44 protein-coding genes (2 of these 44 cut by a window edge) are annotated in these 57,671 nt (G+C 53.9%); 30 read left to right on the top strand and 14 right to left on the bottom strand.

The window, feature by feature from the left end; all coding sequences use genetic code 11:
* The 19 genes from OEV49_09885 to OEV49_09795 all read left to right on the top strand — a co-directional run.
* Positions 1-1,520 carry the 3' portion of a S8 family peptidase gene (locus OEV49_09885; protein MDH3891381.1) on the top strand. Its footprint begins 1,378 nt before the window's first position, so the window shows 1,520 of its 2,898 coding nt (coding positions 1,379-2,898); its start codon lies beyond the left edge, outside the window; the stop codon is at positions 1,518-1,520.
* 53 nt (positions 1,521-1,573) lie between these two features.
* Entirely contained in the window at positions 1,574-4,354 is a 2,781-nt protein-coding gene (locus tag OEV49_09880; protein MDH3891380.1) for a M6 family metalloprotease domain-containing protein, read from the top strand.
* Positions 4,355-4,533: 179 nt separating this feature from the next.
* Positions 4,534-5,016, top strand: a complete 483-nt coding sequence (locus OEV49_09875) for a transcriptional repressor (protein MDH3891379.1) — start codon at positions 4,534-4,536, stop codon at positions 5,014-5,016.
* Positions 5,013-5,243: a ferrous iron transport protein A gene (locus OEV49_09870; protein ID MDH3891378.1), complete on the top strand. Its 231-nt coding sequence runs from the start codon at positions 5,013-5,015 to the stop codon at positions 5,241-5,243. The genes OEV49_09875 and OEV49_09870 overlap by 4 nt, the downstream gene beginning before the upstream one ends.
* A gap of 16 nt (positions 5,244-5,259) precedes the next feature.
* Positions 5,260-7,695, top strand: a complete 2,436-nt coding sequence (gene feoB / locus OEV49_09865) for a ferrous iron transport protein B (protein ID MDH3891377.1) — start codon at positions 5,260-5,262, stop codon at positions 7,693-7,695.
* Positions 7,695-7,859, top strand: coding sequence for a hypothetical protein (locus OEV49_09860; GenBank protein MDH3891376.1), 165 nt, complete (start codon positions 7,695-7,697; stop codon positions 7,857-7,859). The genes feoB and OEV49_09860 overlap by 1 nt, the downstream gene beginning before the upstream one ends.
* A 60-nt stretch (positions 7,860-7,919) precedes the next feature.
* Positions 7,920-8,723 carry an energy-coupling factor transporter transmembrane protein EcfT gene (locus OEV49_09855; GenBank protein MDH3891375.1) on the top strand — a complete coding sequence of 268 codons (804 nt, stop codon included), beginning with the start codon at positions 7,920-7,922 and terminating at the stop codon, positions 8,721-8,723.
* Position 8,724: 1 nt separating this feature from the next.
* Positions 8,725-9,495, top strand: coding sequence for a tRNA pseudouridine(38-40) synthase TruA (truA, locus tag OEV49_09850; GenBank protein MDH3891374.1), 771 nt, complete (start codon positions 8,725-8,727; stop codon positions 9,493-9,495).
* Entirely contained in the window at positions 9,495-10,142 is a 648-nt protein-coding gene (gene fsa / locus OEV49_09845) for a fructose-6-phosphate aldolase (protein ID MDH3891373.1), read from the top strand. Before truA ends, fsa begins: the two co-directional genes overlap by 1 nt.
* A complete protein-coding gene (purB, locus tag OEV49_09840) occupies positions 10,142-11,437 on the top strand; it encodes an adenylosuccinate lyase (GenBank protein MDH3891372.1) in 1,296 nt (431 codons plus the stop codon). Before fsa ends, purB begins: the two co-directional genes overlap by 1 nt.
* Positions 11,434-12,135 (top strand): phosphatidylserine decarboxylase family protein, encoded by a 702-nt coding sequence (locus tag OEV49_09835; GenBank protein MDH3891371.1) that lies wholly within the window; start codon positions 11,434-11,436, stop codon positions 12,133-12,135. Before purB ends, OEV49_09835 begins: the two co-directional genes overlap by 4 nt.
* On the top strand, positions 12,122-12,880 hold the full coding sequence (gene pssA, locus OEV49_09830) for a CDP-diacylglycerol--serine O-phosphatidyltransferase (GenBank protein ID MDH3891370.1): 759 nt from the start codon (positions 12,122-12,124) through the stop codon (positions 12,878-12,880). Before OEV49_09835 ends, pssA begins: the two co-directional genes overlap by 14 nt.
* Complete coding sequence (gene purS / locus OEV49_09825; GenBank protein ID MDH3891369.1) at positions 12,873-13,121, top strand: phosphoribosylformylglycinamidine synthase subunit PurS; 249 nt, start codon at positions 12,873-12,875, stop codon at positions 13,119-13,121. The genes pssA and purS overlap by 8 nt, the downstream gene beginning before the upstream one ends.
* Positions 13,121-13,834, top strand: coding sequence for a phosphoribosylformylglycinamidine synthase subunit PurQ (gene purQ, locus OEV49_09820; GenBank protein ID MDH3891368.1), 714 nt, complete (start codon positions 13,121-13,123; stop codon positions 13,832-13,834). Before purS ends, purQ begins: the two co-directional genes overlap by 1 nt.
* Positions 13,831-14,097, top strand: a complete 267-nt coding sequence (locus OEV49_09815; protein MDH3891367.1) for a DUF4321 domain-containing protein — start codon at positions 13,831-13,833, stop codon at positions 14,095-14,097. Before purQ ends, OEV49_09815 begins: the two co-directional genes overlap by 4 nt.
* Positions 14,098-14,124: 27 nt before the next feature.
* Positions 14,125-14,364 carry a twin-arginine translocase TatA/TatE family subunit gene (locus OEV49_09810; protein MDH3891366.1) on the top strand — a complete coding sequence of 80 codons (240 nt, stop codon included), beginning with the start codon at positions 14,125-14,127 and terminating at the stop codon, positions 14,362-14,364.
* A 24-nt stretch (positions 14,365-14,388) separates the two neighbouring features.
* Entirely contained in the window at positions 14,389-14,841 is a 453-nt protein-coding gene (locus tag OEV49_09805; protein ID MDH3891365.1) for a hypothetical protein, read from the top strand.
* 169 nt (positions 14,842-15,010) lie between these two features.
* Complete coding sequence (locus OEV49_09800; protein ID MDH3891364.1) at positions 15,011-16,036, top strand: hypothetical protein; 1,026 nt, start codon at positions 15,011-15,013, stop codon at positions 16,034-16,036.
* Between the two features lie 7 nt (positions 16,037-16,043).
* Positions 16,044-17,213: an FAD-binding oxidoreductase gene (locus OEV49_09795; GenBank protein ID MDH3891363.1), complete on the top strand. Its 1,170-nt coding sequence runs from the start codon at positions 16,044-16,046 to the stop codon at positions 17,211-17,213.
* A 138-nt stretch (positions 17,214-17,351) separates the two neighbouring features.
* Here OEV49_09795 and OEV49_09790 read toward each other — a convergent pair whose 3' ends face one another.
* Genes OEV49_09790 through OEV49_09780 form a run of 3 tightly spaced genes read right to left on the bottom strand, consistent with a single transcriptional unit; the run spans position 17,352 to position 21,265 of the window.
* Positions 17,352-19,829, bottom strand: coding sequence for a protein kinase (locus OEV49_09790; GenBank protein ID MDH3891362.1), 2,478 nt, complete (start codon positions 19,827-19,829; stop codon positions 17,352-17,354).
* A gap of 12 nt (positions 19,830-19,841) precedes the next feature.
* Positions 19,842-20,570 carry a metallophosphatase family protein gene (locus tag OEV49_09785; protein ID MDH3891361.1) on the bottom strand — a complete coding sequence of 243 codons (729 nt, stop codon included), beginning with the start codon at positions 20,568-20,570 and terminating at the stop codon, positions 19,842-19,844.
* Positions 20,570-21,265: an FHA domain-containing protein gene (locus OEV49_09780; GenBank protein ID MDH3891360.1), complete on the bottom strand. Its 696-nt coding sequence runs from the start codon at positions 21,263-21,265 to the stop codon at positions 20,570-20,572. Before OEV49_09780 ends, OEV49_09785 begins: the two co-directional genes overlap by 1 nt.
* 130 nt (positions 21,266-21,395) lie before the next feature.
* Here OEV49_09780 and dusB point away from each other — a divergent pair, with 130 nt between their 5' ends.
* The gene (gene dusB, locus OEV49_09775) at positions 21,396-22,373 is read left to right on the top strand and encodes a tRNA dihydrouridine synthase DusB (GenBank protein MDH3891359.1); all 978 of its coding nucleotides are present in this window, start codon (positions 21,396-21,398) and stop codon (positions 22,371-22,373) included.
* Between the two features lie 66 nt (positions 22,374-22,439).
* A complete protein-coding gene (locus OEV49_09770) occupies positions 22,440-22,763 on the top strand; it encodes a YbjQ family protein (protein ID MDH3891358.1) in 324 nt (107 codons plus the stop codon).
* A 43-nt stretch (positions 22,764-22,806) separates the two neighbouring features.
* Here OEV49_09770 and OEV49_09765 read toward each other — a convergent pair whose 3' ends face one another.
* The 6 genes from OEV49_09765 to OEV49_09740 all read right to left on the bottom strand — a co-directional run bounded on the left by OEV49_09765 (position 22,807) and on the right by OEV49_09740 (position 32,834).
* A complete protein-coding gene (locus OEV49_09765) occupies positions 22,807-23,472 on the bottom strand; it encodes an ABC transporter ATP-binding protein (GenBank protein MDH3891357.1) in 666 nt (221 codons plus the stop codon).
* A gap of 153 nt (positions 23,473-23,625) precedes the next feature.
* On the bottom strand, positions 23,626-26,010 hold the full coding sequence (locus OEV49_09760; GenBank protein MDH3891356.1) for an ABC transporter permease: 2,385 nt from the start codon (positions 26,008-26,010) through the stop codon (positions 23,626-23,628).
* A gap of 14 nt (positions 26,011-26,024) precedes the next feature.
* The gene (locus OEV49_09755) at positions 26,025-28,472 is read right to left on the bottom strand and encodes an ABC transporter permease (protein ID MDH3891355.1); all 2,448 of its coding nucleotides are present in this window, start codon (positions 28,470-28,472) and stop codon (positions 26,025-26,027) included.
* 15 nt (positions 28,473-28,487) lie between these two features.
* On the bottom strand, positions 28,488-30,842 hold the full coding sequence (locus tag OEV49_09750; protein MDH3891354.1) for an ABC transporter permease: 2,355 nt from the start codon (positions 30,840-30,842) through the stop codon (positions 28,488-28,490).
* On the bottom strand, positions 30,835-31,524 hold the full coding sequence (locus tag OEV49_09745) for an ABC transporter ATP-binding protein (GenBank protein ID MDH3891353.1): 690 nt from the start codon (positions 31,522-31,524) through the stop codon (positions 30,835-30,837). The genes OEV49_09750 and OEV49_09745 overlap by 8 nt, the downstream gene beginning before the upstream one ends.
* Positions 31,525-31,580: 56 nt before the next feature.
* Positions 31,581-32,834 (bottom strand): HlyD family efflux transporter periplasmic adaptor subunit, encoded by a 1,254-nt coding sequence (locus OEV49_09740; GenBank protein ID MDH3891352.1) that lies wholly within the window; start codon positions 32,832-32,834, stop codon positions 31,581-31,583.
* 319 nt (positions 32,835-33,153) lie between these two features.
* Between OEV49_09740 and OEV49_09735 the strand changes: the two genes are divergently transcribed.
* The 3 genes from OEV49_09735 (at position 33,154) to OEV49_09725 (ending at position 38,853) form a co-directional block, all read left to right on the top strand.
* A complete protein-coding gene (locus OEV49_09735; GenBank protein MDH3891351.1) occupies positions 33,154-34,530 on the top strand; it encodes a sigma-54 dependent transcriptional regulator in 1,377 nt (458 codons plus the stop codon).
* Positions 34,520-35,860 carry an ATP-binding protein gene (locus OEV49_09730; GenBank protein ID MDH3891350.1) on the top strand — a complete coding sequence of 447 codons (1,341 nt, stop codon included), beginning with the start codon at positions 34,520-34,522 and terminating at the stop codon, positions 35,858-35,860. Before OEV49_09735 ends, OEV49_09730 begins: the two co-directional genes overlap by 11 nt.
* A gap of 194 nt (positions 35,861-36,054) precedes the next feature.
* Positions 36,055-38,853: a carboxypeptidase regulatory-like domain-containing protein gene (locus OEV49_09725; GenBank protein MDH3891349.1), complete on the top strand. Its 2,799-nt coding sequence runs from the start codon at positions 36,055-36,057 to the stop codon at positions 38,851-38,853.
* A gap of 86 nt (positions 38,854-38,939) precedes the next feature.
* Here the strand turns inward: OEV49_09725 and OEV49_09720 are convergent, their stop codons facing one another.
* The 4 genes from OEV49_09720 to OEV49_09705 all read right to left on the bottom strand — a co-directional run bounded on the left by OEV49_09720 (position 38,940) and on the right by OEV49_09705 (position 45,398).
* On the bottom strand, positions 38,940-42,668 hold the full coding sequence (locus OEV49_09720; protein ID MDH3891348.1) for a S1 family peptidase: 3,729 nt from the start codon (positions 42,666-42,668) through the stop codon (positions 38,940-38,942).
* Between the two features lie 264 nt (positions 42,669-42,932).
* A complete protein-coding gene (locus OEV49_09715) occupies positions 42,933-44,174 on the bottom strand; it encodes a DUF1028 domain-containing protein (protein MDH3891347.1) in 1,242 nt (413 codons plus the stop codon).
* Positions 44,175-44,456: 282 nt separating this feature from the next.
* Positions 44,457-44,795, bottom strand: a complete 339-nt coding sequence (locus OEV49_09710; protein MDH3891346.1) for an STAS domain-containing protein — start codon at positions 44,793-44,795, stop codon at positions 44,457-44,459.
* Positions 44,796-44,897: 102 nt separating this feature from the next.
* A complete protein-coding gene (locus OEV49_09705; GenBank protein MDH3891345.1) occupies positions 44,898-45,398 on the bottom strand; it encodes a PTS sugar transporter subunit IIA in 501 nt (166 codons plus the stop codon).
* 543 nt (positions 45,399-45,941) lie between these two features.
* Here OEV49_09705 and OEV49_09700 point away from each other — a divergent pair.
* The 6 genes from OEV49_09700 to OEV49_09675 all read left to right on the top strand — a co-directional run bounded on the left by OEV49_09700 (position 45,942) and on the right by OEV49_09675 (position 53,652).
* On the top strand, positions 45,942-46,730 hold the full coding sequence (locus OEV49_09700; GenBank protein ID MDH3891344.1) for a hypothetical protein: 789 nt from the start codon (positions 45,942-45,944) through the stop codon (positions 46,728-46,730).
* A 133-nt stretch (positions 46,731-46,863) separates the two neighbouring features.
* Complete coding sequence (gene aspS, locus OEV49_09695) at positions 46,864-48,693, top strand: aspartate--tRNA ligase (GenBank protein MDH3891343.1); 1,830 nt, start codon at positions 46,864-46,866, stop codon at positions 48,691-48,693.
* Between the two features lie 15 nt (positions 48,694-48,708).
* Positions 48,709-49,686, top strand: coding sequence for a PhoH family protein (locus OEV49_09690; protein ID MDH3891342.1), 978 nt, complete (start codon positions 48,709-48,711; stop codon positions 49,684-49,686).
* A 21-nt stretch (positions 49,687-49,707) separates the two neighbouring features.
* Positions 49,708-51,957, top strand: a complete 2,250-nt coding sequence (locus tag OEV49_09685; GenBank protein MDH3891341.1) for an HDIG domain-containing protein — start codon at positions 49,708-49,710, stop codon at positions 51,955-51,957.
* A 1-nt stretch (position 51,958) separates the two neighbouring features.
* Positions 51,959-52,396 carry an rRNA maturation RNase YbeY gene (gene ybeY, locus OEV49_09680; protein MDH3891340.1) on the top strand — a complete coding sequence of 146 codons (438 nt, stop codon included), beginning with the start codon at positions 51,959-51,961 and terminating at the stop codon, positions 52,394-52,396.
* Positions 52,393-53,652, top strand: coding sequence for a hemolysin family protein (locus OEV49_09675; GenBank protein ID MDH3891339.1), 1,260 nt, complete (start codon positions 52,393-52,395; stop codon positions 53,650-53,652). The genes ybeY and OEV49_09675 overlap by 4 nt, the downstream gene beginning before the upstream one ends.
* Before the next feature lie 6 nt (positions 53,653-53,658).
* Here the strand turns inward: OEV49_09675 and OEV49_09670 are convergent, their stop codons facing one another.
* Positions 53,659-57,671, bottom strand: the 3' portion of a protein-coding gene (locus tag OEV49_09670; GenBank protein MDH3891338.1) for a PAS domain S-box protein. Its footprint extends 34 nt past the window's final position; only the last 4,013 of its 4,047 coding nucleotides appear in the window; the start codon falls outside the window, past its right edge; its stop codon occupies positions 53,659-53,661.

Below are 57,671 nucleotides of genomic sequence, written 5' to 3'. Positions count from 1 at the left end.
TGGTCGATGCTTCACGCCTGCTCGCTTTGCTTCCCTTGCCGGTATCTCCGAGCTTTAAGATCACCAGCACCCAGGTCAGCGACGACGGTATCGCCTGGCCCGGTGAAGAATTCGGTCTGGATATTCTGATAAACAATCCGGCCGGCAATATCGCCGAGGTGATCGGCGTTCTCGAAACCGGTACGGCCGGAGTGGTAGTAATGTCTGATTCGGCGACCTATCTCTTCGGTGTCGGCGGCAGTAGTGCCCTTAGTATGGCCCCGTATCAAATCCGATACGACTCCGGTTTCCACCACGGCCACACGGTCGATTTCGTGCTGTACCTGCAAACACCGGAGGGCGGTAGTTTAGATACTATTGCCTTCGTTGGCACCGTGGGTGTGCCGCCAAGCGGTCACATCGCCGACCACAGCAGTTCACGCATTGGCTTCTCAGTCTCGGACTTCGCCCAGTTCGGATTCGGCACAGGTTCGCTGTACAACGCGGGCGGCAAGGGGCTGCGCGTCGACGGCTCCGACAACCTGCTCTACGAAGCCGGTATCGTGCTGGGTCGGAACGCCCTGCAGCTTTCCAGCTCGATAAGGGATGCCCAGGGTAGGTACCAGGTTTCCGACTACGAGCCAACGGTGGATCTGAGTACATCTACGATTGACGAGGAAGGTGGTCTGCATGTAACCGCCGGTTATGCCGACTCGCGTTCGGAGATACCTATCCCGATTGAATTGACCCAAGAGACTATTAGTTATGTCGATGACGGCGGTTTTATCATCTTTAGATTCCAAATGCGTAACATGACTCCCGGATGGTTGACTGGTCTGCACTTTGGATTCCTAACCGATTTTGATCTGGATATAGCCGGCGATCAGGTCGTTTACGACGATGGGGCCGCTCTTATGTACCAGACAGGCGGCGACGGTCCTCTGGTCGGCCTGGTCTCTTTGAAGAATCTCGACTCTTTCAAGTCTTTGGACAACGGCGCTGCCAAGCGTGGTTTTTCGCGCGCCGACAAATTTGACTTGATTGCTTTGGATGCCACGCAACACGATCCCGGTCTTACCGGAGACCTCATGATGTTTCTGAACTCCGGCTCGTTTGCCATTCAGGGATGGGATTCCAACGAAGTGGCTTTTGCCGTAGTGATCGGGACCGATCTGGCCGAGCTGTATGAAAACGCGCAGCACGCTCGTGAGCGCTTCGACCTGGCAACCGCGGTCGATGAAGGGCACCAAAGCAGCCTGCCGACAGCGGTGACTCTGCACCAGAATTATCCCAACCCGTTCAATCCGACCACGACGATTTCATTCAGCCTTTCCACCGCCTCGGACGTCTCTCTGGTGGTGTACAATGCGTTGGGACAGAAGGTTTCACAGCTTGTCGACGGTCGTTTGCCGGCCGGATCGCACGAGGTCTTATGGAACGCGACCAATGCTTCAGGCGGTCGGATTGCCAGTGGTGTGTACTTTTACAGGTTGAGTACCTCCCAAACATCGCACTCCAGGAAAATGCTGCTTTTGAAATAGGCCGCTTAAGGTTATAATGTTCAAGTGGAATGTTGGTCGAACGAGATGAAAATATGAAAGACATGCAAAGGTTGATGACGATGGAAAAATCCAGGCTCGGAGTATTACTGATCATACTGTTGATAGGTTTCGTGATTCTAACCTCGCCGGTGTCGGCAGTGGCGCCCCATCCCGATGCGATTGAGAAGTGGAAAGCCGAGGGTGTCCTTGAACAGAAGCTGGCCAATCTCAGGGCCTTCAAAGAAGCAGGTGGGTGCAGCGCCGAAGAGCACACGCCGATCAGCCTGGATCGCTTCGGCCGTCCCCTGGCTCTGGCGAGTGATCAAACTTTCCAGGCCTCCATTATCGTCATATTGGTGGACTTCAGCGACAATGAGATGTCCGCAGGGGTCAGCACAACGCCTGCTCAGTTTGACTCCGTTCTCTTCTCCAATGACTACCACAACCCGACCGGTTCCATGGTCGACTACTACAAAGAAAACTCCTACGGTGATTTTGTTGTTAGAGGTGACATTCTTGGCCCCTACCGTATGACCCTGCCATACGCCTACTACGTAGGGAATGACGATGGTCTTAGCCGCGGACCCGAGTTGACAGCCGATGCCCTGGATTCGGCCCGGCTGCATGTGGCAAACTGGAACCAGTACGACATCAACAACGATGATATCTGTGATGGCTTGGTGATAATCCACGCCGGGGCCGGCGCCGAAGCCGGGGCCGTTGGTATCTGGTCACACAAAAGCAACATCCCCGCGGTTTATATCGACGGCGTGCAAATATCCGCCTACACCATGAATCCGGAGGAGACCGGCAACGAAATCTCACCCATCGGCGTGTTCTGCCATGAGTATGGCCACTTTTTGGGCTTGCCCGACCTCTACGATATATCCGATGCCGTAGGTTCAAATGGACTGGGCGATTGGGCCCTGATGGCGACCGGAAGTTATAACGCCGGGTCCCGACAGCCCGCCCACCTGACCGCCTGGTCTAAAGCTGAGATAGGGTTTCTGAGTCTTTTGGAAGTTAACAGCAACATGTCCCAGGTTGAGTTTCCACACGTGGAAGAAAACCGCGTCGCCTACCGCTTGCAGAACAGTCTCTCGACCGCTTACGAGTACTGGATCGTGGAGAATCGACAGCAGGTAGGATTCGATGTTGGGTTGCCTTCGTCGGGATTGTGTATCTATCATGTCGACAAACAGGCACCCGGCCCAAGCAATCAGAATCCCGAGTGGTACAGAGTAGCCATGGAACAAGCAGACGGCGAAAACGCGCTGGCTTTCGGCGGAAGCCGAGGCGATGGCGGCGATGTCTGGCCGGGGAGCAGCGATTCCCGTGAATTCCACGACCAGAGCGTACCCAACTCACGAACCAATCTTTTGGGGACCCTTTCAAACGGTGTTACCACTCGTATCGGTCTCTGGAATATCTCAAACTCCGGGATGACCATGACAGCCGACCTGGATGAAGACTGGTCACATCCCTGGCCGCTCCTGGTCGATCATGATTCGGTGTTTTTCGATGACGCTCAACCGGGTGGTGATGGCGACGGCATTCTCGATCCGGGGGAGACGATCAGTTTTTACGTCACTATGACCAACGCCATGCGTCTTTCGTACAATGCCACCATCAGACTTGAAACGAACCACCCCAGTGTTACATTCAATACCGATGAGGTGCTATTGTCACCGCAGTTCGATGATTCAGATCAAAGCAATCTGACCCCTATTACTTTTACATTGGCTGAGACTTTTGTCCCCACTATCGATTCTTTCTCCCTGACCATCGAGTGTGATTCCATAGCCGGTACTCCTTACAACGGCTGGACATCGAAAACATTTGGCCTGGAGGTCAGTCTCGGTCCGCCCCAAATTCTGATAGTCGACGATGACCGCGGTGCCGATTATGAAAACGTCTACACTCAGGCGGTGCACTACGACCTGGGCATTCCATATTCTGTCTGGCACAAGGCGGACAAGAGTTCACCCACCGGGGATGAACTCAAAAAGTATCCCAAGGTTTTCTGGCACACCGGCGACTGGGCTGAGGACGTATTCACGGCGGCCGATGTTACGGCCATGAAAGCGTATCTTGACGCCGGGGGAGACCTTATGATCTCGTCAATCTCCGGCGCCCAATCGCTGAATGCTCTCGATGTTGGCTTTCTGAACGACTACCTTGGGGCCAATTATACCGGCTCCTTGTTGTGGCCGTTCTTCCAGGGAGTCAGCGGAAATCAACTCGGCGATGGCACCAAGTACCGCTACATGCCGTCGGCGCCGTCGTCGATGCTCGATCTGGTGACTACCGTCTCCGGTGGGCAGGCTGCGTTCACCCTGGGTGGCAAAACCGACATTTGTGGAGTGTCGAAACAGACCACCTATAATTCTATTCTGTTGACATTCCCTATCGAGTATCTTTCGGACGCCTTCACTCATCAATCGTACAACACCAAGGCGGAACTGTTCGCACGCGTTGTTGACTTCTTCGGTGGGATACCTTTGGGTGTCGACGACGGCGACCCGCACGCCGCGCTGCCGGATAACTTCGATCTCCACCAGAACTATCCCAACCCGTTCAACCCATCGACGACCATCTCATACACGTTGCGCCGTCCGACCGATGGGAGCCTGCCAACGACAAATCTGTCCATCTACAATCTGCTGGGGCGTCGCGTGGTCACGTTGGTCGATAAAGTCCAGATTCCCGGTACCTACGAAGTCGAGTGGGACGGCTCAGCCCATACCGGACAACCTGTCGCTTCCGGCGTCTACTTCTACAAATTGAGCCGAGGCACCGATAGCCAGTCCAAGAAGATGATTCTACTCAAGTAGCAACTTTTGCTGCAACTTTTCTTTTTACAGCCGCCCCCGTGGGCGGCTAATTTATTGCCGGACAAGATGTTACGCCACCTAAAATAAATCGACATTGTTACGAAAATCACTTGACATTCTCTGAAATATGCCGTTATTGAAAATGAAAGTCGTTTTCATTTGGCCGTAAAGGATGACCTGTGAAGGACCTGCTCAGAACCAAAGGATTCAAGTCGACCCCGCAACGGGAGTTGATATTCGATTGCTTTTTGTCGGCTGGTCGGCACATAACGGTCGACGAGTTGTACCAGAAGGTTCGTCAGCAAGACCCTTCGGTTGGACACAGCACGGTTTGGCGTAACCTGAAACTGATCTGCAAACTGGGACTGGCGGAGGAAGTCAATATCGGTGATGGTATCACGCGCTATGATCGTACCACCCCGGAGCCGCACGGTCACTTGTTTTGCATGGAGTGCAAGAAACTGGTGGAGTTCGACGTCGGCAATGTCCTGAACCTGCTGAATGGGACGACTCAGGAGAGCCGGTTTCAGCCGGTCGGGTTCAAGATTGAGATTCAGGGTTACTGCTCCGACTGTCAGAAGGAACTGGGTCTGAGCGATCAGGACAGCGACGAGCAGCGCCCATCGAACGATGACAACAACGTAAGAGGTAATGTTAAATGACCTATCTGGATCGAATGCAGCCGGGGCAGCGTGGGAAAGTAATTGGTTTTGCCGATGACAGTCCGGTGGCACGACGGCTGGTGGAGCTGGGTGTAATTCCGGGCCAGTTACTGGAGTACCTCAGAAACGCACCGTTGCGCGATCCGCTTGAGATAAAGGTCGGGGCCAGCTTCTTGTCGCTACGTCGGGCCGAAGCCTCGCTAGTGGCGGTGGAGGTGGAGAAGTAGCTCCGACAGATTTTTGATGCGGCTACCCGCTGAAAGCAGTTCGACCTCCCGCTCAGGCCTTTTGGCTATATGCGGCAATCCCAATAGCGGCAAGACTACCATTTTCAATGCGATAACCGGGCTGGCCCAGAAGGTGGGCAACTATCCCGGCGTTACCGTCGAAAAAGTTACCGGCAGGTTCTTCTCAGGCGAAGAGGATCGTCGCCAGTTCGATTTGATCGATGTCCCGGGGACTTACTCGCTGGCCGCCTTCTCGCCTGACGAGTACATTGCGGCCAGAGCTCTGTACGAAGGGGTGGAAGGTCAGGATCGACCCGATGTATTGATCTGCGTTGTCGATGCGACCAATCTTCGTCGGGGGCTTTACCTGTTATTGCAGATACTTCAGATAGGTCTGCCGGTGGTGGTGGCGCTGAACATGATCGATCTGGCCGAGCGGCACAAAACCAAAATCAACACGGCTGAGCTTTCGCGGGCTTTGGGTGGTTTACCGGTCGTGCCGGTCGTAGGCAACCGTGGTGTGGGGATCGAGCGGTTAAAAAAGGAAGCGATCCGCATGGCCGAGCATCCGTTCCCGCCGGCCTGGGATAGATTCGACGACGAAACCGAACGGTTGGTTTCCGGGCTTGCCGGCAGCCACAATGCTCGTCATCGCACGCGGGCGGAACTCATGCGAGTCATCTTTGACCCCAGCGGTCCAGCCGAACAGAAGTTTATGGCCGATGCCCAGGAGCAGAACAAGGCCGTGTCGATAATGCAGATGCTCGAAGGCGGCCGTCTGGCAATCACGAAGCAATCCGGTTCACTGTCGTCGGCTGAAACCAATCTGCTAACCAATCGCGCTGCCGAGATTTGCAACCGGGTGGTGGAACGAGAGTCGGACGGCAGGAAGTCGGTGTCGGAGCAGGTGGATCGCTACCTGCTTCACCCGGTGCTGGGACCAATTGTGTTGGTGCTCACTATGACCATGGTTTTCCAATCTATTTTCAGTTGGTCCGAGCCGTTCATGGAGTTCATCGACTCCGGTTTTGGCGTGCTGGCCGCCTACATTGAGGGAGTTGTCCCGGCCGGTCCGCTGCAATCGTTGTTGGCCGACGGTGTCGTGGGCGGTGTCGGATCGGTGTTAGTGTTTTTGCCGCAGATCGTAATACTGTTTCTATTCATCGCGCTGCTTGAAGACTCCGGTTATATGTCCCGGGCCGCCTTTCTCGTTGACCGCATGTTTCGTTGGTGTGGTTTGTCGGGCAAGAGTTTTATCCCTATGTTGTCGTCTTTCGCCTGCGCAGTACCGGGGATCATGGCAACGCGCACGATTGAGGACCGCAAGCTTCGTCTGATAACGATTATGATCGCACCCCTGATGACCTGTTCGGCGCGATTGCCGGTGTACGCCATTATGATCGCCGCCTTTGTGCCCTACCAGAGTTTTCTGGGACCGCTCAATCTGCAGGGACTGGTGCTGACATCGCTGTACTTGTTGGGCATGGTGGTGGCTGTGATTGTGTCGTTTATACTGCAAAAGACTGTTCTGAAAACTGAGCGCGGGACGTTTATGATGGAAATGCCGTCGTACAAGGTGCCCACCTTGCGGTCGGTACTGATCCGTGTTTTCCACCGCGCCAAATCGTTCGTGGTCAGAGCCGGCACCGTGATTTTTGCCATTACTATTATTATCTGGGCGCTCAGTTACTATCCGCATTCGAAGGACATAAGGGCCAGCCACGATAGCCAGGTGGCTGCTCTCACTCGGGAATACCAACGGGCGCACTCCGACCGAGAAGCCGCCCTGGTTGCCATAACGGCCGGGTACGATGAGGCGCAGCGACAGACTACAAACAACTTCCATGCTGGCCTTGAACAACAGAACAGTGTTGTCGAGTTGGATAGGTTCTTTGCCGATGTATCGAACTACTCAGACGTACCAGCGGCTGCCGCCCAGACCTTGTACGATCTCCACCGACACCAGTGGATCAACGAACAGACGCTGGCGGACATGGACAACGAACTGGCCGGAGCCTACATGCGCGACTCTTACCTGGCCCGTTTCGGCCATCGGGTGGAGCCGTTGTTCGCGCCGCTGGGCTGGGACTGGCGGGTCTCGATGGCCGTGCTGGCTTCTTTTCCGGCCCGCGAGGTGATTATCGCCACCCTCGGTACCATCTACAACATGGGCACCGATGTTGACGCGGAAACTTCCACGCTGGTAGACAAAATGCGACGGGCTACCTGGGAGTCCGGCCCGAAAGCAGGCCAACCGGTTTTCACTGTGGCCGTGGCCTTGTCGATCGTGGTCTTTTTCGCTCTGTGTTGTCAATGTGGTGCAACTCTGGTAACAATCCGCCACGAGGCCGGGCGATGGTTATACTCCGGTGTGGTGTTTGTCTACATGACTACCAGCGCTTACCTGGCGGCACTGGCTGTGTATCAAATTTTCAGTGGTATGGGGTACTGATGGACATTCTGTGGCAGCAGGTCATTATAGTGGCTGCGCTGGTCGCGGCCGGCGCCTATCTTATACGACGAGCCATTCGTCGTCCGGATCGGAAAGCCGTTTGTACGCGGTGTCGCTGCAAGAAGAACGATGTTCTGGATCGCGGTGATCTCAGGCGTCTCTAAGTCATTTGACTCGGCCAGAGGGGGCGCATATATTCCGGTGAAAGTGAGGTAGTAGAGAGTTTGTTTGCAGATGTTCCGATAATGTTGGGGCAGTATCGCCCCATCGATTCCTATCTCCATCGGCTAGACGCCCGGGCCAAACTTCTGCCTATTGTGCTGGTACTTACGCTGGCCTTGTTGACCGATTCCATCGTCTTCTATGGTGTGATCATGATGATTCTGATTGCGGCGCTATTGACCAGCGGAATAAGGCCGCGCAACCTAATGCGTAATTTCCGGCCGGTCATTCTACTGGTCGTGCTGACTTCGGCCTATCACTTGGTTTTTTCGGGTGGCAACTCGGATGTGCTGGTCGATATTTTCGGCTGGTCCATCACCACTGAGGCAGCCTGGCTGGCCGGGTTTTATTCGATGCGGCTGTTGTTGTTTGTCTCCATTGCTTTCCTGATGACGCTGACCAACTCACCATCTGAATTGGCCGAAGCATTCAGCACAAGCCTGAGACCTTTGGCCAGACTGCGACTACCGGTGTTGGAACTATCGATGATTCTGTTTATGGCCATCCGATTCATTCCGATTCTATACGAAGAGTTCGCGGCGGTTCGGAATGCTCAAATCATCCGCGGCGTTGACTTCTCCGGTTCGGCCTTGAGCCGTCTCAGGAAAAGTAGTTTTATCATCATCCCGGTGTTTGTGGCGGCCATTCAGCGAGCCGATGACATCGCTCAGGCCATGCAGGCGCGCGGATATCGATGTGGTCGCGCTCGCACCAGCTATCTGAGTTCGCACTTTGGACGCCCGGAATCATTGTTCTGTGTCGGCTCGGTGCTTCTGGTGTTGGTGGCATTTGTTGTGACGGGTTGAGATGGCTGAGCAGAATGTCAGGCTGAAAATCGAATATGAGGGCACCAGCTACGCGGGATGGCAGATGCAGGCGAACGTGCGCTCGGTGCAGGGCGAAATCACCGAGGCTATAAAAAAGATTACCGGCCAGGATGTCCGCCTGATCGGGGCTGGGCGTACCGATGCCGGTGTTCATGCCCTGGGACAGGTGGCCAATTTCCATATCGATCACCACCTGCCAATTGAAAAATACCGCGCGGCGCTCAACCACCACCTCGACGATGACATTGTCATCAGAGAAGCCCTGGAAGTCCCTTTGGAGTTTCACGCCCGATTCGACGCTCGGCGCAGGCGCTATCGCTATCTGTTGGGTACCAAGCGTTCGGCTCTGTACAGACATCAAAGGTGGGATCATCCACACCTGATGGACAGTTCACTATTGAATCAGGCAGCGGCAATGATTGTCGGTGAGCATGATTTTAGCCCGTTCTGCGTGACTTCCTCGCTTAAAGAGGACAATCGTTGCACTATTGAGTACTCGCGCTGGTTTTTTTGGGGTGACTTGATGATCTATGAAGTCAGGGGAAATCGGTTCCTTCACCACATGGTCCGGGGGCTGGTGGCCACGATGGTCAATCTGGCTCGTGTTAAACCTGACGACAACAAGCAAAACTTGACATTGGACGCGTTCGAGGATATCATGGAAAACGCTTCTTGCGATCGCGTTGTGTTCACTGCTCCGGCCGCCGGGTTGTACCTGGTCTCGGTCGGATATGACGAAGGAAAGGCCTGATGAAGTTCTTTATTGACACCGCTAATCTCGATGAAATCAAAGCGGCTGCATCGATGGGGGTGCTGGACGGCGTTACAACCAACCCCTCGCTGGCCGCCAAAGAGAGTACGCCCTATCGCGAACTGCTCGCGCAAATCTGCAAAGTTGTTCCCGGACCGGTTTCGGCGGAAGTATTCGCGACCGATCACGACGGGATGCTTAAAGAGGCCGATGAACTCGCGGCCATTGCCGACAATATCGTCGTTAAGATACCTACAATCCTCGAAGGTTTGAAAACGATTCGCACCCTGACAGAACGCGGCATCACTACCAACGCCACGCTTGTCTTCTCGGCCTCGCAGGCGCTATTGGTGGCCAAGGCGGGGGCTGGTTTCGTCTCGCCGTTTGTCGGTCGGCTCGATGACATATCCTCCGACGGCATGGATCTCATCGGAAAAATCCTGACCATATACCGCAACTATGATTTTGAAACAGAAGTGCTGGTGGCCTCTTCGCGTCACCCCATGCATGTAGTCGAGTCGGCTATGATGGGTGCCGATGTAATCACCATGCCTTACGATGTAATCACAAAACTGATCAAGCATCCATTGACCGACATAGGTCTTGACAAGTTTCTCGCTGACGCGAAGAAAGTGCCGCAGGGCTGATGATCGAAAGATACACATTGCCGGAGATGGGAGCGCTCTGGACCGATGAAGCGAAATTTGGGACATGGCTGGAAGTCGAGGTGGAGGCAGCCCTGGCTATGGCTCGGCACAAAGTGATTCCGGCCAAGGCGGCGAAAGTTATCGAGAAGAAGGCTGCCTTCGATGTAGATCGCATCAACGAAATCGAAGCCGAAGTCAATCACGACGTTATTGCTTTTCTGACATCGGTGTCAGAATTCGTCGGTCAGGAGGCAAAATACCTGCATTTCGGCATGACATCTTCCGACATGTTGGACACGGCCCTGTCGTTAACGCTCAAGCGCGCCTCCGCCCTTATCGACAAAAAGATTGCTCAAGCGCTAAAACTGATCAAAGCACTTAGCCTCAAGTTTCGCAAAACGCCGTGCATCGGACGTACTCACGGAGTTCTGGCCGAGCCTACCTCCGTCGGTTTGAAATTCGCCGTTTGGTATACCGAGCTGAGCCGACGGCGACTTGCCTTCAAGGCAGCGGCCGACGGTGTCGCTGTCGGCATGATTTCAGGTGCGGTGGGTAATTTCGCCAACGTAGACCCAAAGATCGAAGCCGACCTCTGTCGCCGACTTAAGCTACGCCCGGCCGAGGTGTCGACACAGGTGATTCAACGGGATCGCCATGCCGAGTATCTGACTTCACTGGCTTTGCTGGGTTCGTCGCTTGAGAAGTTTGCGACGGAGATACGTAATCTCCAGCGCACCGAGATTGGAGAAATGGCCGAAGGATTCACCAAAGGTCAAAAGGGTTCATCGGCCATGCCACACAAGAAGAACCCGATAACGGCCGAGCGCATCACCGGGATCGCCCGATTGTTACGCGGTTATGCATTATCCGCCATGGAGAATGTGCCGCTGTGGCATGAGCGGGATATCGCTCATTCTTCGGTGGAGCGGGTGATACTTCCGGACGCCACGATCATCAGCGATTATGGTCTGCAAAAGTTTGTCGATCTATTGCAGGGTTTGGTCGTAGATAAGAAACGTATGCTTGAGAATGTTTACTATGGCGGCGGCCTGGTGTTTTCGCAGCGACTGCTCTTGAAACTGACCGGACCGGTCGGCTCGCGTGACAAGGCGTACCGAATGGTGCAGCGGCATGCCATGGCCGCGGCGGAAGGTCACGGCCTGTTTCGAGAGAACGTCGAGAACGACTCTGAGATCAGCAAATACCTCAGCAAGGATGACATAGACAACTGCTTTGAATTGGAACACTATATGCGCAACGTCGATGCGATTTTCAAACGGGTATTCGGCCGATGATTGTACGAGAAGGTCTCTCAATTATTTTCATCATGCTCTGTCTCACGGTCGTGGTTCTGCTGCTGGCCTCGCGGTTCGACAGTCGAATCCTGGCCTGTGCAGCCGCGCTGTTCGCATTGCTGACAGTTTTCACCGTGTTTTTCTTCCGCGATCCGGCCCGTAATTTCGACGGCGAACCCGGTATGCTGGTGTCGCCCGCTGATGGGCGCATTCTCAGCGTGGAGAAAATAGAGCATCATGATTTCATCGGCGGCCCTGCCTGGAAGGTCTCGATTTTCTTGTCCGTCTTTGATGTTCATGTGAATCGTATCCCCTGCACGGGCTCTATAGATTACGTCAAGTACAATCCGGGCAAGTTCTTCAAAGCGTTTTTGGACAAGGCGTCCGATGAGAACGAACATACCGAGATCGGCATGACCACACCAACGGGGCAGCATTTGATCGTGAAACAGATTGCCGGACTCATCGCCCGGCGGATAGTTTGCCGGTTGCACCCGGATGACCAGGTAACAACCGGGGCGCGCTTCGGTCTGATCAAATTCGGCTCGCGTACCGAACTGCTTGTGCCGATAGATTCGAAAATTCTGGTCGCCGAGGGAGATCATGTCAAGGGTGGAGCCACTGTTATCGGCAAGCTGGTCGAGGCCATGGGGACTGATCTCAGTGACTCATCACAGGCGCACAATGTCGAACTATAAAGGCATTTTCCCGGGCACATTCACCATGGGCAATGTTGTCTGTGGATTCCTGGCCATCCTGTCCTCCTTTGAGGGGAATATTACAACCGCCTGCTGGCTGATAATTCTGGCCGCTTTTCTTGATGCACTCGACGGGAAGGTGGCGCGGCTGAGCGGTAGTTCCTCAAGGTTCGGGGTCGAGCTGGACTCGTTGGCCGATTTTCTGTCCTTTGGGGTAGCCCCGGCGGTAGTGGTCTATGCAATCAAACTGAATGACCTGGGCAAATGGGGTTGGCTGGTCTCAGTTGTCTACATCATGGCGGCTGCTTACCGGTTGGCCAGGTTCAATCTGTTGGCCGAAACCGAGGAAAAGAAAGACTTTGTCGGTCTGGCGGTACCGGTCCCGGCAGTGGTAATAGTATCCTACATTATATTCTGTTTTGACTTATGGGGTGAGTTACAGTATGATCGCATCCTGGTGTCGATGATAATCCTGTTTGCCTTCCTGATGGTGTCGCAAGTGCGTTACGACGCACTGCCGGAAAACTTCGGTAGCCGAGAGAACCGTATCAAACTCATCGCGCTCATCATCGCTTCGGCGGCCATACTTTTCAGTCCAAGACTATTGTTGTTTCCGCTCGGCGCCGCCTATATATTGTTCGGAATAGTAAGGGAGCTCGTCCGGCTGTTCGGCAAGAGTATAGAAAAAGTAACCGGAAGACCATACCCCAGACGTCGAAATGACAGGAACAATCAGGATGAGTGAGAACAAAAAAGCTGTTGTCTACGTGAAACTCAAGGAGGGAGTCCTGGACCCCCAGGGTGTGACAATTCACAAAGCGCTTCTGCAGATGGGATACGATGATTTTGTGTCGGTTCGGTCAGGGCGTTTCTTTGAGCTTGAGATCGATGCCTCAAGCGGTGATGTCGAGCGTAAGATCGATGAAGTTTGCTCCAAGCTCTTGGCGAATCCGGTGATCGAGAATTACGTGGTGGAGAAAATGTAGTGAAGGTAGGCGTAGTAACATTTCCCGGCTCAAACTGTGACTACGATTCTTACTCGGCGGTCAGGCATATCCTCAAAGAGGAGGTGGAGTTTCTGTGGCACCAATCGACCGACCTGGCCGGATGCGACATGGTGGTTCTGCCGGGTGGATTCGCCTACGGAGACTATTTGCGGGCCGGAGCTATCGCACGCTTTTCGCCCATCATGGAAGAGGTCATAAAGTTCGCCCATGCAGGCGGTTTGGTGCTGGGTATTTGCAACGGCTTTCAAGTGCTGACCGAATGCGGATTGCTGCCCGGCGCCTTACTTCGCAATCGGCATCTCCGTTTCAGTTGTAAGTTCGTTTACCTGCGGGTCGAAAACTCGGACAGCCGGTTTACCTGTGAAAGCGCCGTGGGCGCGGTGCTCAAGATTCCGATAGCGCACGGTGAAGGAAACTACTACTTCCACGATGATCGGATTCGTGAGTTGGAGGACAACGGGCAAGTGCTTCTCAGGTATTGTGACCGGGCGGGGAAGGTGACCGATGAAGCCAATCCGAACGGATCGTTGAACAACATTGCCGGTATCCTTAACCGTGAAGGAAACGTTCTGGGCATGATGCCGCATCCAGAGCGGGCGGTGGAAGAACTGATTGGCTCCACCGACGGGCTTGAAATATTTGGATCGGTCAGGGCGGCCTGCGCTCAGATGGCCGAGGCGGGAAGCAAATGAAACGGCGCGAGTTGACATTTATAATTGTCGCTCTCCTACTTGGCGCCGTAGTCGGCGGTTTGGTTGGTGATATCATAGGGACATTTCTCCCCCCGGGCGCGGCCAAGACGTTGTTTACCAAGTCGATTGAGATCGGATGCGATACCTTTAAGGTTGATTTTTACGCAATTTCATTTACCTTTGGGTTGACCTTGAAGATAAACTTCATGTCGATGCTGGTACTGTTGTTGGTGATAGTCTATTTCCGATGGTGGTACTTGTAGACCGGCTGAAAACTTAAGAGGTGTACCATGTTTGGCCTGGGTTGGCCCGAATTATTGCTGATATTTGTGGCGGTTCTCTTGTTGTTTGGCGCCAAAAGGTTGCCGGAGATCGCCTCCGGGCTGGGTAAGGGGATTAGAGAGTTTAAGAAGTCGGTCAAGGAAACGACCGATGAACTGAAAGGCTCGCTCGATGAGGCGCCCAAAAGCCCGCCGGCGCCGAGGGTGGATCCGCCACCGAGTACGGATAGTAACAAGAAACCTGAATAAGCAAAAAGCTGTTGTCTAATTCATATGAGTGCTAACTTCGCCCAGAGTGATGCCGACAAAATCGGTGAGGTGCTGGCTGCTGAGTCGGTCAGTTTCGAGTCCGATCATTATCGTCTCAAGTTGAATAACGAAGAAGAGCGACGGACTCTGGTCCTGCAAATCTACCCCGAGGTGACTCTGGGAAAAGCGCGTGGGATGTTGGTGGTGGTGTACACCGGCAACTCGCATCTGCAGCTGCACAATTGCACCGGCTATGTAACCTCGGAGGAACTTGGCGAGGTTACTTTCGTGTCTGAGAAACCGGCCCAACTTTCCGGTTTGGTGGTAGAGCGCGGCGCATCCTGTTCGTTGTACGGCGGCATGCACCGCGACTTGATTTCGTCCGACTTTACACAACTCGGTGTTGAGGCCATGCTTTCCGGTGTGGCTATGTCTTTGGTCGAAGATATCCTGACTACCGACGAGGAGAAAGACTAGTCAGTTGGGAACTGGATGGGAGAGATGCGGAGGTATCTACCTGCCGCTGTCTGTTGGTGGGCATTTTGCTTCCATGCCTGATACGGCCACAACGGTTATAATTCGCAGGCGACGCTGGAGAGATTCTGGATAAGACGATATAACGCATGGCAAGGGGAAACTTGGGACTATGAAAACTGATAGCCAAGACGAGCTAGGAAATGGTAAGAAGGTTGTCGCGGAAGCCGATCTGAAGCATGCCCTAAAGGAGGCCCTGAAGGACATTCGAAAATTCGAGAAGCTATTGAGTTTTAGACTCATTTTTTACTCCATTGTGGCGGCGAGCGTTCTGAGCACGATTCCGTTTACGTTCAAAGTAGGTGTAAGCTACCTTCTTTTCATCTCGATCATACTTTTTATAGCTATTATCGAGACCTTCTTGAGGTTAGATGAAGGTGATTACATCACGAACATTACACCCAACCTCGTTTTGTTTATTTTCCTTTTTGACATCTTCTTCATTCTCGGGACATTTATGTTATCGGCATCGTTTCTGAGTGATTATGCTGACTTCATTACCGGTCTGTCTGGAGTGGTTCATCTTTCCATGGATGAACTGACTGAGAACTATCTACACGTCGACAAGGTTGAGCCAATTGCGGTGCTAATGCTAATCTTGTTTGTGCTATTGCTTGTCAGAGGTTGGGTGGATAGGCAATTCATAAAGGACACGAAGACAATAAAAACTCATTGGGCTCTGTGGGGTACTACCCATACTCTTGCTGTAGCGATTTGTTTAGTTGTCTTGTTCTTCCTGCACAAGATCGATGAGCAGTATAGCAGGATTATAGATCAGGATGATGTTATTGCAGATCTTGTTAGTTTACCAAATGACTCACCTTTTGTTGAAGGGGCACTCCAGAACTACCCCAAGACTGAGTCTGACACCGCCGGCGCCACGAAGAGAAAGGCAATTGTATATTCGCTTAATCAGAGCATTGGGCACCATCCAGAGGTCATCCGAGCAATAGTAAGGTATTCACTGGATAATCCAAATGGGCAGAGCGTCTCAGAGGTGCGGTGGTATCTGAAGTGGATTTTCAGAATATCCTTGGCCTCACTGATATTGGTATTCGTGTACTTATTCATCGTTTACTCAAAAATAATCACACTGAGGTTTGAGGGGACCCTCCACGGCCCTAAGGAAAGCTCGTAGGTCAACTATGAAGAGTAAAGTGACTATATGTGGCGGTGGTATTGCAGGTCTATCATGTGCAATCACCTTGCTTAAGGTAGGATATGATGTTACAGTGATAGACGAGTTTCAGAGTGGAACCACTTTTGAGCAGAGCGATGTTAGCGATGATGTCAACGTGTTTGTCTTAGGTGAATCAGACAAATTACTGATCGAGAGTCTATTGGAAACTACCTTTGTATCTGCCTCCAAAGTAACCTGTTTAAGCAATAAAGGGAGTTATGTGATCCCATGCGACCGATTCCGAATCGCTCGGAAGGGCTACACGAGGAACTCCTTTAATAGCAGGTTACACAGTGTAGCAGCCCAACTCGGAGCAAAGTTCCAAAGTCAGCCAGCTGTGATCCCTGACACCGGTTCAGATCAGGAGGTGGTTCTGGCAATGGGAAACGGGGCTAGTCAATTCGATTATTGTCTCTATGGGTGGCGGTTCAATGTTGAATGCAGGATTCCAGACAAAAGCGTGCTCTTTGATGTTTGCTCCATCACCGACTCATATTGTTATGCTGCAAGGCTCGGGAGTAGCGTCACAATAGTTCTTCTATCCAAGCGTGATCTGGAGGATAGAGTGGTAGCAGATTACTACAGGAATCGTTTGAGAAGCGTGATTGATGGTTCAATTGAATTCACCTGTACCCCTTTTGTATATCCCATGCCGACCCGGTTGCGTGATCCTTACCAGCGTAACATGATTGGGACAATGAGAGGGATAAACGACAGCTTGTTCTACTTCGGTTTCTCGGATTCCATTGTAGATGGAATAAACTACGGGTTATGGCGAGCCTTTGAAGACTATAACGCGGGTTCTTTTCTGAGGAATAACTTCAGAAAGCACGCTCTGATCGAAATCGCAAACTTCCTTAAGAATGTGTTTCACTATTTTGGGAAGAAGGAACTATTTGCCGAGATGATTCTCAAGAACAGGCTTCTGACCGACTGCTTCATCGGTTTAACCTCTACTTCGTTTTCCGAGGATCTTGCTGAGTCCATAGGGAGAATCACGACCGGTTGGCGTCATCGGAGTGATGCCAAAACGACGGCACCACTTTCTGGGCGAATTCGACCATCCACTGGCGGTGGGTTTACAGCTATTGACTCACCCTTCGACTCCGCTCAGGGTGACACGGTCAAGTCGTAGTCAAATCACCCTTCGGCGCCGCTCAGGGTGAAGTATTGAGCACACTATGGTGCGTGCATGATGACACAGTGAAATAAACCGCTGCGACTTAGGTCACAGCGGCTGTTTGCTTTTGCGTGTACCTGCACTCCAGCGGGATCAACCCTTACCGGCGAAGGCTGCTACGAAATCCTTCAGGTCGCCCATGACATCGGTGGCCTTCTGGTATCGTTCATCCACATTCTTTTTGAGCGCGCGGTCGACAATACGATCGAACAACAACGGCACCTGCGGGTTGATGTTCGACGGCTTCTGCGGTTCCTGATGCAGAATCGAATAAATCAACGAAGTGATGTTCTCGCCTTTGAACGGTCGTCGTCCCAGCAGTAGTTCATACATAACCACACCGAGGCTGAACAAGTCGGCTCGCTGATCCGAAGCCTGGCCTTTGAGTTGTTCGGGCGACATGTAGTTGGGCGTGCCCATGGCGATACCGGTTTTGGTCATAGAACTGGATTCAACGCGGGCGATACCGTAATCCATGACTTTGGCCCGGTAGTCTTTTGTTATCATGATATTGGCCGGTTTGATATCGCGATGGACGATGCCCTGTTGGTGCGCGTACTCAAGGGCCGAACAAATCTGCATGATAATCTCGGCAATGATCCGATAATTGAACTTGGTCTTTTTCTTGATCATGTCTTCGAGGGTACGACCTTCCAGGTATTCCATGGCGATGTATTGCAGGTGTCCCTCGCTGCCGACGTCGTAGATGGTCACGATGTTGGGATGCGAGAGTTTCCCCGCCGCCTGGGCTTCGCGATGCAAGCGTTCTTTGAGTTCGGCCATTTCTTCCGGATCGCTGACGAAATCGAGTCTGATTGTTTTGAGCGCGACCGGTCTGTTAATGGCCGGATCGACACCGCGGTAGACGGTGCCCATAGCGCCCTTGCCGAGAATGCCGGTAATCTGATAGCGTCCGAGACTCTTCAACTCCGTCGCCATGATACCGGATGGCGGTGTATCCATTGTCGGAGATGGTGGCTCGGCTTCCACAAAAGTATCCCCCTCAGCAGTCGACTGTGGCGAGATTATCTCCGGTTCGGGGGCGGCCGTGTCGGCTATGGGAATGTCGGCATCGATGGTGCGATCCTGCGATTGCGGCACCGATTCGGCCATGGCCGGGGTGGCGCTGGTTTCATCGACCGGTGTGTCGATATCTATAGCTTGGTGGTCGGATATGCTGGGTGCCTTCTCGTTATCAACGCTGAGTACGGCCGTCTCCAGATTATCCTGATCGTTGGTGCCCGCGGTGATCTCACGGACGGGAACGGCAGCCATTGGTGTTGGCTGAGCCGCCACGGGCTTGGATGTTTTGGCGACTTTGTCCGGTGTTGCCTCGGCTGTTCCCTTGAGAAATCCCGCTTCCAGGATAGCTGCGGCAAATACGAACAGCAATATCTCAAGGCCGATAAAAACCGTTGTCGGAGCCATGTTGAACGAACTGATCATAAAGTAATTGATGTTACCCAGAATAATCAATCCACTCACCAAAATGATGATTCGATGGAGCAACGATACCTGGGGCAGTACAAAAGCACAGACGGCGCCAAGCAGGAACAGAACTATCAGGTTCATGCCTGTGCGTCCATGTTGGATTTTGAGTACGTCCCGGCTAATAATGTTATCGATCACACTGGCCGTAATGTGGTACTTGGGAGTTACAGCGTCCTTGGGAGTGTGAAACGTCTCGGTGATTGATGGATCATCCAGGGTAACCAGTACTACCTTGTCTTTTATCCGGCTGAAATCAAATCCCTCACCCAGCACATCGGAGGCTGAGAAGTGTTTGAAAGAGCTGGCTTGGTGGTGTCGAATATAGCTGGCGCTGGAATTGTTGACCGGGATTGCGCCATGCCCGGTGACCTCGATCAGATTGCCTTCGGTGATTCTGACATCATCGGCCTTGACATCCAGAAAAGCAGCGGCCGCAAGGAGCGACGTCGACGGATAGTAGTAGCCTTCATAGTTCATCACCAGAGGTTGATGTCTGAGCACACGGTCGTCATCCGGCATGATGTAGTTGAACCCGAGTAAGGGGTCATTCTCAAGGAGTTTCTCAGCCGGCAGAAACACTTTCCGGACCTGCAGGCTGGCGTCTTCGTCCATAAGCCCCAGCGGGTTTTCAACGGCCAGTGAATGGTTGAACAGATGCTTTGGATTGTTGGTCTTACTGCTGCGATAGGTGGCCAGGGCGATATCGTAGGTCAGGACTACGTTTTCCATCCATGACAATTGCCCGGCCAAAACACCGGTGTAACCGGCGGAATCCTGGAAGGCATCCTCGCTAAGGTCAAAATCGGCCACGATAACCTTCGGTTCGCCGGTTGCTGTTGCCGCCAGTAGATCGGCGATCAGATCACGATTCCACGGCCAGGTTCCAAATTCATCCTGGGCCCGACCGTCGATAGTTACCAGCACGACATTCGAGCGCTCACTATCTGATGTGGTCATGGTTACCAGCAGATCGGTCACCGTCTGTTGCAAGCTCTGGAGGGGTCCGAAGTTATTAACGTACAGGATCACCACGAAAATGGAGATCAGAAGAAAAAGCACGTATGATGTATACTTGCTCATGTTTTATCCCTCTCAGATTCCTGCCGATAGGCGGCTGATCAAAGTTGACGGCAGATTCGCCTCGCTCATCTTGTGTTGGGCGGCCTCGATGTCGTACTCGACACGATGGAATTCTATGTCCAATTCTTCAGAATCAAAAACAACGTAACTGGCGCGGGGATCGTTGTCGCGCGGCTGTCCTACCGATCCTACATTGACAAGGTATCTGCCTTCGGGGTCGGCGGTGAAGTCGTGGCCGGTTTGAATGCTCGGCAGGCCTTCCGGTTTTTCTCTGAGTATGGTCGGGATGTGCGAATGTCCGAAAAAACCGATTCTCTGTTTGAGATGCTCGAAAGCATTGATAGCATCCGTCGCAGAGAGAATGTAATGCCACTCGGAAGGTTCAAACGGTGATGCATGCACCAGGTACATATCGTCCATGGGTCGATCAACGGCGAAGTCCGACATGACTGCAATCCAATCATCGTCGAGCGTTTGCTGGGTCCATTCGGTGGAGGTTTTGGCCGCATCGTTGAAGTTGTCACACGACTGCAAACCAAGGGCGGCATATTCATGATTGCCCAGGAGTTTGGTGTCACAGTTTTCGAGGACCAGTTTCAAGCAGGCGGTCGGATCGGCACCGTAGCCGACAACGTCACCCAGGCAGTGGATACTATCCACCCGGTGTCTCTTGATATCCGAGAGCACTGCCCGTAGCGCTTCGACGTTACCGTGTATGTCGGAAATGAGTCCGTACTTCATCAACTTTTGCTTTCTACGAATTTGAATGTGGATTTGCCCACCGAGATCAAATCGCCGTTTTTCAGCACACACTGAGTGGTTGGTTCGCCGTTGACTTTAAGTTTTCCCTGTTTGCCGAGATTGTAGATGGAGAAGACCTGACCTTCTATGACGATTTTGGCCTGAATACCGGAAAGCCAGAAACCTTTGGCGCGTACATGAACAAATTTGGCTTTCCCAATCGTGGACACATCGCGATCGAGCCGATGCTCTGCAAAGTCGGCATTCTCCATTCCCAGGAGGACCGAACCGCCATACTTTTCGACAATCTGTCGCTCGATTTTATCATTCTCCAGCATTTTCTTCTGCTGCTTGGTGTTCAGGACCATGGTGCCGTCGAAATTGGCTCCATCGGCGCCTTCATGGGTGGTCTCGGTATTGTAGACCAGCGCGTACTTGCCGATGGTGATGACGTCCTGATCGCGGAGCACTTCTTCGGATACTTTACGGCTGTTGACAAAGGTGCCGTTGAGCGACTCGTTGTCTATAAGAACGGCGGCATTATCATTGAATTCGATCATGGCATGTCGGCGCGAGACGCCGCGATTCTCCAGGACGATATCGTTGTCGTTCCCACGGCCGATTGAGATGCGCTTCTTCTCCGTGACGATTCGCTCAATGACCTTGTCTTCATATTTTACAGTAATCTCCGGCATGTGAGAGTCCTTTCGTGTATGGACCGAGCTTTTTCTACCTAAGCTTAGTGCTGTCTTAAACTTGGCCGTCCATAGCCGGAATTCGGCACACGGTCTTGCCGTACACCCGACACATGTTTATATTGTCGGCATGAGAATAGGAAAACTGAACCTGAATGGTCGGGTGCTTTGTGCGCCACTGGCCGGTGTATCCAACCGACCGTTCAGAGTTATGGCCCTTCAGGCCGGAGCGGCGATGTCCTTCACCGAGATGATCTCCTCGGAAGGATTGATCCGCAGCCAGGGAAAAACCCGGTCGATGATGGCCTTTGGCAATGATGAGCAGCCGCTGGGTATCCAGTTGTTTGGGGCCAATCCGGAGACTATGAGAATGGCGGCGGAAATCACTGTTGGCGATTTCGATCCGGACATGGTCGACATAAATTTCGGCTGCCCGGTCAAAAAAGTCGTCAACAAGAACGGGGGGGCGGCGGTCCTGAAAGACCTCAAGCTCACTGAAGAGATTGTCGCCGCCACAGTCGAAGGAGCCGGCGACACCCCGGTGAGTATCAAGATTCGCACCGGATGGGGGGATGACAGTCCCGTGTATCGGGAGGTTGGGCAAATCGCGCAGAAATGCGGCGCTGCTGCCATTACCCTGCATGCAAGAAGCAGGTCCAAAGGATTCAGCGGTAAGGCCGACTGGGCGGCTATTAAGAAGCTGAAAGAGGCGGTTGATATAGCGGTAATCGGCAACGGCGACGTGAGCACGCCGGAGGATGCACGGAGAATGCTCGATGAGACCGGCTGCGACGGCGTTATGATCGGCCGCGCCGCCCTGGGTAACCCGGATATCATCAGACAGATGCATCATTTTGTCGAAACCGGTGAACTGCCGGTCGAACCGACTATTGCCGAGCATATAGAAACGGCAAAAAGGCACGCACTCCTGATGGTAGAGGAATATGGCGAAACGCGGGGCGTGATAAAGATGCGTCGTTACCTGGGTTGGTACACCAAGGGATTCCCCGGCGCCACCACGCTGCGTCCGAAACTGTTTCAGATAACCACTCTGGTGGACATTGACAGGGTCTTCAAGGAGTACTTAGACCTTCGCGCCATCCGTTAGACGCGCTCTGCTAACATAAGCGTTTTAGTGACATTCAATATAAGGAGATATCCTGTGAACATCGCCATGACAACCACCACTTTCGAGCTTGAAGGCTATCGAGTAACCAAATCTCTCGGCGTGGTTCGGGGCATCACTGTTCGGTCGCGATCCATCTTTGGCCGATTGGGTGCGTCACTGCAAACGATTGTTGGTGGCAATATTACCCTGTTCACCGAGCTTTGCGAAAAGACACGCGGCGAGGCTTTTGAGATGATGATGGCCCATGCCGAAGAGTCGGGTGGCAATGCCGTGGTGGCTGTTCGCTACGATGCCACCGAAGTTGCCGATGGTGTAACCGAGGTGTTGTGTTATGGAACGGCCGTGCTTGTGGAGCGTGTTTCCGCCTGATCATTGACCAGCCGTGAGAGGCCCTTCACCAATCCGAGCGGCCCTATCCTTTGCTGACCAAGCCGTCGTGCAATTGAATGATGCGATTGCCGTAGGCGGCGTTTTTCTCCGAGTGCGTCACCTGAATGATCGTCGTACCTTCCTCGTTGAGCTTCTTGAACAGTTCCATGATCTCTTCGCCCTGCGAGGAATGCAGGTTTCCGGTCGGTTCGTCGGCCAGCAGCAACCTGGGCGAACCTATCAACGCTCGGGCCACCCCGACCAGTTGCTGTTGTCCGCCCGACAACTGGCTCGGGAACAAATCCTTCTTGCCGACTATCTGAAACTTATCCAGAGTGTCGCAGACCAGGCTCTTTCGCTCGGCTCCCTTGACTTTGCGATACAAGAGCGGCGTGTCGAGATTCTCGTAAACGTTCAACTCGTCGATCAAATGATAACTCTGAAACACGAAGCCAATGTGTTGTTGAAACAAATGGGTCCGCTCTTTTTCCTTCAGGGTCATCACTGATTCGCCCATGAAAGTGTACTCACCTTCTGAAGCGGCGTCGAGCATACCAATGATGTGCAACAGCGTCGACTTACCGGCGCCCGAGGGTCCCATGATAGTAACGAACTCACCGGCTTCAATCTCAAGGTCGATCCCACGCAGGACCCAGGTGTCGAACGGTTTGGCGCGATAAACTTTGGAAATGTTCTTCAGTGAAATCATGGGCTTGTGTCCTATCTTGAGGCCTGCGCTTTGGTTAAAGGTACGCGGTTTTCAAGTCGTTGTCCATCTATCAATGTTTTGGTTTTACCACCGGCGTCCGGTGTCGGATGCTCGATAGTGGAACTCCGTCCGGACGCCGGCAGCGACGTGAGTTCATTCGTCTCGAATGGCCTCCACTGGATTGTTGGAGGACACTCGGTACACTTGAAAGCCAACCGTCAGTGCCGCCACGCCCATGACCAGTAGTCCGGAGGATAAGTATGGCGTCACACCGAAATCGGTGTAATAGGTCCAGATGCTTGAACAGAGGGCGTCGACCAGGTAGTAGCCCAGGCCGGAGGCCAGAATGCATCCGAGGGTAATCATTACTAACAGCTCTCTGGAGATCAGGTAACTGATGTTCATCATTGTAGCGCCGAGAATCTTGCGTATGCCAAGCTCCTTGGTTCGGCGTGCTATTTTCAGCGACACCAGCGCAAAAAGACCCATACCGGATATTATGACAACCATTCCGGCAATCCAGAGGAATACAAGTCGGATGGCGTTGTTGGTCAGCGTTTCATCAGCCAGCGTTTCATCCTGCCAGAAGCCGTCGTAGGGTCGAGTGGGGATTAGACGGGTGAAGGTCTCCTGAACGAATCCAGCCACCTCTGTTGTCGTAGCGGGATCGGATTTTACGGACAGAAAGGTGTACGCTTCCGGGCGCACCAGTCGCATTACCGTCGGTCGCAGCTTCGAGTCGACGCCGTTGGGATAGAAGTTCTTGACCACGCCGACCACGCGGCACTGTTCGGTGGTACTGTCGGTAATTTCAAAAGTGAGGTATTTGTCGAGAGCGGACGACCATCCGAACTCCTCGACCAGCAGCTCGTTGACGATCACTGCCTCCTCATAATCTATTGCGAGTTCGGAATCGAACGTGCGTCCCTCAAGCAGGGTGAAGCCCATTGTTTCAAAGTGATTCTCGCCGACATTGAACAGATGGACCCGCCGACGTTCTTCCTCATAAATGGCGTCATCGGCGGCGAATGACCAACCCATCAAGTGTTCGGTGCCACCAACGCTGAGTATCTTCGGATGATCCTTCACGGCGTTGCGCATGATTTCAAATTCAGTCTCGTTGGAGACGCGAACGAGTAAGACGGTGTTTCGGTCAAAACCAAGTTCCATAGTTTGGATGAACTCAGCGTTCTTGCTGTAAACGACCGCGGCAATGATAGTCGTCATGGCCAGAGCAAACTGGAAAGTTAGTAGGATCCGGGTGATGGTGTTGTTGCCGCCCAGTTTTTGCTTGCCCTTGAATATAGCCACGGGGTTGAACTTGCTAACGTATAGGGCCGGATAAGCCCCCGCCGCGAGACCGGTGAACAGGAGTAATCCAACCAGGAAGCCGACTAACCCCAGATTGTCGGCATAGTTCATGGTCAGTTCCAAATCCGGCCAGAGGCTGGAATAGGCAGGCACGATCACCTCGGCCAAAGCGGCGGCTACGACCAGTGAGACCAGGCACAACAACAAGTTTTCGCCTATGAACTGCTTGACCAACTGTCCGCGCTGCCCGCCGATGACTTTGCGGATGCCGATCTCTTTGAGCCGTCTTGAGGAAAACGCGATTGACGTATTGATGAAGTTAAAACAGGCCAACAGCAGTACGAGAATTGCGGTGACAGTCGGGCCGTAAACTGCCGCCGGGTGCATGCCCTGCCAGAACGGGCCGCCGTAGACGTTGCGTGAGTGTTCGGCCAGTTCGGTCAGAGGTGAAACATAAAACCCGGCCATTTCAAAAGTCGGGTTGGCTTCGTTGGTGTGCGAAAGATACCTATCCAATTGAGTCTCGATCGATGCTATTGAGACCCCCGGTTCGGTTTCAATCAGAACGGCCCGAGTCCATCGGTCCCAACTGGTCAGATCACGCTCCCGCAGGTCGGCGGACTTTGCGTAAGGCACGAGTACGTTCGGTTGCATCGAGGAGTTCTTGGGTGGCTTGGCCATGACGCCGTAGACGACGAAGTCATACTCTTGTTGTCCATCGGGCGAGAGAATCATGCGTTTTCCGACGGCGGTTTCGTTCCCAAAGTATTTCTGAGCCAGGTCCTCGGTTATGATGATGCCGGCGTGATCGTCGAAGGTATCCTCCGTGCCGGATATAATGTCAAACGAGATCATGTCAAAGAAACCATCGTCCACGTAGTAGAAGGTCTCGTTGAACACTTGTTCTTCATGGCGCATGATGCCGCCGCTGCGTGTTACCCTGCTCCAGTTCTTTATGCCCGGGATTTCCGAGGCCATGGCCGGGGCCATCGGCTCAGGTGTCAGTGACCAGTTTTGACGGTTGCCGTCCACCAAGCGGTAGCTGTTTATCGTGTGGATTTGATCGGCCTTTTCATGAAAGGAGTCAAAGTCGGCGCCGAACTCATAGTTGACGTAGGCGCCAACACACAAGGCCATGGCTACACCCAGCCCGACCAGGTTAACCACCGTGTAGAGTTTGTTGCGGTAGAGGTTTCTAAGGGCTATTACCAGATAGTTCTTGACCACGATGTTCTCCGTTTCTATTCATACTTGATTGAGTCTACTGGATTGGCGCGGGCAGCTTTCAGCGCCTGAACACTCACCGATGTGAGAGCAATGGCCAGGGAAACCGATCCCGCGAGTGCAATGGTCTCCCAACCGAGACTTGGATGATAGGCGAACCTGTCCAGCCATCGGCTTAACGAAAGATACCCTATCGGGCTGGCGACGGCGATGCCGATAGCGGCGAGAACAATGAACTCCTTGGAGACTAATCGAACGATGTTCGACTCCGTGGCACCCAGCACTTTGCGGATGCCGATTTCACGGGTCCGTTTGGCTGCGGCCAGCGAGGTCAGTCCGAACAGACCCAGGCAGGTGATCAGGATAGACAGAGCTGAGGCATTGCGCACGATTTCCCGCCAGCGTCGTTCGTCTGCGTATTGTTGATCGACGGTCTCATCCACAAACTCGTATGCAAACGGTTTGCCGTTGCTGGTACGGTCCCAGGCGTTCTCGATGCGGGCAAGAGTGGCCGGGACATCGTCCGACCGAACACGTACCGCGATTTCAAACAGGCTGCTCAGATTGTCGTGTCGCGGCATGTGAAACACCAGCGGATCGATCTTGCGGTGCAGTGGATAGTAGTGAAAGTCCTCGACCACACCCACAATCGTGGCATCGCTGAAACCCTTCGGCAGTTTCTGCCCAACCGGGTTATCAAGGCCCAAATGTCTGGCTGCCGTTTCATTGATCAGGATAGCTCCGTTTTGGTCTGAGGAATAGTCCGGGGAAAAGTTGCGTCCGGCAACCATCTTGATCCCCATGGTCGGAATATAATATGGATCAATCCAATTCAGATAGAAGTAGACAGCCGTGTCGCCGGCGATGGAGAAGGCCGGTCCGGTTACATCCTCTCCTATCAGAACAGTTGTCCCACCCTCGTCGGGGATTCGGACGTAGAGCCACGACTGGCCGAACGGATACGAGTATCCGGAAATGTCAACGATGCCCGGTTGACCCGCCAGCTCGTTACGGAAACGTGCGACCAGGTCGGCCGCCTCCTCGCCTTCTGTGTTGGTGGTCACACTCACAACGTAATCCTTGTCGTAACCCAACGGTCTGCTGCGGACAAAATCCAATTGCGATGATATCACCAACGTACTGAGGATCAGAAAAACAGACAGCGCAAACTGCGACACCACCAGGGTTTGTATTATGCGGCGGCGCCCGCCGAAAGCAGCGGTCCCGCGCATGGCGTCTGTTGGGGCCAATCGTGACAGCAAAGCGGCAGGATAGATTCCGGCCAGGAATGCCGTAATTAAGACCACGGCCAGCAAAGTGGGCAGGATTGTCCAGTCGGTAAAAAGATCGAGCGATAACTGTCTTTGGGCCAGCTCACTGAAGGTCGGCAGAAACCCTTCGGTCAGGGCCACACCAAGTATCCCGGCTGCGACACACAAAAGGAGCGGTTCACCCCAGAACTGTTTCATGAGTTGGCCGCGGCGAGCCCCCAGAACTTTGCGCAACCCGACTTCGCGCGTGCGAGTGCTGGAACGTCCCACCGATAAGGTGACGAAATTGATACTGGCAATGGTCAGGATCGCCAGAGCGATGGCTGACAGTACAATATGGTAGATTGGATCGGTGGAGGAGATCGATTCGCCTTCGTAGCGAGGCTCAAGGTGGATGTCGGCCAGCGGCTGGAGAGAAAAACTGAGTTGTAAATCCGGATGGTCTTTCGACGCCAAGCCGGTGATATGTGACGACATGGCTCTTTCCAGCGACCCAATATCGGTGCCCGGTGGTATTTGAACATAGGTCGAGACCAGCACGTTGGTCCAACTCTGTGTCACTTCTTCAGGGATGGTATGTTTGAGTAACGATGCAGAGATGAGACAATCGTATTGAATACTGGAAGTAACGGGGGCGGCTTCTATGATTGCCGAGACAATTAGATCGACGTTGGTTTCACCCAATAGGATTGTAACGGTTTCACCGATCGGATCTCCTGAACCGAAGTACTTTTGGGCAATGTCTTCAGTCACCACCACCGACGACGGGTCCAGAAGGGCTGTGGCCGGGTCACCTCCACGGAGTTCGAAAGAGAACATCTGTAAGAAATCATTGTCAACACTCAGCACCGATTCGGTGAACGACTTGGCGCCGCGTGAAACCACATGCTCTGAACCTGTTACCAGTGTGGCCTGCGTTACCGACGATATGCCCGTTTTCACCGCCTCTCTCAGCATTGGCGAGGTAGAGGAGGAGCCTGCAGAACTTGAGTGGCTTTCACTCTCCGTCTGGATCAGTCGGTAGATGTTGTCGCCGTTGGCATGAAAGCGGTCAAAGGACAACTCATGCCGAATGTAGAGAAAGCTCAACAGACAGCAGGTCACTCCCAGTGATAACCCGATGACGCCAATAGCGGAATACAGCTTGTTGCGGTAGAGGTTTCTCAGGGCAACCAGAAGGTAGTTTCTTAGCATTACGTTCTCCTGTGACTACTCATTCCGAAGGGCATTCACCGGGTTGGCTCGTGCCGCTCTGATGGTGTGACCTGCGATTATCACCAACGCTATGGCGAGCACGAAGAAGCCGGCAGTGAAGAATGTAATCAGGTTGATTTCAATAGTGTAGGCGAACCGCGCCAGCCATAGATCGGCAGCATAGTAGGCCGCGGGCCAGGCCAGGGCGTTGGCTGCGATAATCAGCCAGGTCGATTCCGTCGACAACATTCGAACGATACCGGTCACGCCGGCACCGAGCAGTTTGCGGATACCTATCTCCTTGGTGCGCCGTTCCACCATGTACGAGGCAAGCCCAAACAGTCCCAGGCAGGCGATGACAACGGCTATTCCGGCCGACCATCCGACCAGTGTAGCCGTCTGGTGTTCCGATCTATAGAAGCCTTCGATGGTCGCATCCAGATACTGGGCGTCGAAGGCATATTCGGGCGAGAGCTCCCGCCATCGCGACTCGATAAAACTCATGACGGTCGCAGCCTGTTCCGGTGTCGTGCGTATGATCAGATTCTCCAATCCGTCGGGGTCCATCTGGAGCGCCAGCGGGATGATCTCGTCGTGCATGGAGAAAATATGAAAATCCTTTACGACGCCTATGATACTACCCTGGCGACCGTCCATCGCGAATGATTTGCCGATAGGGTCATCGAGCTTCATCTTACTCAAGGCCGCCTCGTTCAGGATGTAGGCTTCCGTCAGGTCGGTTGGATGGTCCTGCGAGAACCCGCGTCCCTTTAGCATCTCCATCTGGAAAAGACTGATGTACTGATAATCTATGTTGTAGCGTCCCATTCCAAAACGGAGGTCGGGGTCCTTGCCCTCCCATTCCAGGTCAGCACTCCCCCAACTCAATTCCACCGGCGGTGTACCGGCCGTAACGTCGACGACGCCGGGCATGGCCAGCAATTCCTGCCGCAGGGCCGGATATTCACTTGAAAAACCGCCCCGCATGTATATACTCATTACATCGTCATGCACAAATCCGAGATCGCCGGAGGTCATGAAGGTAAGCTGTTGATAGACCAGCGACGCGCACACCAGCAAGAATATGGAGAGCGCAAACTGTGTCACGACCAGGATTCTTCTCAGCAGGCTCTTGCCGCGTCGTCCCGAGCGTTCTCCCTTGAGTACCCGGATTGGTATCAATGATGAGAGGCACAAGGCGGGATAGGCGCCTGCGGCCAGTCCGGTCACTCCGGTCACGGCCAGAATGGCCAACAGTAGCTGATAGTTGGATGCGAAGTGCAGGCCGAGGTCTTTACCAGCCCAAACGGAAAAGGCGGGCAACAGTATTTCCACCAACCCGAAGGCAATGATGGCTGCCACACCGGACATGATCACCGCTTCGGCCAGGAACTGCCGCACCAGATCAGTCCGCCGCGCACCCATAACCTTGCGAACGCCGATTTCGGTAGCCCGCACGCTTGAGCGGGCGGTGGTCAGGTTGGCGAAGTTGATACAGGCGGCAATAAGGATCAGAATAGCCATAGCACTGAACATGTAGACATACACAATGCCCTTGGCTTTCTCGCCGAAGATGCCGGCCGAATGCAAATGCACCTTCGTTATGGGTTGCAACTCAAGACGGTACTCTGGGTTCTCCAGGTGTTGGTTAAGAATCGCGTTCATCTTCTCGGTGGCTTGGGCCGTGGATGCATCGTCGTCGAGGAGCACATAGGTGTAGTAGCCGGAAGCCTCCCAGCGATCGCTGACTTCTTTGACATGATCCGAGCGCGACTCAAACGGCAGCGCGGCGTCAAAGGCCAGGTGCGATTTGTCCGGCAAATCCCTCATGATGGCCGAGATCGTATAGTCGGATCGTTCGATATTCAGTACCTGTCCCACGGCATTGTCGTCTCCGAAATACTTGCGGCTCATACTTTCGGATATGACCACCGAAGAGGGATCGGTCAAGGCCGTTAACGAGTCGCCGTACAACAATGGTAGCGAGAACAGTGTAAACAGGGATGGATCGACAAAGGCTATCTTATCATCCTGAAACAAACGGTCGTCCTTTTTGACCAGGCGCGGATGGTCGCCGCCGGACCGCGTCGCGGCAACGACCTCGGGCAGCTCCTCGACCAGCGCCGGACCCAGGGGAGAGGGCGTGATGGCTCTGAACTCGCTCGACTCGCTTTCGGTAGTATAGCGCACCACCCGGTAAAGCCGATCGACCTTGCTGTGAAACTCATCGAAGCCCAACTCGCTGTCGACCCAGATTAGAATCATCAGACAGCAAGCAATGCCGACAGCCAGTCCGACCACATTGATGACCGCGTGGGTCTTGTGCCGAACGATGTTGCGCAGGGCGACTTTAAGGTAGTTGCTATACATGATGCTGCGATGAGAAATCTTCTGTAACTACGGCCCCGTCGAACAGGTGAATCGTGCGCCTGGCATGTTCTGCGTAGGCCGGTGAGTGAGTTACCATGACGATAGTTGTGCCGGCCTCGTTCAACGACGACAGAAGATTCATCACTTCGTCGCCGTGACTGGAGTCGAGATTACCGGTCGGCTCATCAGCCAGGATCAGTTTGGGTTCGGCCACAACGGCCCGGGCCACCGCCACGCGCTGCTGCTGACCACCGGAGAGTTGCTGCGGGAAGTGGCCTTTGCGTGGCGTCAATTGCATTTGCTCCATGACGTCGTGAACTCGCAGTTTGCGCATGCCCGCCGACTGTCCAAGGTATAACAGCGGCAATTCGATGTTTTCCAACACGGTGAGTTCATCGATCAGGTTGAAGCTCTGAAAGACAAACCCAATGTTGTTCTTTCTAAGCTGAGCGCGTTGTCTTTCGGTGTAACCCGAGACCTCCTGGCCCAACAGGTGGTACTTACCCGAGGAGGGATTGTCCAGCAAACCCAGCACGTTTAGAAGTGTCGATTTGCCGCAGCCGGAAGGACCCATTATGGCCACGAATTCGCCCTCGTTGATTTCGACATTGACTTTGTTAAGGGCGGTCGTCTCGACTTCTTCAGTGCGGTAGACTTTTTCGAGGTTTTCGATTTTTATCATGATGTATCTCCAACAAACCCGAGCGCGACAGACTGTCGACCTCCCGGATGGTACGATTATTTTTTCAATACTAATTTCTCGACTTCGCCGAAACTGTCATACGATGATGTAATGACCCGCTCACCGGCGCTGAGTCCGGACAGGACCTCATAGTTGAGGGGGTTCTGGCGTCCCAGTTGGATATCTCGTTTCACGGCCATGTCTCCCGACTCGTCGACCACAAAGACCCATCGTCCTCCGGTCTTTTGGTAGAAACCGCCGCTGGCCAATAGCAAAGCCTGAGACAAATCACCCAGCTCAAGCCGAATGCGCAGCGTTTGGCCGCGACGGATCTCCGGCGGAGACTGGTCGACGAACACCATGTCAACTTCGAAGCGGCCATTGAGCACCTCGGGGTACACTTTCTTGATGGTGAGATGGTATACGCTATCGTTGTAAGTACACTCGCCGGCCAGTCCCATGTCTACCCGTGCGATATAGTGTTCATCGATCGGCACGCGCACTTTGAAACCTTCCAATACATCGATCTGTCCCAGGCGTTCGCCGCGTCCTTTGCTCTCACCCACCTCCGCGTTTAACGACGTAAGCTGGCCCGATATCGGTGCTCTGAGAACCAGGTTATCCAGGTTTTGTCTGACGACTTCGAGGTTGGATTCCATTCTGGCCAACGAACCTTCCAGTTGCGCAATCTGCGTTTCGCGATAGATGGAGTCCTGTCGATATTGCTCCATGGTCAGTTCACGGGTGGCCACCAGGTACTCGTATTCATCGCTGGCCTCCTCGTATTCTTGACCGGCGATCAGACCTTTTTGCTTCAGTTCCGAGGACTGTTCAAAGACACGCTTTTGCTGCTTGATCTGATAGTCAAGCTCCAGAATCTGACCCTGCACGGCCAGCCGACGTTGGGCCATGGTTAGCCTGGTGTTTCTGAGGTTGTTGCTTTGCTGGACCAACTCCGCTTCGCGATACATGATGTCCAAAAGCAGGTTGGTGTTGCCCAGTTTCAGGATTCTGTCACCTTTCTCAACAGTGGTACCGGCCTCAAGGAACACGGTGTCCACACGGCCACCTTCGATGGCGTCAAGGTAATTGGTTTTGATCGGAATGACTGCACCGGTCACCGGAATGAACTCCTGAAACTCACCGTTATATACCGTCGAGACAGTCAGTCTCTCGGCCCGCACATTGAGTTTGGAGGAGTGATCGCCGAAAATCAAATTGTAAGCTATCGCCAGTATGAACAAGGCGGAGACCGATACCCAGGCGATTTTCTTGGGCGGCCACTTTCTCTTTTGTATCTGTCTATCCATAGATTCTATCCGTTGACACTTTTTTGTTACGCAATCTCACTTGCCCATGTTACGAACAAAAAGTGTGCCCAACGCCAGAACTGGCTGGAAGCCAAGGGCTTGCACGATCAAGTCGACCTCAAAACCGTCCGCTGGTGAAACATAGGGTGTCCGCTGGCGTACAGTCAAGGTGATCCGCGACTTTCGCAGGAATGTTCCCGGGCGCATGACGTTGTGATTCACAACGACTTAGGTCGGCCCGTCGCATTCGGAACGGAATCTGCTATTGAAGTCCTTGAAATATGGCAGACGAAAGCATATTATATTCTGGCAGGACACCATGACTGAAAAATACGGTAGAATCTTAGTTGTCGATGATGATGAAGACGTTCTTCAGGCGGCTCGGCTGTTTTTGAAACAGCATGTCAGCCGAGTGCGCACCGAGACTAGTCCGGAGTGTCTGCCTGATCTGGTGAACGATGAGGAGTTCGACGTCTACATGCTCGACATGAACTTCACCAAGGATGTCACCAGCGGACAGGAGGGGCTTACCTGGCTTGACAAGATTTTGCAGATCGATCCCGGTGCGGTGGTGATATTGATCACCGCCTTTGCCGATGTCGACCTGGCCGTGAAGGCGATCAAATATGGCGCAACCGATTTCGTGGAGAAGCCCTGGCAAAACGAAAAGCTGTTGGCGACCGTTATGTCGGCGCTGAAACTAAGTCGTTCGCGTCGCGAAGTGGGAACTCTGCGCCAGCGGCAGTTAGCGCTGAGTGAGGAGCTCGACCTTCCGTTCAGGGACTTCATCGGATCATGTGATGCCATGCAAAAAGTGTTCGGCGTGATTTCGAAAGTTGCCGTTACCGAGGCCAATGTTTTGATCCTTGGGGAGAACGGCACCGGCAAAGAGTTGGCAGCGCGTGCCGTTCACCGGCAATCGGCCCGGGCCGGGGAAGTGTTTGTCAAGGTAGACATGGGTTCTATCAGCGAGACGCTTTTTGAGAGTGAATTGTTCGGCCATGTCAAGGGCGCTTTCACCGATGCCCGCGAAGATCGAGCCGGACGTTTTGAGACAGCCACAGGGGGGACGCTGTTTCTTGATGAGATTGGAAACCTTCCGCTGCCCTTGCAGGTCAAACTACTTACTGTTCTTCAAAACCGCAAGGTGACGCGAGTCGGCTCCAACAGTGAGATACCTATCGATATCAGACTGATCTGCGCTTCCAACGTCTCCTTGATCGAGTTGGCGCGTGAGGGCAAGTTTCGCGAGGATCTGCTCTATCGCATCAACACGGTCGAGGTTCAATTGCCACCGTTGCGTGAGAGGCCGGATGACATGGCGGTACTGGCCGAGCATTTCATGCGCCGATACGCACACAAGTACCGGCGCACCGTTACCAAACTAAGCGCCTCGTGCCTTACCAAGCTCCGAGCTTATGGTTGGCCGGGGAACGTGCGTGAGCTGGAGCATACAATCGAGCGAGCCGTTATTATGTGCGACGCATCGACTTTGCAGCCGGAAGATTTCGTTCTTTCCTCGGCCGGCAAAGCTTCGGGTGATCTGTTGATTGACAGCTTCCGCCTGGAGGAAGTGGAAAAGACAGTCATTCGCAAGGCTCTGGCCAAGCATGACGGCAATGTAACACGCACGGCCAGAGAACTCGGTTTGACACGGGCGGCGCTCTACCGCAGATTGGATCGCTATGGCCTCTAAGCGCTTTCGGACGCTCTGTCTTCTGCGAGTGCTTGTCCTGGGCGCTACTATCGTTTTGTTCGTCCACCTACTCTTGGCCACCAGTTTGTATGCTACCACCATTATCGTCGCTATCACCATCGTCTATCAGATATTCGGCTTGATCAGGTTCATTGAGACCACCAATCGTAACCTGCAGCGCTTCCTGCTGTCGATCGCCCATTCCGATTTTTCGCAGACCTTCACCGGCGGCCTGAAGGGTGCCTCGTTCGAGGAGCTGAACCTTGCCTTTGGTGAAGTGATGTCGAGATTCCGCGAGGTCCGCGCCGAGCGTGAAGAGAGCTTGCACTATCTCCAAACGGTGGTGCAGCATATCGGAATCGGGTTATTGGCGTTTCAAAAAAGCGGCGATGTCGAACTTCTGAACCCGGCTGCCAAGCGGATGTTCAACCTGCCCCGATTGAGAAACATCCGTTCCCTGCAGGAGAGTTGTCCAGCCCTGGTCGACAAACTGTTGAACATAAAGTCGGGTCAACGCACCTTGGTCACCGTGACCCTCAACGAAGAGCTGATGCAGTTGTCCGTTTACGCCACCGAGCTAAGGCAGCGTGGCAAGGCGATAACACTGGTCACGCTTCAGAATATCAGCAGCGAATTGAATGCGAAGGAGATGGAAGCCTGGCAGAATCTTATCCGAGTGCTCACCCACGAAATCAAAAACTCGCTCACGCCAATTGCCTCGTTGGCGGCAACCGTTGAGGACCTGGTGGCTTCGGATCGGTCGGCCGATGATGCCTACGACAGTAGCGCCGATATCCGAGACGCATTGCAGACCATCCAGAAGAGGGCGGGCGGTCTCACACAATTTGTCGATGCCTACCGCGACCTTACTCACCTGCCCAAACCGGAGTATCTCAATTTTCCATTGGGCGAATTGCTGGATCGAGTGGCGCAACTGATCAAATCGCAACTGGCCGAACAGGGCGTCGAGTTCGACTGTACCGTGCATCCGGACAACCTTCAACTGGTAGCTGACCCACAACTGGTGGAACAGGCGTTGATAAACCTGGTCTTGAATGCCATCCAGGCAGCGGGCGGGCGTGACGGGGCGCGCGTAGATATCGAGGCGGGTATTGATGATCGCGGTCGCGCCGTCATCCATGTGTCCGACAACGGACCGGGGATTGTTCCCGACGCTCTGGAAAAGATATTTGTACCTTTCTATACGACTCGCAAAGGTGGCTCCGGGATTGGTCTAAGTCTGGCTCGTCAGATCATGCGATTGCATCGCGGTGACTTGTTCGTCATGTCCACGCCCGAGGTGCACACAAGATTCACCATGCGCTTCTGAAAACTGCTCTGAAATAACACTTGGTTGTCTTGTTTCTGTCGGTAAACATCGCTATAATGAATAAACTATACCCCGGTATAGTAAGGACATCAGGCAGAGACACATCTTTTTCCGGGAGGAATGTTATGTTCAAACCCAGTTTTGTCCCTTCGCCGGCTGGAAGCTTGGCGGTGGTATGTCTAATGGTGATGCTGATGCCTCTATCGACGGGCCACGCCGCGACCTTCGGAGCCGTTGAGGGTGCCGTGCACGACCGCCAATCAGGCTCGCCGTTGGTGGGAGCGGTGGTATCGATAAGTCGGCCGGGTCACCTGACGGAGGCGGTGACCGACAGCCTGGGCGATTACCGAGTGGGCAACTTGATTGCCGGTCGCTACCGCTTGGTGATAGCAGCCATTGGGTATGATTCCCTTGTGGTCGACGAGTTGCATGTTGTGGCGGGAGTTACGACTGTTCAACCCGGCCGCCTGGCTTTGGTCGGTGAGGCCTCGTCCGGTGTTTCCACAACGACGCAAAACGCAGTCGGCGCTGCAATGGTCGCCAGGGATGAGATCACCCGGCTGCCCGCCCGCACACTGCAGGACTTTCTACTTTTGCAGCCGACGGTCACCGAGTCGCGATCCAACGCGATCCAACTTCACGAAATCCAGGCGGCTCACGATCCTCAGAATTCGACGCAGGTGCACGCCATGGGTGGCCGTCTGTGGGATGAGGGATATGCAGTCAACGGCGTGAGTTTCACTGAGCCGATCAGTAGAAACTATACCGCGTCGGTGAGTCCGCACGCCATAGAACAGTTGGTCTTCAGGTCGTCATTAAACTCGGCTACGGCTTCCGACGGAAACTCAGGGGCTATAGAAATACTCACCCGAGGTGGCGGCGAACAGTATTCCGGCATGGTGGAGGCGGTGACGGACAACGGTATCGGTTCCGGATACGATCAAAACTGGTACACCGCTCGATTGAGCGGGCCGATTCCGTTGCTTAAGCGCGGCTACTTCATGTCGACCGTGGAGCGCCGATGGCTGGCCGATCGCAATCCTTCGCCCAAAACCAAAGAGGTCCTTCCAGGTGCGCCGGACCGACTGCCCAACAACTGGCAGAGCGGTTGGACGTATCACGGACGGGCCGACTACGATTTTACCGATGATCTATCTCTGACCGTTACCGGAGACAAGTCAAGTGATGAGTGGAGTGAGTACCGTCACGTTTTTCTGTTTGATATAGCGCATACGCCTCGCTTCAAAGACGACAACCTGGGACTCAGTGGTCGCCTTGCCTGTCGAATCAACGACAAAGTAAGCGCCTCTATTGTCGGCAACTACCGAGAGACCGAACGGATTCAGGGCGATGGTGTCGTGTTTGACAACTACGAAGCCTACCGTCGACACTATGTATGGCCGGACGGCTGGGTTACTGACATAGGAAATCCTGAATTAGATGGTTTTGACCTGTTTTACGTGTCGGATGAGCTTACCCGGGCTACCGATACTTCGGGCAATGAGGTTTACATGCCTTACGACCATTATTTCGCCAATTTCATGCACTACAAGTCGTCCACGCTTGGATTCCAGAGTGAGTTGAGTGCGCGTTTGGGAGACCACAACATATTGAGCGCCGGTTTTGAGTACCGTCGTCACACGCTTCGTTACTTTGAGAATCTGGACGCTACCAACAGTAACTCGGATAGGTATCTCATTCGGTATGGCTATGATTCACTCGGGCGGGAATCAGACAGTGAGGACTGGAGGCATGACACCAAACACCCGGTGAGCTTCGCCTTTTTTGCTCAAGACCGGCTAAGTTACATGGGGTTCGCTCTGACCGCCGGACTGCGGTGGGAGAAGTTCGATCACAAAGATTACCTGCTGCGTAGCTACACCAATCCCTTTGGCCTGGGTGACCCTGAGAAGATTGATCAGGTCGATCTGACCAAAACATCTTCATTCGGCAAACTATCGCCGAGTTTTCGGGCGTCCTATCGTGTCCGGGATTTGCTGAGGGTACACGCCGGATTCGCCATCAGCCACCAGCTGCCCCCGCTCCGGCAGATCTACAATGATTGGGCGCTTTTCGAAAACAGAGTTACGAGTGCAAGGTTCCATCCCCACTCCGATGCGAGGATCGAAACTGTAAAGTCAAGTAACCTTGATGTGGGCTTGGCTATCCGCGCTTCGGACCAACTGACGTTCTCCTTCGCTGCCTTTTGGCGAAAGACGACTGATGAAATTGGTATCGCCTCGGTAGATTCTGTGGCCGGCACAATTTCGAGCTACGTCATTTATGCCGGAGGATTGGAGACCAAGGCCAAAGGTTTCACCGCCGGAGTCGAGTCGCGATTGACTTCTCTGCTTCGGACTTCGCTTACTTACACCTGGACCGAGCCCACTGGAGTCCCACAGATCGGACTCTCTTCATTTGGTATCAACTGGAGCGCCGTGCAGCTTGCTTCCAGTGCTTTGAACTATGATCGCAGGCACAAATTCGTGGGGGGCGTTGATCTGAATATGGCCGAGTCGACCGGACCACGCATCGGCGGCATCTACCCGCTGCAAGGTCTCAATGTGAACCTAACGGCCAGGGTCAGTAGTGGTCGTCCTTACACTCCTTTGGCTCCGTATGATGGTGCCTCGGAGCGCCTTCACCGTCGGGTTTTGCTGGGGTCAGTTAACTCAGAGCGGTCCGAGTGGGTCTCGACTGTTGACCTGAGGGTCCAGCGGAGAGTCTCATTCGGCGGGATGAGTTTCGTTCCTTTTCTGTGGATCAAAAACCTGCTGGATACCGAAAATATTGCCGATGTTTGGAACGTTACAGGCGAACCTGATTACAACGGATACCTGGACACCGAAATGGGCCAAATCATGATCGAGTACCAGCCGGACCCCGACGAGACCGGCTTGAACTACGAGCAGAAGTATATGTTAAAACAAGCCAACCCTCAGAACTACGGCCCGCCCCGGCAGGTGTTTTTCGGTATTCGCGCTGAGTTCTGATCTAAGGATAACATCTATCCACATGAAAACGGCTACCTGACAACAGGTAGCCGTTCGTTTTGGGTGCGACTTTTATGTTGGCGCAATTATGGGCAGGCCGGCGCCGGTCCTAAGTTGAACATGAAATCCACCAGGTAGACGAGATCGCCGACATCGATGCCGCTGAGTCCGTCAACATTGGCCGCGTCTTCATAGACCGGGGGCGGACCGGCGTTGAACATGAAGTCGACCAGGTAGATCAGGTCGCCGATATTGGGTCCTTCGCCGTCGTTGTCAATGTCGCCGCAAATCCATCCGGGACCACCGTCGGTTACGGTGAGGTCAACCGGGACCATCAGCGGATTGTCGCCGGGGTCCGGATCGTTGGAGGCAATCGTGATCGTAGCCTGATACGACCCGGTGTCCAACTCGGCTGTTTGGAAACTGCAGAGAATAGTGTCAGCGTCACCGGGTGCGATCATGCCCGATGTCTTGTTCACACTCAGCCATTGATACGGGTTGACGATCTGAACAGCCAGGCTGTCGTGCAGGTAGGCGGATTGGTAGACTATCTCAAGTCCGTCGGTGCCGTCGCTGTTCTCGATACCGGCGGCGCAGGAGAGAATGTCAAAGCCCGGCGCCAGGCTAAGGTACTGCAACTTGATCGAACCGTTGGGCTCCAGAATGATCTCGGCGTTCATGACATCGCCGGGTGAGGCGGAATACTCCGGATAGTCGACGAACTGAATGACACAACGTCCTCCGGTCGTGTCTATGTATACATGAGCGCCCGGATTGTTGCCGTCGTCAGGATTGAGGTCGTCCCACAATAACGCAATAATGTTGTTCGGCTCGGCGCTGTTGGGAAAAGGCGTTTCGGTCCGGGCGTTCATAGCGGTGGGCGCAAAACCGATGATGCCGTTCGATCCAAGGTAGATGAAGTTATATGTGTTGCCGTAGAACGGGAAATCGAAACCGATATCGATAGGACCGATCGAGTTGTCATCACCGAGGTCGCCGACCAAGTCGGTGCCGGTGCCGGATACATCTTCCCACGCAAAAGTGGGACCGCCCGGTTCGTCGGAGTCGATCCAGAAATAGCCGAAAGCATCCGGACCACCCGCATCGTACAGTACGGGAAGACCCATGTTGCCGCTTTCCGAACCTTTGGCCTCAAGGAAGAAGCCTTCATCGATCTGATGATCACGCTGGGCCGGTTCGACCCGCCCGGCTTCGACGAGACCGGCGAAAGGGTTGCCGTCTTTGAGGGCGAGTTGCACGTTCACACTATAGTCCAGGCTACCCTGGCCGCTGTTGTCGATAATCAGATCGCGGGTCGTGGAGTCACCCTGCGCCAGGGTCTCCATCATCGATGTCGGGCCTGCGGTAATGTCCGGGGCGAAGTCGAGGCGAATATTGTCAACGTACCAGTCGTCGCATGTCGAACAATCACCGGCCGAGTGGATACGCAGTTGGAAACCGTTGTGCAGGGCATCACCAGGTAGGTCCGCAAAAGCCAGTTCGAACGCTGTCATGGCCGAGCCGCCACCCGGATGATTGGCCAGGTTAATCCAGGAACCGCCGGAATTGTAGTAGTCCACCCAGAGGTCATCGCCGACCGCCGGGGCGTTACCGGCGCCGCCTCGTTCAAAGTAGTACGACAGCACGGCACCGCTTTGTCCGGTGAGATCAATCGGTTGGGTGATGATGGTGTCATATTCGCCGTTGAGATTGAGAGTGTATGGCGGACTGGGCGGGTCGATCGCCTCGAATGAGACGTCAGCGCCGGAGTTATACACCCAGCGAATCTGGAACAAAGTATCCTCGGGGAACTGGTCCGACCAGGGGAACGATCCGGTGGTTCCGTTGGAGTAAGTCTTGAGTTCGGCTGCGGCCGTCTGAGACGGATCGGCCACCGATGTCGCCACGACTTCCACACTGTCATAGTCGCCAAAGGCACTATAAGGCACTTCCACACTAATCACGAAGTTGAACGTTTGATCTGCAGTCAGGTAGCCGGTTTCAGTAACCGGCGACGTTGCTGTTTCGTCCCACATCGCCGTTGACCAGTTATTGCCCGAGAACGTAAGGTCGTATTCATCATCAAGCACACCGTCGTTGGTGACGGTGAGACTATACCAGGCGGTATCGAAAGCCGGTTGGTTTTGGTTTTCGTTTTCGGGTGACATGGCAACGGCATAGTCAATCACGCTGAATGAGTAGGTGTCGGTGGTGTCGGCCTTCCCGTTGGCATCTAATCCGAACAGATAGTAGTCGACATCGGTACCGGGTGACTGAGCGTCGATATAGCCCACATATTCGTCAGGACCAGCGCCGGGTATCAGGGTATCAAGGACCCATCCCGTTCCCGCATCGTAGTACAGAAGCAACGAATCGGGAACAAGCGTCGCGTTCGATGTAATCACGGCCACTACCTCGTAGCTATTCGAAGTGTCCTTGGTGTCGGGCAGGGGTGTATGCGTGATGTTAACTCCGGCATAAGGGTCCCATCCATCCAGAACCTGTGCTCCTGTGTTGTCGGGGTCGAGCCAGGTGCTCAGGCGGTTCGATGACGACCCACCGCCGGTCCAGGACAATGAGACTTTACCGTACCAGTCGGCCGTGAGGCTGGCGCACGATGCATAGCCGCCGTGCAACTGCCCAACGATGCGATGCTGGGGGTCAAACAACGGGCTACCGGACGAGCCGCCTTCGGTGGTGCCGTCATCCCACTGAGCCACGCGCCAGTGGGTGGTGCCGCTGGTTTGAAGGTAGTTGGTGGACGTCAGGGGGTTGTTTTCCCATGAAATCTTCTTGATGTCACCGGCCGGATGATGGATACCCACGGCCGAGGATGCCGCCGAGTTGATATTCGACCAGCCGTTGTAGTAGGGAGCGTAGCTTTCCGGAGGTTGTTCGCTTAACAAAAGCAGGCCGAAGTCGGAACTGGAGTAGCTGGCCTTCAGCGTAGAACCCTGGGTCGTCATATAAGTGGGGCCGTTGATATTGGAACAGGAGGGACTTTCGTAATTGAACATGAAAATCCAGGTGTTGGAACTACCGAGACAGTGATTGGCCGTAAGGAAGTAAGGTGTCTCATCCTGCCGCACGTTATTAATCAATGAGCCTGAGCACCAGCGCGTACCGCCGGACAACAGGACCATGGCCACGCCTCGCTTATCGTCCTGCCAGTCGACCGCTTCCGGGCAATTGGTGTTATTGTTGCACGAACCGGAACTGCCGAAACCGTCGGTGTCCTTGGCAAACCAGCTGAAGATGTCTTTGTAAGCGTGCACAATTCGAGTGATAGCAATCTCACCTTCGCCGCGCACGTCGGCCGGCTCGTAGTACTCAACAATACTGACATCGCCTTTCACCGGTGAGGTTGCCATTTCGCCGTGGTCTTTGTTGTTCCTGTCGGTGAAGGCGCCTATGGTCATGCTGCGGTCTTCATTGTAAACATGCAGGGTGGCGCCGGGCGGAAGAACATAGCGCGAATAAAGAAGATTGATAGAGTAAGCACCCGGGCTGCTGATACGCAGTCGCCATACCCGGCCGCCATCAGTCAACTCTTCCCACTGCCCGGAGTTTTCGAGTGTGTAATCGACGTCAAAGGGAGCACCGAATCTAAACGGAAGACCTTCCTCTTCCTCGATTTCATCCTCGGCCAACATGGCCGCGACATCGACGGAGGGAGTCGTGACTGTCGGAGTGTTTGTGCTGAGTGACTTGTCGAGACTGACCGGCGTGGAAGGCAGACTAATCTGCGAAAAAGCGGCGCCGGTGGCCAGGGCGGTGATGGTGAAAATGATTCCCAGGATGCGATACGGTTTCATTAGGCTCTCCAATATCTGATGATACTATTATATTCCTATTATTCCAGGACCCTGCTGTCCTTGGTTACGCCTCTCTAAGAAGTGATCGGCATCATACACTATTCCATGTGTGTCGCTATCCAGAACCATCCGACCCCCGGAATGTTCCGTGTCGCCGTCACATCAAGATGTCGGTGCGCGTTGGGGTTTGGGAAGGTCACGGATGTCAATCTATCCTTGTGTTTGTTATGATCTGTCGGCAGCGGCTGCCGGTTCTATTATGGTTTAGTTGCACAGCGGCAACGGCCCGCCGTTGAACATGTAATCGACTACATACACGAGGTCGGCGATATCGAGCGGTCCACCCGAGCCGTCAATGTCGCTCGCCTCTAAAATCGGTGGTGGCGGCCCGGCGTTGAACATGTAGTCGACCACATACACCAGGTCGGCAATGTCCACCGTCTCGGTCAGGCTGCCGTCCAGGTCGCCGCATCGATAGTAGGTTACCACCGGCGGCTGGTTTAAGGCGACAAACTGCCCGGCCGCCTCCACAGTCGCTGTGATGGTGTCCAGTCCGGTGGTCGTTGAGGCGGTCAATACGGCTGAAAAACTACCGTCGCCGTTGTCCTGCGCACCGGCTTGAATGCTGCCACTGCCGCTGTTTGCCGTCGAAACAGAAGACACGCCGTCGGACGGCGGGTTACCCTCGTTGTTGAAAGGAGTCACCGTTACCAAGGCTGTGTCAGAGCCATTGGCCTCGATTACCAGCGGTGTGGCCTGGACCGTCGAAGAGTCCGCATCGGCTTGCTTGAGAAGCTTCCAGGCGTCATAAGCAACCCGCAGGAGGTCGATCGGTTCGGTTGTGCCGGACGTATTGTTGATCACTTCGTATAAGTACGTAGTGCCGCCGTCGCCCGGTCGCACTACTCTGATAAAGGCCGAGATGGCCGATTTGTTGTTGGGCAGACAGCGGGTGTCGGCGCCGGGGACTTTGGCTGCTTCCAGGGCGGCCATCAGCTTCTCTTCCAAAGGTCCCTCGGTATTCAGGAACTCGTACTCCATCGAGTCGATGATCTGTTGGCTCAGCAGGATGTTGCCCTGTATAGAGTAACCGGGCCCGGTAATATGGCCTCTCCAGGGGTCGGTGGCAACACCGGTAAAGCCGGCCGAGGCGCCCGCGCCGGCCAAAGTTACCACGCCGTACTGCCGCCACTCAGGCCGGTCCTGGATGTCGTTGGCATACAGCCACTGGAGAATCGAGTCCGGGGTCTGACCTTCGGCCAGAAGATCGTGGGCGTTGTTCTGATTGCCCGATTGATACCAAGCCTGAGTGTGTACCGCGCCTACTGACTCAATAATATCGTTGATGATTTGAGAACCGGCAATGCAGGATGCTCCAGCGCCACCTACTTCACCGGTGATAGTGTCGACCGCCACAATCGAGAATGTAGCCTGGACCGGGGCGCTCGTCACCACCAGTAGAAGCAGCAATAGAGTTGCCGCAACGGTTGCTACTCTTGGGATCATCTCCGTCTCCTAACATGTCCGAACAAGTGCGACTATCTTATCAATGGTCGGTTGGACCCGGCAGACCGGCTACTCGATCTGACCAACCTGTCGGGCTGAAAACTTCGGGTTCAGTGACATTCAAACGTCAGAACTTTTTTCTTCGCGAGACCAATCGGGGGCGCCCAGACGACACCGCCGTTCAGCCTAAAATATACATGATTAGACTACTTTTTGCAATGAGAGAAAAAGGCGCTACGCCCCGGTCGCCGATTAATCCGGGGCCGGTCGACAGATCGAAGCTTAATCGCCGAACGAGTCCAGCGCTGCCTGAAGACTGTCGTAGTTCTCAAACACTTTAATCAACCTGGTCAGCGACAGGATCGACTCAATAGACGTAATATTGGCCAACACCAGCCGCCCTCCCGCGTTCTTTACCGTAGTCAATGCCGAAATCAGCATACCGAGACCGACAGAGTTGATCCAGTCCACCTTGGTTAGGTCGATGACAATACTCTTTTTGTTTAGATTGATATTCTCGCGCACCCGACCGTGAAAGAGCGTGGCTTCCTCGCCACCCATGATTTTGCCGGAAATCTGGAACACGGCGACATCTCCGGATAATGAATCTTCAAATCTCATTTGAATCCCTCTCGACAGCGTTCACTTCTGTTTTCTGTTTGAACGCCGCTTTCTGCCAGATGGTTTCTTTTTTTTTGAGTTGTCCGGGCTGCCTTACAGAGTTTACTCCATACCACGAATGGCCCGGAGCAGTTCACCGGGGCTTGGTGCGTTTAGCAGCTCCTCGCGAAAAGACTCGTACTGAAGCATCTCCATCAACGACTTAAACACCCGCAAATAGAGCGAGTCGTCGTATGGCGGCGCGGCCATGACAAAGAACAGTCGCGAGGGTTCGCCGTCGGGCGAATCGAAATCGTATCCGGCAGTTGAACGTCCGAAGGCGACCATGAATTCTTTGGCGTGCTTTGACCTGATATGGGGTATGGCTATGCCGTCGCCGATAGCGGTGGTCGCCTGACGTTCCCTATTGACAAAGTCCGTCACCAGCTTACCCCGATTACCGACCCGGTTGCCGTTTTCCAGAAGCTTGACCAACTCTTCGAGGACAAGTTCTTTGCCCTGCTGTCGCCACTTCTCAAACGACGCGCCCTCCTCATACGGTTCGACCACTGTTGTCATTTCCAGACGAACCAGCTTTTCTGTCAGCGCACGCGAAATATTCATAGTAACCTTGTCGACTGCAAAAAGTTACAGCTTAACACAAAATAGCATGCCGACTCCACGACTGTCAACCCATATACGAAACACTATCAGGGTCTGTTCGGTTGCATTTTGCGAGCGAGGGGCGCGCTTCCCTCGATAAGCCTGGGGCGTTTCGCAGGGTCCTGATTTCGACAAAGTCGGAGGTGTGACCCTGCGGTTCTCTCTGTGACATTCTGCGATAGTAACCTAATGAACCACTGGTTCACACGCTCGCCATTGGCGAACGCAGGAACCAGTGGAACTTACATATCAGGTGGTGTCGCGGCGACCTCGCCCGACACCTGCCTGCCGGTCCGAGAGCTGTCAGGCGAGTCGCCTGACAGCACCATCAATTCGAGAGTGGTGTCGCGGCGACCTCGCCCGACACAGGCAAGCCTGTTATTCGCGCTTCGCGCGTCGTCACTCGATGTTAGGTGATGTAGGGTGAGGCTGGGCCGCTCTCCGTTGCGCAACGTCAAGAAACAACGGCAGCTACCGATAAATCAAACAGGAGGTATGTGCCAGATGCGGATTTTCCGGATTGTCGGATTGCTTGCAGTTGTACTCACACTTGCCGGATGCGGAGAGTTTTCGTTAAAGCCGCACTTGGATGGCAACGACGGACCAGACCAGGCGCCGACTCAGCCGGAGCCTGAAGCATTGGCCATGGCCCTCTGGTTGTCTCACGACTTGCGAGCGCCGACCGAACTCTACCAGCGCGTTCGTTCCGACCTGATTCTGATACGTACAGGTTTTCGCGACAGTCTACCCGCCGTGGACCTGAGGTTTCTCAAGCCCTGGGAACCCGGTCGCTTGATTCTCGGTTTTGATCCGGACAGCTACCAAGCGGTCTCCGATGGAAAATACACAGCTTGGGACTCCCTCAATTCTCTCTATAACATGGTTCGGGTCGACTTGTCGATGCCGGCTTTCAATATGCTCAAACTGAAATTCGACGATTGGCTGAATTCCGAGGTCCTGGCTGACATTTACCGACAACTGCCAGGAGTGCGCTTTGCCGTACCAAATCGGTACATGGGGGAAAGCCCGATGCTCTTGCCGAGCGCCACCGATGATGGTCGTATCCTCTATTTCTTTCGCAATGCCTGGGGTGACTGCCCATCCGGTTGCCTTTACTCCGAGTACTGGGTCTTCACCGTGCTGAGCGGCCGCGTTGTGTACGACGGCTACTTCACCGAACAGACTCTCATGCCCGATGATCTTAAGGATGCCTTCACCACCGCCTGGGACCACTACTGGCAGGGCCGAGAGTCTTCATCGCTATTCGCCGCGATCCCCTCAGATTTCCATTGACCTGATCAGATTGACCCGACCGCTCTTGACTTGCCAAGGTGAAGGCCATACCTTTGTCAGCACAAGAGGAACTCCTCTTAACGTTCGGATTAAAGTGCCGATAACATGTAGCAGCAATAAGATAAGAGGTTTGATGCCCCCATTTTCAGAGTTGAAGCGCACTCATAGCTGTGGAGAGTTAGGACCCGCCGATATCGATGGCGAAGTCAGACTGAACGGCTGGGTCAATAGTTACCGCAATCTGGGCGGTCTGTTTTTCATCGATCTGCGCGACCGCTATGGTCTGACCCAGGTCGTTATAAATCCGGAAACGCTCGATCCCGATATGTTGGCCGAGGCCAACCTGGCTCGTCACGAGTACGTGGTGGCCGTTAAGGGGACAGTTCGGGCGCGGCCTGAAGGAACGGTCAATCCAAAGATGCCGACCGGTGAAATCGAGGTGGTCGTCGATTCCTTCCATACCCTTTCGGAATCGAAGACGCCGCCGTTTGAAATTGCCGATGAATGCAGCGCCCACGAACAGCTTCGTCTTGAATTTCGATACCTGGACCTGCGCCGCAATCCCATGCAAGAAATGATGCGACTACGCCATCAGGCCACCCTGACCGTCCGCAATTATCTCAGCGGGCAAGGCTTCTATGAGATCGAAACGCCGATGCTGATTCGTTCAACGCCCGAGGGCGCGCGCGATTACGTGGTACCCAGTCGGGTATCCAAAGGACATTTCTATGCTCTGCCGCAGTCACCGCAATTGCTTAAGCAGATTCTGATGGTATCCGGTTTCGACAAGTACTTTCAGCTGGCGCGATGCATGCGCGATGAAGACCTCAGAAGCGATCGGCAGCCCGAGCACACTCAGATCGACCTGGAAATGTCCTATGTGACGCCCGATGATGTCTTCGCCGCGGCCGAAGGGATGATGGCTGATCTTTTCGACAAAGTACTCAGCGCCAAGGTCGAGACGCCCTTCCCGCGATACAGCTTCCAAGAGGTGATGAGACGCTGGGGGATAGACAAGCCCGATCTGAGATTCGCAATGGAACTTGTCGACCTCACCGATGTCGTGCGCGATTGTAGTTTCAAACTGTTCGCGGACAACGTTGCTGCAGGTGGCGCGGTCATGGGGATCGTGCTCAAAGAGGGAGGTGGATACTCCCGCAAGCAGGTAGACGAACTGACCGAGCAAGCCAAGAAATTCGGTGCCGGCGGCCTGGCATATATACTTCGCACACAGGATACGGATAAGTCGCCGATTGCGAAATTCCTCGGCGACGAAAAGGTAGCAGAGCTGACCAAGGCAGCCGGCGCGGATAAAGGAGATGCCCTGTTCATGATTTCCGATGCACCAATGAAGACTCAAGAGATACTAGGGCAACTACGTCTTCATCTGGGCCAGAAGCACGAGCTGGCTAGCTCAAACGAATGGAAGTTTCTCTGGGTAACTCAGTTTCCGCTGTTCGAATACAACAGTGAACGAGATGCTCTTCAGGCCATGCACAATATCGTATCACATCCGGTTGAAGAAGACATGTCCATGATCGATGAAGGGTACACCACCGATCTGCCTTTGTCGGACGAGAACCATCCCTGGCGGCGGGTGCGAGCCCAGCAATACGACCTTGTACTGAACGGATGGGAGATAGCCTCGGGCGGTCAGCGGATCAACCGCCGTGACCTGCAGGAGAAAGTCCTTGAGATTTTGGGTATCGACAACCAACGGGCCGAGCGCATGTTTGGATTCCTTTTGCGGGCGCTTGAGTATGGTGCGCCGCCGCATGCCGGGCTGGCCCCCGGCCTGGATCGGATCGTAGCGCTTATGTGCGGCACGCGGTCGATCCGCGACGTCATTGCCTTTCCCAAAACAACCAACGCAATGTCCTTGATGGATGGAGCGCCGTCCGAGGTGGACCCGGAGCAGTTGGAGGAACTTGGCTTGAGCCTGAAAAACGATGACGAATCGTGAGCTATGGGGCGGACCATGGAACTAGCTGAGAAGAAGTCGTTAAGTATTCTTCTGGAGGGAGTAGATCAACGGCTGTTGTTCGGACAGAATGATATCTCTCTTCGCATAATAGAATCCAGTTTTGTGGCTCGGATGATAGCTCGTGGTGACCGGCTCACAATCGAGGGAGCACCGTCGGATGTCGACCAGGTTGCCCGCCTGGTGGATGACCTGGTGACACGAGTTCGGCAGGGGGATGTAATAACGGAGCAATACCTGCACTATGCCATCAGTATGGTAAAGGAGAATGGCTTCGGACCGGCCTCGGAAATCTCGACTGAAAACCTGTTGACAAGTGCGCTCAAGAAGGCGATCAAACCCAAAACAGTCGGCCAATCACGTTATGTCGAGGCAGTCGACCAGCACGATCTCGTTTTTTCCATCGGCCCGGCCGGGACCGGTAAAACCTATCTGGCCGTGGCCATGGCGGTGGCCGAGTTGAAGGCCAATCGAGTCAAACGACTGGTGTTCACACGACCGGCTGTCGAGGCGGGCGAGTCGCTGGGCTTCCTGCCGGGCGACCTTCGAGCCAAGGTGGATCCATATCTTCGACCGGTGTACGATGCCCTGTACGATATGTTGCAACCGGACAAGATTCGCAAACTTCTGGACCTGGGAGTCATCGAGATAGCTCCCCTGGCGTTTATGCGCGGCCGAACTTTGAACGAGGCCTTTGTCGTGCTGGATGAAGCCCAGAATACCACCAGCGCCCAGATGAAGATGTTCCTCACCAGAATCGGAGAAGATTCCAAAGCTATTATCACCGGCGATATAACTCAGATCGATCTGGATCGTCCCCAGAATTCCGGCCTGGTGAAAGTGCAGAAAATCCTAAAGGGGATCGACGGTATCAGTTTCGTATACTTGAGCGACAAGGATGTCGTTAGACACCGCCTGGTCCAGAGAATCATTAAAGCGTATGAACGGTTCGAAAAACCGAGACGCAAGGAGTAGGGCGAAAACGGAATTCGCTGTATGTTTACGCTGATACTAAAAATCAAGCGTCGCATCAAGAAGGTTCTCAAGGTCCAGAGCGAGAGCCGACAGCTCCAACGGAGCTCCGTCCATTCACGCACCAGAAAGCTGCTCTTGTTGCTCTTGGCCTCGCTACTCATCGGCGTGTTCTACCCGGGCGAGGCTTTGTATGATCCCCTGGACATGCCGCGCCAGGGGGAGATTGCACAAGAAGACGTCATCGCTCCCTACAAGATCACCGTCTACAAAACCGACCGGGAATTGGAAGATGAAGATCGGGTAATCCGCCTCACCGTACCGCCGGTGGTTGACTGTGATACCAACGTAACACGACAGATATTTCGACAGTTGCAGGACTACCTGATGGCCGTTGACTCCTTGAAGGATACTACCGGGTCGGATATACCGCCCAGCGAAAGCGAAGTGGTGGCCATTCTGTCGGAACGGTTTCCCATGTTGAGCAGGGAGGCCATCTTTCAGTCCTTTCACCGATCCGACCTGGCGGCCACCGTCGCGGTGTTGGGTGAATTGATGCGCAATGACATTTACAAAATCGGCGTCATGGACGATCATCGGGCGCTGAACAACCTGGTGGGACGAAACGTGCTGGTCCGTCGAGGTGAAAGAGAGAACATCTACACGCGTGACCGACTGTTGAATTCTGCCGAAGCCAACGGACGGTTGCTGACGGCGCTCAATCACCTCCGTGATACCGACTCGCTGGACGTTGAGTTTGCCTATCTGATCGGTCACGCTTTTATCAGACCCAACTTGACCCTCAACGACACGGAATTCCAGCGTCGCCTCAAGTTGGAACTGTCCTACGCCAGCGATATCAAAGAGGAGGTCAGGGAAGGAGAGATCATCGTTCGCGACGGTGTTCGCATCACCGAGAGGCAGGAGAATATACTTGCGGAAATGGAACGTATTCGTCGCTCGGAAGCCATTCAACAGGGTTGGTTTATGGCCTTCCTGCCGGTGTTGGCTCGAGCCTTTCTTGTGCTGGCGGCTTTTTCGAGTTTGTATGTCTTTCTCTACTTCTTTCGCCGTGAGATTTTCTATTCTAATCCCAAGTTGTTGGCCTTGTTCATGGTCTTTGCGCTGCAACTGTTCCTCATACATCTGGTGGCGCGATGGGGCGCCTCTGGGTATCTGTATCCGCTGGCTATTCTGCCGGTTTTGGTGACCATTCTGTTTGACACCGAGGTCGGCTTGCTCTCAACATTGACTCTGGCCCTGCTCTTGGGGATGATGCATCGGTTCGATTTCACCATCACGCTGGCTACGATGACCGTCGGGACCGTGGCGGCGTTGGGTTCAAGGCGGGTGCGCAGACGCTCGAATTTCTTTGGGATAATGATTACTACCGCGCTGGCCAGTGGAATATATGTGCTGTTGGTGGAGAACCTGAAGTTCGCTCCGGCCGATGAGGTGCTGACCGAGGTCGGTTATGGACTACTCAGCGGCATGGTGGCGGTGTTGTCGACGATCGTATTCTTGCCGTTCTTTGAGTCGATTTTCGGAATTACCACCGACATTACTCTCCTGGAATTGTCCGACATGAATCATCCACTGCTGAAACGTCTGGCCGTTGAAGCGCCCGGGACATACCAACATTCCATTATCGTCGGTAATCTGTCGGAAGCCGCGGCCAAGGCTATCGGCGCCAACTCGTTGCTGGCTCGCGTGGGCGCCTACTATCACGACATCGGTAAGATTGACGTACCGGAATACTTTGTCGAAAACCAACTCAGTGTCAAATCCAAACACGATGCCTTGTCTCCGTCGATGTCATCTTTGATTCTTTCGTCGCATGTCAAACGCGGAAGGCAACTGGGTGAAGATGCCGAAATCCCCGACGACGTGCTCAATTTCATAGAAGAGCATCACGGCACAATGGTGCAATCGTTCTTCTACAACCGGGCTCTGGAACTGGGCGAGGACGAATCGGTTATCGACAAATATCGCTACCCTGGTCCCAAGCCGCAGATTAGAGAGACCGCCATCGCCATGTTGGCCGATGCCGTCGAGGCGGCCAGTCGCACTCTTGATGATCCCAAGCCGGCCCGCATAGAAAACCTGATCCAGCGTATTATCAATGACCGTTTCGGTTCCGGCGAACTCGATCAATGCCCCCTTACTCTGAAGGACCTGGCCAGAATCAGAAGAGCCTTCGCCCAGGTGCTGATTGCATCTTTCCATCATCGCGTAGTCTATCCGTCCTCGCCGGCAGAGGCGGAAGGGGTGTAAAGTGAAGTTGTCGATCTTTAAGGAAACAACGGCTCGTGTTCCGGCCGCACGTCTACGGCAACTGTTTGAAATAGTGTCCCGGACCGAGGCGCCAAGGCAATCCGGCGAGGTCAATCTGGTATTTACAACCGACGCCGGAATGCGTCGGCTGAATCGACAGTATCGTAATCTAGATAAAACCACCGATGTCCTGTCCTTCAACCTTGATGAACCCGACCACGACGGGGAGACTTTCGGTGAAGTCTATATCAGCGTCACCAGGGCTCATCGTCAGGCTGAGCAGTACGGACACAGCCGGTACCAGGAGTACTTGCGCCTGACCTGCCACGGCTTGCTGCATCTATTCGGGTATGATCACGAAAAGCAGGCCGAACAAAAGCGAATGCAGACGCGCGAGGATAAATACCTGACTGCTGTGAGAGAGGCGAACAAGAGATGATGGAGCTGGTCGGCATACTGGTGATAGTAATATGCTATTTCACGGCGTATCTGATTTCACTGTATTCGCGCGCTGTTTACATCGATCCGGATGAAGTCGAGGAGATCGACCCGGGGCAGGCCGCCGGGCAAACGAGGTTTCTTATGCGGTTGGCCGATGATCCGCGCACCTTCGTTCAAGTTGCAGTGGTCTATAAAACGGCGGCGCTGATAGTGGTATCTGTCCTCACGACCTTACTGTTGGTCGGGCTGGCCGCCAAACTGGAACTAGCGCCTTATCTGTTGGTCGTTCCGGGTCTTGCTTGGATATGGCTCTCTTACGTGATGGTGGTTGAATACTCGACTCGACGCGCTTCACGCCGCGCCGTAAGTCCACGTATGTTGCGCCATGTCTGGATCATAGCATCCATATACTATCTGTGCTATCCGGTACTGTTGGTATATCGCAGCGCTCTGGGCCGGGCGCAGGAGAGTCAACCGGTGTCTGAGGAAGAGAAAGAGGAGATTGTCGAGCGGGCCATTGAAACACTGGCCGAGGAAGCCGGCATTGGGGAGTCTATTGTCGAGGACGACGAAAAGCAGATGATAGGTCAGATTTTTCTGCTGGATCAAACGGTTGTGCGAGAAATTCTGATCCCACGAATCGACATCACCGGGATCGAGCGGGGCATGAGTTTCAAAAGTATTCGCCAGCTGGTCCTCAAGGACGGCCACTCGCGCTATCCAGTCTATGACAATACCATCGACAAGATTGTAGGCTTGGTCTACGTGAAGGATCTGTTCTCCAATATGCCCGAGCCGGGTGAGAAATTTGTGATTGAAAACTACCTGCGTGATCCATACTTCGTTCCGGAGACGAAAATTATCGGTGAGCTGTTGCAGGAGTTCAAATCCAAGCGGCTGCACATTGCCATCGTGGTCGATGAGTACGGCGGCGTGGCCGGACTGGTGACGCTTGAGGACATTCTCGAAGAAATATTCGGCGAGATTCAGGATGAGCACGATGCCGAGGAAGCTGAGTATTACAAGCTACCCGATGGCCGCTTTCGTGTCAGCGCCTCACTGATGGTGGAAAAACTACAGGTCTATCTTGATACCGACTATCCACAGGGAGATTACGACACCGTTGGTGGCCTGATCTATGACCTGGTCGGATCGGTCCCCAGTGAGGGGCAGAAGGTACGCTGGCATCAAATAGAGTTCGAACTGGAACGGATTGAAGGGCAGCGTATCCTGTCGGTGACGGTCAAGCGTTAAACCGCTTCAAATGCTGAGCTTGTGGGTAGATATCGATCTCAACGATTCCGAAATGACATCCAGGGTCGGTCTTCCCTCGTGCACTGAAGAAGCGTTGTTTCCCAAAGCCGATTCACGACAGTCGGCATCACCACAGTTCACGGTCACGAATGGGACGTCGAACTTGTGGCAGACCTCGTGCATCCTAAACAACTTCCCACGGGCCACTATCCCGGCATCACAGATAACCGCAGCGGCGACATTATTGAGATCATCCCCGATCAAGTCCACATCGTCGACGACCTGAAGAACAAATCCGGCGGAGTCTGCTTGACTCCGGTAATCTGCAATCAAACTCTGGTCTGCAGAGAACAACAGTAGTTTCGCCTGCTCAGAGTCATGGGCCGAGGATGCCGCCGAACGATCCTCGGCGCTGTGGAGCGGTAGGCTGAAGATAAAAGTGCTTCCGACACCAACCGCAGACTCCACGGTGAGATCACCGTTGTGCTCACGAGCGATATTGCGACAGATTGAAAGCCCCATGCCGGTACCGGTTACCGCATCCTTACCCCATACTCCTTTGGTGGAGTAGAATGGGTCAAATATCCTTGAGCAATTAGTTGCAGGGATACCCTTACCGGTGTCGGATACCTTGATGACAGCCTTATCGTCCTGGCGCACCAGACCGACCGTGATGACACCATCTGAGTCGATTGCATGTCGGGCGTTTATTATCAGGTTCAATAGTACCTGCTGGATCTTGCTGGCCGAAACTCTTAATGGCGGCAGGTTTTCAAAGTGTGTCAGTATTTCAATTGATTGATTGCGTATTTCCTTCTCGACCATCCTAATCGAATTCTCGATAATAGCCCTGATATCCTCAAATGCAATTTCATCCGGTTTTGCCTTTGAGTAGGTGAGCAACGACATTGCCACGCCGTTGGCTCGCTCGCCCAGTTCCACAATCTGGCCCAGGCTCTCACGAGCCAGATCGATCCCGTCGTTATCGTCCAGACCGGATAGGGCGTATGATGCATTTCCCAGAATGCCGGCCAGATAGTTTTTGAATTCATGTGCCACCCCGGCCGCCAGAGTGCCGATAGCAGACAGTTTGTCCGCTTCGGCAAGACCCTGCTGGGCTACAATCTCATTTGTGATGTCCTCGATAACGGCCAGGTGGTTTACGATTTGCCCGTTGTCATTGAAGATCGGTGTGATTGTCATACGCGCCCAGAACAGTTCGTTGTTCTTGTGCCGATTGCGTAGGTTTCCCGACCAGGTGTGCCCGTCGGATACCTGGGCCCATATATCATCGTAGAGGTTTTCCTCGGAACGCTCGGGTTCGAGCAGGTTCCATCGTTGACCAACCGCCTCGTCCGAACTGTAACCGGTGGTTCGGCAAAACTCCGGGTTGACATACTCGATGGTGCCCTGGGCGTTGGAGATGCAAATCAGGTTGGCCGACTGGCTCACGGCCGCCGACAACTTGCGCAATTCGCTCACCTGTCGTACACGTTCCGATATGTCGCGCACGACCCCTTGAATGATACCTTGCTCCTCATCCAGTATACGTGAAGATATCTCCACGTCAATGGTAGAGCCGTCCACTCTTCGGAACCTCGATTGGAATTGTGCCGACCCCTCTTCCACAACCGTGGCAAAGGCCTTCTCGACAACCTCGCTTTCGCTGTCCGGGTGCAGGGCACGGATGGGCAGAGTTACCAGCTTTTGGCGGTCATAGCCAAGCATCTCGGAACTTCGTTGGTTGGCTTCAATAATGTGACCTTCTACAGTATGAACGAAAATCGCGTCGTTGGAATGCTCGAACAAGTTACGGAACTGCTTCTCACTTTCTCTTAGCTGTTCCTCGGCTCTTTTTTGTTCTGAGATATCTACCAAGACCGCCGCCACAAAGGCCGGTTTACCTTTTGCGTCCGGTATCATTACGGGACTTATCAAGCCGGGGAATTCGTGGCCATCCTTGTGCAGATACCAGAATTCTTCCGGTTGGACCTTTTGCTCCTGCACCAGTTTTCGAATAGTACGAGCCCCCTTCTTCCGTGAGGACTTAGTTAGCGTGGTCAGCACCCGTTTCCCGACAAACCACTCAGGTTCACGGCCGTGCATCCGAGCATAACTGGCATTGGTGTATATATACTTGGTGTCCAACCCGGCTATGGCCACACCGTAGCTGGCGTGATCAGCGATCGTTTTGAATTTCCTGATCTCTTCTTCAGCCACTTTACGTTCCGTTATTTCCGCGATGAAGGCGTTGAACTGAAGGTTGGGGCTTCTGCCGGTCGTCCAAACGGTCAATTCCACCGGGAAGGGTCGGCCGGAACGATGAAGGGCCGTGACCTCGACTCGCTTGTTCAATATGGGTCCATGTCCGGTTCGTACACAGCGCGACAGGGCTTCGTTATGTATCTTGCCCAGACCCGAGTCAATGATCAATTCTGTGAGCGGCTTGCCAACCGCTTCTTTGCTGAGCCACCCAAACATCTTCTCCGCTTTCCGATTCCAGTCCGTAACGATGCCTTGAGCATTAATAGCGATATATGCGTCGCTGGCCGTTTCGATGATCATGCGGCTGTGTGTACGGCTGTCTCTTAGCTCCTTTTCGATCTGCTTGCGCTCGGTGATATCAAGCGTGTACTCGATAAGTTGAACCACCTCACCGCTATTATCCAGAATCGGATAACCGTGCACCTCGACAAGACGCTCCTTGCCGGCGTCGTCGTAGTGGACGTGCTCTACCGTGACCGGCTCTTTGGTGCGGCGTGCCTCGACCAGCGGGCAGACATTCTTTGGATCATGACAGGGGGTGGGACTATGATGCGTCAACTGGTGGCACGTGATACCGGTCGGCTGTCCAACCAAACCGGTCGTGGAGTTGCCCATCAGGATACGGTGGGTTTTGGCGTCGATGACATAGAAGGGATGAGTCAGTGACTCGAATACGTTCTTCATGAAATCGTTGCGGCGGGCCAACTCCTCCATTACGCGCTTTCGCTCTGCGATCTCGGAATTCCAGTCGTCGCGAGTTCGCGCAAGCTTATCTTCGATGCGCCCCAGGATGATATAAAACAAGCCGAAAAGAAGCGCTCCAACCACGATACCCGAAACGACGGTAATAAAACTGAGAGTCCACAGGGCAGCTCTTTCAGCGGAAACGTCCTTGATTACCAGAATGTCGCCGATGTCGGTGCCGCCGGCATCGATAAGAGCCAACGGTCGTGCGATATAGGGACGGCCACCCTGCTCCATCTCAAAAGTCACATGTTGATGTTCCCGGTGGTTCGCAACCATGTAGTTTTCAAGATTGTCCGGTAACCTGGCCAGAGTACTTTCTACTATCACAAACCGGCGGAAACGGTTCCAGGCATTTGCAGGCCCGGTTGTTACACGGCCGTTCGTCCAGGTTGTCGAATCCATGAATTCTTTCTGCACGGTTATCAAAAGCTGGACGCCGAGTGCCTGGTTTAACTCGCGCGTAATGGGTCCGGTGTCCTGGCCCAATTCTATAAACCCCACAAGTTGTCCGCCAAGGTACCAGGGCTTGACGACATGGACTGTTAAAGTGCCGGACTCTCCGATTTCCAAGCCGAAAGCAGGGGATAGCGATTGCGCCGCCCTATTCACCACGAAATGGGCGACTGTATCGCCGGGGCATTCCATTTCATGAACGCAGAGAAAGCAGCATTGAGATGGTTCCACGAAAGAGAAATTGGTGACGCGGTAATCCCGTTGGAATTTGACAAGATGCGATTGCGATGCCTCGGCCAACCATCCCCGGTCCCTTGCCAGCCATGCTTCTTGCACCTTGGCGTCGGCAGCAATTACATCGATTAGCTGGCCCATCAATTCCGCTTCCTCGGCTACCTCGAGTTTGAACAGATCGGCCACACCAACCAGATGGTCTTCAATGGCGTCATGAATCTGGCCTTCTTTAACCTGTACCAGGCTGAAGACACAAGTGGCCACCAGTACGCCCAGCCCCACACCCAAAGGCAGGAGAATTCGGCCACGTAGGTTCTCTC

This window comes from Candidatus Zixiibacteriota bacterium, from assembly GCA_029860345.1.
Taxonomy (GTDB): domain Bacteria; phylum Zixibacteria; class MSB-5A5; order GN15; family FEB-12; genus JAJRTA01.
This window is presented reverse-complemented; position numbering and strand designations above follow the sequence as displayed.

Bases quoted from the DNA above. Each gene is read 5' to 3' on its own strand.
- OEV49_09880 (MDH3891380.1), top strand. From the start codon at position 1,574: ATGAAAGACATGCAAAGGTTGATGACGATGGAAAAATCCAGGCTCGGA.
- OEV49_09870 (MDH3891378.1), top strand. From the start codon at position 5,013: ATGACCTATCTGGATCGAATGCAGCCGGGGCAGCGTGGGAAAGTAATT.
- feoB (MDH3891377.1), top strand. From the start codon at position 5,260: ATGCGGCTACCCGCTGAAAGCAGTTCGACCTCCCGCTCAGGCCTTTTG.
- OEV49_09860 (MDH3891376.1), top strand. From the start codon at position 7,695: ATGGACATTCTGTGGCAGCAGGTCATTATAGTGGCTGCGCTGGTCGCG.
- truA (MDH3891374.1), top strand. From the start codon at position 8,725: ATGGCTGAGCAGAATGTCAGGCTGAAAATCGAATATGAGGGCACCAGC.
- fsa (MDH3891373.1), top strand. From the start codon at position 9,495: ATGAAGTTCTTTATTGACACCGCTAATCTCGATGAAATCAAAGCGGCT.
- purB (MDH3891372.1), top strand. From the start codon at position 10,142: ATGATCGAAAGATACACATTGCCGGAGATGGGAGCGCTCTGGACCGAT.
- OEV49_09835 (MDH3891371.1), top strand. From the start codon at position 11,434: ATGATTGTACGAGAAGGTCTCTCAATTATTTTCATCATGCTCTGTCTC.
- pssA (MDH3891370.1), top strand. From the start codon at position 12,122: ATGTCGAACTATAAAGGCATTTTCCCGGGCACATTCACCATGGGCAAT.
- purS (MDH3891369.1), top strand. From the start codon at position 12,873: ATGAGTGAGAACAAAAAAGCTGTTGTCTACGTGAAACTCAAGGAGGGA.
- OEV49_09815 (MDH3891367.1), top strand. From the start codon at position 13,831: ATGAAACGGCGCGAGTTGACATTTATAATTGTCGCTCTCCTACTTGGC.
- OEV49_09810 (MDH3891366.1), top strand. From the start codon at position 14,125: ATGTTTGGCCTGGGTTGGCCCGAATTATTGCTGATATTTGTGGCGGTT.
- OEV49_09805 (MDH3891365.1), top strand. From the start codon at position 14,389: ATGAGTGCTAACTTCGCCCAGAGTGATGCCGACAAAATCGGTGAGGTG.
- OEV49_09800 (MDH3891364.1), top strand. From the start codon at position 15,011: ATGAAAACTGATAGCCAAGACGAGCTAGGAAATGGTAAGAAGGTTGTC.
- OEV49_09795 (MDH3891363.1), top strand. From the start codon at position 16,044: ATGAAGAGTAAAGTGACTATATGTGGCGGTGGTATTGCAGGTCTATCA.
- OEV49_09790 (MDH3891362.1), bottom strand. From the start codon at position 19,829: ATGAGCAAGTATACATCATACGTGCTTTTTCTTCTGATCTCCATTTTC.
- OEV49_09785 (MDH3891361.1), bottom strand. From the start codon at position 20,570: ATGAAGTACGGACTCATTTCCGACATACACGGTAACGTCGAAGCGCTA.
- OEV49_09780 (MDH3891360.1), bottom strand. From the start codon at position 21,265: ATGCCGGAGATTACTGTAAAATATGAAGACAAGGTCATTGAGCGAATC.
- dusB (MDH3891359.1), top strand. From the start codon at position 21,396: ATGAGAATAGGAAAACTGAACCTGAATGGTCGGGTGCTTTGTGCGCCA.
- OEV49_09770 (MDH3891358.1), top strand. From the start codon at position 22,440: ATGACAACCACCACTTTCGAGCTTGAAGGCTATCGAGTAACCAAATCT.
- OEV49_09765 (MDH3891357.1), bottom strand. From the start codon at position 23,472: ATGATTTCACTGAAGAACATTTCCAAAGTTTATCGCGCCAAACCGTTC.
- OEV49_09755 (MDH3891355.1), bottom strand. From the start codon at position 28,472: ATGCTAAGAAACTACCTTCTGGTTGCCCTGAGAAACCTCTACCGCAAC.
- OEV49_09750 (MDH3891354.1), bottom strand. From the start codon at position 30,842: ATGTATAGCAACTACCTTAAAGTCGCCCTGCGCAACATCGTTCGGCAC.
- OEV49_09745 (MDH3891353.1), bottom strand. From the start codon at position 31,524: ATGATAAAAATCGAAAACCTCGAAAAAGTCTACCGCACTGAAGAAGTC.
- OEV49_09740 (MDH3891352.1), bottom strand. From the start codon at position 32,834: ATGGATAGACAGATACAAAAGAGAAAGTGGCCGCCCAAGAAAATCGCC.
- OEV49_09735 (MDH3891351.1), top strand. From the start codon at position 33,154: ATGACTGAAAAATACGGTAGAATCTTAGTTGTCGATGATGATGAAGAC.
- OEV49_09730 (MDH3891350.1), top strand. From the start codon at position 34,520: ATGGCCTCTAAGCGCTTTCGGACGCTCTGTCTTCTGCGAGTGCTTGTC.
- OEV49_09725 (MDH3891349.1), top strand. From the start codon at position 36,055: ATGCCTCTATCGACGGGCCACGCCGCGACCTTCGGAGCCGTTGAGGGT.
- OEV49_09720 (MDH3891348.1), bottom strand. From the start codon at position 42,668: ATGAAACCGTATCGCATCCTGGGAATCATTTTCACCATCACCGCCCTG.
- OEV49_09715 (MDH3891347.1), bottom strand. From the start codon at position 44,174: ATGATCCCAAGAGTAGCAACCGTTGCGGCAACTCTATTGCTGCTTCTA.
- OEV49_09710 (MDH3891346.1), bottom strand. From the start codon at position 44,795: ATGAGATTTGAAGATTCATTATCCGGAGATGTCGCCGTGTTCCAGATT.
- OEV49_09705 (MDH3891345.1), bottom strand. From the start codon at position 45,398: ATGAATATTTCGCGTGCGCTGACAGAAAAGCTGGTTCGTCTGGAAATG.
- OEV49_09700 (MDH3891344.1), top strand. From the start codon at position 45,942: ATGCGGATTTTCCGGATTGTCGGATTGCTTGCAGTTGTACTCACACTT.
- aspS (MDH3891343.1), top strand. From the start codon at position 46,864: ATGCCCCCATTTTCAGAGTTGAAGCGCACTCATAGCTGTGGAGAGTTA.
- OEV49_09690 (MDH3891342.1), top strand. From the start codon at position 48,709: ATGGAACTAGCTGAGAAGAAGTCGTTAAGTATTCTTCTGGAGGGAGTA.
- OEV49_09685 (MDH3891341.1), top strand. From the start codon at position 49,708: ATGTTTACGCTGATACTAAAAATCAAGCGTCGCATCAAGAAGGTTCTC.
- OEV49_09675 (MDH3891339.1), top strand. From the start codon at position 52,393: ATGATGGAGCTGGTCGGCATACTGGTGATAGTAATATGCTATTTCACG.